Origin of the sequence: Streptomyces sp. NBC_00775 (assembly GCF_036347135.1) — a bacterium.
GTDB classification, from domain to species: Bacteria; Actinomycetota; Actinomycetes; order Streptomycetales; family Streptomycetaceae; genus Streptomyces; species Streptomyces lutosisoli.
The window spans coordinates 9119574-9174184 of record NZ_CP108938.1 but is presented as its reverse complement, the minus strand read 5'-3'; the positions used below and the strand labels follow the sequence as shown (position 1 = coordinate 9174184).

The window sequence follows — 54611 nt, the reverse complement described above, 5'->3', positions numbered from 1 at the left end:
ATCACGTGAGGACGCACCCGCCCACACCGTGCGGCGCCCGGTGCCGAGCACCCAGTCGTGCCGCTTCGCGTCCCAGGAGGAGAGCGTGCCCTTCTCGACGACCACGGTGACCCGGCGCCGCTCCCCCGCCCGCAGCGCGAGCCGCTGGTAGCCGCCCAACACCCGTACGGCCTGGTCGAGTCGGAGATCCGGTGACGGACCGACGTAGACCTGCGCGACCTCGATGCCGTCGCGCCGCCCGGTGTTGCGCACGGTGAAGCTCACTTCGAGGCCGTGGTGGGCCCGGCGGACGCGCAGGTCGTCGTACGTGAAGGAGGTGTATGACAATCCGTGACCGAAGGGGAACAGTGGGCGCACACCCTCGGCGTCGTACCAGCGGTATCCGGCGTGAATGCCCTCCGAGTACTCCTCGGTGCCGTCGACGCCCGGGTAGCGGCGTGGGTCCCCGGCGACCGGGTGGTGGTCGTCGTCGACCGCGAAGGACTGGGTGAGCCGGCCGCCGGGATCGCAGTCGCCGAACAGGACGGCGGCGGTGGCGGCCGCGCCCTCCTGGCCCGGGTAGTACATCTGGAGCACGGCGGCCGTGCTCCGCAGCCACGGCATGGAGGTCGAGGAGGAGGTGTTGAGGACAACGGTCGTACGGGGATTCACCGCCGTCACCGCCTCGATCAGCTCGCTCTGGTGACCGGGCAGCGCGATGGTCGTGCGGTCCAGGCCCTCGGTCGCGTCCTCGTAGGCGAAGAGGACGACGCTGTGCGCGGCGCGCGCGGCCTCGACCGCCTCGGCGACGTCCTGCGCGCGGGTCGCCCCGGTGATGCGCCGCAGCCGGAACAGCTGCCCGCCGGTGCCGCCCTGCGCGGTGATCTGGAGCTTGTGTGCACCCGTGGTGAGGCTGAGCGCCTTGCGGCGCACGGACAGGCCGTCGGGTGCGGCGGAGACGAGTCCGCCCGAGAAGTACTCGCCGTAGCCGGGCGCCACCGGGAAGAGGTCCTCGCCGTCGAGGAGCACCTTGGGCCGCACGCCCGAGTAGTGGATGACGAAGGTCCACTCGTCGTCGTCCGCGGCGGTGAGCATCCCCTCATAGGTCCAGGTCTGCCCGGCGGCGACGGCCTGGGCCTCGGTATTGAAGGCCGGGCTCAGCGCGCTCGCGGGGATGGGCTTCCCGAAGAGGTCCTCACCGAGGGAGTACGAGACATGAGCGCCGCGTCCCGCGCGGGACGTGATGGCGTCGAGCGGGCTGTCGGCGTGGTCGGGGACGACGTGTGCGCTGCCGCCGCCGCTGACGAACGGGAGCGATCCGGTGGGTCCGACGACGGCGATGCTGCGGGCGGCGGCTCCGGTCAGGGGCAGCGCGTGGTGTTCGTTGCGCAGGAGGGTCGCCCCGGCCTTGGCCACCTCCAGGGCGACGGCGGCGCCCGCCTTGGGGTCGCGGGCCGGGCGGGGCGGGACGCTCCCGTCGAGCAGCCCGAAGCGGTCCATCACCGCGAGGATGCGGCGCACGGCACGGTCGACGTACGTCTCGGAGACGCCGCCGTTCTGGACGGCCGTCTTCAGAGCGTCGCCGAAGTAGGTGCCGCCTGGCATCTCCATGTCGAGGCCCGCGGTGATCGCGGCGTCGGTGCTGTGGGCGGCGAACCAGTCGGTCATCACCCAGCCCTCGAAGCCCCATTGGTCACGCAGGACATCGGTGAGGAGCGTCTTGTTCTCACAGGCGAAGGTGCCGTTGACCTTGTTGTACGCGCCCATGACGGCGCCGGTGCGGGCGGCGACGGCCGCCTCGAAACCGCGCAGCTCGACCTCGTGCATGGTCTGCTCGTCGACCCGCACATCGATGGAGTTGCGGTCCTTCTCCTGGTTGTTCATCGCGAAGTGCTTGACGGTGGCGATGAGTCCCTCGCCCTGGATACCGCGGATCTCCGCCGCGACCAGGTCACCGGCCAGCAGCGGATCCTCGCTGAAGGTCTCGAAGTTGCGGCCCGCGTACGGGGTGCGGATGAGGTTGACCATCGGGGAGAGCAGCACGTCCTGGCCCAGGGCGCGGCCCTCGCGCCCGATGACCTGGCCGTAGCTGCGGGCAAGGCCGGGGTCGAAGGCCGAGGCGAGCAGGACGGGGGCGGGCAGAGCCGTCGCGTGCTGGGTGACGCGGACGCCGGCCGGGCCGTCGGCGAGGCGGAGCGGGGGGATGCCGAGGCGCGGGACTCCGGGCACGTATCCGGCCTGGCCGAGCGAGTTGGGGTCGGTGGCGCCGTGCAGCAGGGAGATCTTCTCGTCAAGGGTGAGTTTGCCGATCAAACCCTCTACGCGAGGGCCGGCACCGGATCTGGACTCCGCATAGGCGAGCGGGGCGGAACCGGCAGTGGTGGCCGCCGCGGCGACCGCGATGGCGCCGCCCAGAAGCCGCAGGGTCGATCGCCGGGAAAAGGTGTGGGACATGAGCCGTCACTCCTTCGGTGTGCGGGCACGTCGTCGTGAACCGCGTGTACACGTGCCAACGGCAGTCGCGTTCGCCCCTTGAACACACTCTGCGACAGGGGTGACTTGACGCGCCGTCAGGCGCCACGGGTACGGCGCGAAAACTATGACTGGAGGTGACTCGTGTCAATGAAGTGAACAGAAACGGCTGCCACTCCGACAAGAACCGAAGCGACGACCGGCGGAACACCCGCCTGCGTAAAGCGCGCGGCGACCGTCAGCACGAGGCGCGGGCCGGCAGCCCCGCGCGCACTACTACGGTCCGGGCGGCCACTTCGGCCTGGTCGGCCCCACGCCCCCAGACGGCCGCCTGCATGCGGGCAGGGATGCGCCGGCGCCGCACCCTGTCAGCTCCCCCCACCCCACGACAAAGGGCCCCGACCAGGTCGTACTCCCCAGTCAAGGCCCCGTGTCGGGTACTCGGCTCAGCTGTTCGGGCGCAGCGTCCAGACAACCGTCATCTCGCCGGTCACGGCACCGTCACCGCGCTGGATGGAGATGGCGACGGGGAACTCGGGACGCTGGCCGGCATCGAGCTCGGCGACGACCTCGGCGGCGGGGCGGCCGAGCGTCGCGGTAGCGGTGACGGGGCCCATCGCGAGCTTCTTGTACGCGATCTCGGCGCTGACCGCGAGCGGCACGGCGCGCGACAGCTGGTCCCCGAACGCGGCGAGGACGATCGCCCCGCTCGCCGACTCCCCCAGCGTGAACATCGCCCCGGCGTGCGGCCCGCCGACGTGGTTGTGGAAGTCACCCTGGTCCGGCAGCGCCACCACGGCCTTCTCCGGGGTGGTCTCCAGGAACTCGAGATTCAGGGTCCGGGCCATCGGCACGGTGGCGGCGAGCATCTCGCCGATCGTCATCTGGTCTGCGCTCATGCCACCATGTTACCCGTGAGTAGCAATTCTTGACCAGCGCCTGCCGATGATCGCCGTATCGTTACGCCTCATGTGGCCAGGAGAGCAGCCGCCAGGGGGCGCGCAAAATCCGCAGCAGAACGCCGGGAGCGGACAGCCGTACGCGGGAGGTGGGCAGCCGTACGCGGGCGGTGAGCAGCCGTACGCGGGCGGTGAGCAGCCGAATCCGTACCAGCAGCCGGGATATCAACAGCCCAACCCGTATCAGCAGCCGCCGGGGCCCTGGAATGCCCCGACGGTCACGGCGGGCCCCGCGGCACCTCCGCCGACGGGCGGCGACGGCAACAGGACCAAGGTCATCGCGATCGTCGCGGCGGCGGCCGTGGTCGTGGCCGCCGGTGTCACCGGATTCGTCCTGCTCGGCGGCGGCAAGGACGACAGGACCGACCCCGAGCCGACCAAGTCCCCGTCCCAGCAGTCGAGTCCGACGAGCGATCCGCGGGGCACCGACGACGCCGAGAAGCCGACCGTGGCCGGCTGGAAGGCCGTGGTGAACCCCAAGCGCGGCATCGCCTTCGACGTGCCCGCGGAGTGGGGGCTCAAGTCGACCAGCTGGGTCACGTACGTCTCGAAGAACGACGACCCCGAGGACAAGCCTCTCATCGGCGTCGCGGCCCCCGCCCTCCTCAAGGAACAGTGGTGCGGCTCCGACGAGGACAAGGACGGCACCAAGGAGTACTCGATGCTCGCGGGCGCCGGAACCAAGGGCAACAACGGGGCGAAGAGCCCCGCGGAGGCCGCCCGCGCCGACGCGGCGATGTGGGTCTACGGCGCCTACACCCAGCCCGACAAGAAACTCGTCACGTCCACTGCCGTGGAGTCGTACACGACGAAGTCCGGCATCACCGGCAGTCTGGCCACCGCCTCGTCGTCGGGTGTGAAGAAATCGAAAAAGTGCGTCACCGACGGAAAGGCCACCGTCTTCTCCTTCAAGGACCCTTCGGGCGACATCGTGTCGTGGGAGTTCTTCGGAGCCAAGGGCGTGTCCGAGGAAGTATCGGACGCGACGGTGCGGCAAATCCTCGCCACCGTACGGCTCTTCAAGGCTCCCTCCGACTCCTGACCGGTACATGGCTGACGAGTCACGGTGACCGAAACGTGTCACAGGCAGCACTAGGGTTACTGCACATGTGGCCAGGACAGCAGCCGCCCGGGGGCGAGCAGAACCCGCAGGACCAGAACCCCTATCAGCAGCCGGGGTACCAGCAGCCGAATCCGTACCAGCAGCCCGGATATCAGCAGACCGGGCAGCCCGGGTACCAGCAGCCGGGGTATCAGCAGCCCAACGCGTACGGGCAGCAGCCCGGGCAGGAGCAGTGGGGCGCTCCCTCTCCCATGGGAGCGCCCGAGCCTCCGAGCGGTGGCGGGAACCGGACGAAGGTCATCGCGATCGTGGCGGCCACGGCCGTGGTCGTGGCCGCGGGTGTGACCGGCTTCCTGGTCCTCGGCGGGAGCAACGACGACAAGGCCGACGGCGGCAAGGACTCGAAGCCGTCGGTCAGTCCATCGCCGGACCCGAGCGCGTCGGCCTCGGACGACAACCCGCGCGGCGGCGACGACGAGAAGCCGACCATCGCCGGCTGGAAGGTCGTCGTCAATCCCAAGTGGGGTACGGCGTTCGACGTTCCGGCGGACTGGGAGGTCGAGTCGCCGGGCACGTCGATCGGCTTCGAGAAGCACAACGCCAAGGCCGGCGACAAGCCCATCATCATGATGTCGGCGCCCGCCTACTTCAAGTCCAAGTGGTGCACGTCCGACGACGACAAGGACGGCACCACGGAGGACACCCCCCTCGGCGCGGTGGGCACCAAGGGCGCGAGCGGCGCCAAGAACGCCGACGAGGTCGCCGTGAACCAAGTGCCCTGGTGGGTGTACGGCGGCTACACACAGCCGGACAAGAAGAGCATCACCTTCGATAAGAAGGCCAAGCCGTACACGACGACATCGGGCGTCGAAGGCAGCATCGCCTGGGCCAGGTCCAAGAACACGCCCCAGAAGGGGAAGTGCGCGAGCGACGGCAAGGCCATCACGTTCGGGTTCAAGAACTCCGCGGGCGACTACGTGGCATGGAATCTGTACGGAGCCACCGGCGTGGACCAGGAAATCCCCGACGCGACCATCCTGAAGATCCTCAGCACCGTACGGCTGCACGGGGATCCGACGTCGTCCTGAGCCAACTCCCCGGGTGCCCGGCCCTCTTGGGACCGCCTTGGCACCCGGGTCCCGGGCCCCTCTATCGTTACCGGCCATGTGGCCAGAACAGCAGCCGCCCGGGGGCGAGCAGAACCAGCAGGACCAGAACCCGTACCAGCAGCCGGGGTACCAGCAGCCGAATCCGTACCAGCAGCCCGGATATCAGCAGACCGGGCTGCCCGGGCAGCCCGGGTACCAGCAGCCCAACCAGTACGGGCAGCCGCAGTGGGGAGCTCCGCCGGAGCCCCTCGGCGCGCCGCAAGCACCCGGCGTCGGTGGCGGTGGCGGTGGCGGTGGCGGCAACAAGACCAAGATCACCGCGATAGTCGCGGCCTCGGCCGTCGTGATCGCGGCAGGCGTCACGGGCTTCCTCGTCCTGGGCGGCGGCAAGGACGACAACGCGGGCGGCGACCCGTCCAAGTCGCCCAAGGCGTCCGCCTCCACGTCGCCGAGCGCGAGCGGTGGTGACGACAACCCGCGCGGCGGCGACGAGGAGAAGGCCACGATCGCGGGCTGGAAGGTCGTGGTGAACCCGAAGTGGGGCACCGCCTTCGACGTTCCGGCGGACTGGGATGTGAAGACTCCCGGTACCTTCATCGGCTTCGAGGACGACAAGAAGGGCGACGGCTCCTCACTGATCGGCATGTCCGCGCCCGCCTTCCTCAAAGAACAGTGGTGCACGTCCGACGACGACAAGGACGGGTACGAGAGCGACACGGCGCTGGCCGCCGCGGGCACCAAGGGCCAGAGCGGTGCCAAGAACACCGACGACCCCGCGCGCAACGACTCGGCATGGTGGGTCTTCGGCGGCTACACCGACCAGAAGAGCGCCTCCAAGAAACTACTCACCATCGGCAAGCCCAAGCCGTACACGACGACGTCGGGCGTCGAGGGCAGCGTCGCGACGACGTACTCGTCCGGGGTCCCCAAGAAGGGCAAGTGCGACTCCGACGGCAAGGCGACCACGTTCGCCTTCAAGAACTCGACGGGCGACTTCGTGTCCTGGACGTTCTACGGCGCCAAGGGCGTGCCCGAGGAGGTGTCGGACGCGACCGTGCGGAAGATCCTCAGCACGGTACGGCTGCACGGTGATCCGACGGATTCCTGAGCGGCGTACGGCGGACTGAGCCAGGTACGGCGGGACGGAGCCGGGAAGGGCGGACTGAGCGGGTACGGGTGTAGAGGGCCGGCTACGGCGGTGGGGTTTCCGCATCGCCACTCGCCACCCTCCACCCACCGCTCGCCTCTCGCCTCTCTCCGCCCAGGGGCCCCTGACCTGTGTCCGGCACTCGTAGAACTGGTTTGGCAAGTCGGGGCTCCGGCGGCGAAAGTTGCTCGGTGACCTCTGCCGCCGACTTCCCCCGACACTCGCGCCTCCCTTCCTGGGCGGGCCGGACTACACCCTGCTGACCGCCGCCGCGGTCGTCACCAACCTGGGCAGCCAGGGCGCGCTGATCGCTGCGGCGTTCGCGGTACTCGACGCGGGCGGCGACGGGGGTGACGTCGGCCTGGTGGCGGCGCGGACGCTGCCACTGGTGCTCTTCCTGGTCATCGCCGGTGACGCCCGGCTGTGGCAGATGATGATGCTGTCCGCGCTCGACGGCACGGGACAGGCGTTCTTCAACCCGGCGGCCGAGGGCATGCTGATGTCCTCGGCCGGCGGCGAGCAGGCGAGCCGCGCCTTCGCGATGTTCCGGATGGCGATGCAGGGCGCGGGCCTCGGCGGCGCGGCACTCGGGGGGCCCTGCTCATGACCCGCTGGAAGCCCCGCCGGCTCCTGCTCGCGGGCACCCTCTGCGTCTTCCCGCTCGCCGCCCCCGCCACGATGACCTCACGTTGTCCGCAGGGCCACCCGTCGGATAGGTAGTTGAGCTCGACCTCAGTCATGGCCTTGAAGGCGACCTGGTGAGCGGGAGGCTCCTCAGGCCGGGCTGCCGGCGCCGGCGCTGGTCCGGACAGCCGCCAGGTTCGAGAACGGTGCCCTGGTCGAGTGACAGGACCAGGCCCCATGAACCGCCGCGACGCTCCGCGCGAGGAGCCTGGCAGCGTCATGGTCGAGAAAGTCTGACCGGCAGGGCAGTCGAACCCCCCTCCGTACCCGTCTTTACGGGGGAACGAGGGAGGGCACATTGAACGCCGACGAGGAACGCGAGTTCCGCGAGTTCGTGGCGGCGCGGTCGAGATCGCTGCTGCACACGGCCTACCTGCTGACCGGGGACTGGGAGCAGGGCCGCGACCTCCTCCAGACCGCGCTTGCCTCCACCGCTCGGCGTTGGTCGAAGCTGCGCGACCGGCAGCAGCCGGAGATCTATGTGCGCCGGGCGATCTACCACGCCCAGGTGGACCGCTTCCGACTGCTCAGCTGGGGACGGGAGACGGTCACCGACACCCTGCCGGACCAGCCGTCCGCGCAGGTCGCCGACTGGGCCGACACCGTGGTCCAGCGGCAGGACATCATGGCCGCGCTGCGGCGGCTGCCCAAGCGCCAGCGCGCGGTGATCGTGCTGCGCTACTTCGAGGACCGGCCGGACAGCGAGATCGCCGCGATTCTGGGCGTCGCCCAGGGGACGGTCCGCAGCCAGACCCACAAGGCCCTCGCCTCCCTCCGCACCTCCTTGGCCGAGGCAGGGCCGTCGGCCGCCTCCTCCTCCACTGCCTCCGGAAGGGGCGTCATCGCATGAACGACTCGACCGAACACCCGCTGCACGAAACGTTGCTGCACGATGCCTTGCACGCCCATGTCCGGGAGAGCGGCGGTAATGCCGCCGGTCCCTATCTGGTCGGCCTGGCCGACGGCGCGTTGCAGGTCGCCCGGCGGCGGCAGCGGCTGGCCCGCGCCGGGGTCGGCATCGCTGCCGCCGCCGTGGTCGCCACCGCCTGGGTGGCCGTCGCGGACGACGCGACCCAGCACGCGCACGTAGTTCAGCCCGCCGCAGGGGGCACTGGGAACACCGAGAAGGTGGCCCTGATCTCCATCCTGCCGGTCACCTCGTCCACGGAGCACGCCTGCGCCGATGGCAGCGGGGGCTACACCGTGCACGCGAGCGCGACCCACCCGGCGTACTGCGTCCACGCCGACCGGGCAAGGGGCATGACCGACGTCCGTGTCACCTCCGCGAAGGCTGAGAAAAGCACCATCGACGGCACCTGGCAGGTCGAGGTGACCCTCAACTCCGCCGACCGGACCCGTTTCGCCGCCCTCACCGGCTCCATCGCCAAGGACCCGTCCCCGCGCAACGGATTCGCCATCGTCATCGACGGCAAGCTCTGGGGCAACCCCTTCGTGACCTCCTCGATCACCGGCGGCCGTCTCGAAATCGTCGGGGCCTTCGTCGGGGACCTCACCAGCGCCACCGCCCACGACCTCGCCCTCCGGCTGGATACCGGCAGATAACCCGCGGCGGCCGTCGTGCCCGGGTCAGCCGATGCTGAAGGCTCCGTCGGGCGGCTCGGGTGAGGGGACCGCGTTCTCGTCGCGTACGGGTTCGGCGGCGCCGATGAACTCCCGCAGCGCGAGGCCGTGTTCGACCCGTGCCGGGAAGGCGTCGGAGGCGGTGCGGCGGGCGAGGGCGGCCGTGTCGAGGGGGCGGTGGGATGCCACGAGTACCGCGTTGCCGAAGCGGCGGCCGCGCAGGACGCCCGGTTCGGCGATGAGTGCCAGTTCCTCGAACACCGTCGAGAACGTGGCGAGTTGGGACCGGAGGAAGGCGAAGGGCGCGGCGTCGGCGAGGTTGGCCAGGTAGACACCGTCGGCGCGCAGCACACGCTCGGCGGCCAGCGCGTACGCGGTGGACGTCAGGTGCGCCGGTACGCGTGCGCCGCCGAAGACGTCCGCGATGAGGATGTCGGCGGAGTCGGCCGGGGCGGCTTCGAGCCAGGCGCGGGCGTCCGCGCCGTGCAGGGTGATGCCCGCGTCGTCGGGCACGGGCAGATACTCGCCGACCAGGGACAGCAGGCCCCGGTCGGCCTCCACCACGTCCTGCCGCGAACCGGGCCGGGTCGCGGCGACATAGCGGGGCAGGGTGAGCGCCCCTCCGCCGAGGTGCAGCACGTCCAGGGCCGCCTCCGGCTCCGCCACCGTGTCCAGCACATGCCCGAGCCGTCGCGCGTACTCGAACTCCAGATGCGTCGGCGCGTCCAGGTCGACGTACGACTGCGGCGCCCCGTCCACCGTCAGCAGCCAGGCCTGCTTCCGGTCGACGTCCGGCATCAGCTTGGCGGTCCCGTGATCCACGGCCCGTGTCACGGGTATCGGCTCGTCCACGGGTCCATTGTGCCGGTGTGCCGACCCCGCTTGTGTCTGGCCGCGGGTCGGAGGTGGCTGGTCGCGCGGTTCCCCGCGCCCCTGCGGGGCGCTGTGGCCAGGTCGGCTACAGGGGCGCGTCAGTGCTGCCAGGCCCCTGCGACCTCCTCGGCGTGGGCCACCGCCTGCGTCCGGCCGGCGTGGGCGGCTGCCGCTCTGACCTGGGGGTCCAGCGGGTTTCGGCCGAAGGCCTGCTTGGCGGCCCGGTCAGGGGTGACGACGGTGACCCGGGCACCCGCCTCGGCGAGCTTGCGGCTCTGGTCGGCCGCTGAGACGAGCGGGCCGCCGCCCGCGCCGACGGGTGCCAGGACGACGACCTGTCCGTACCCGGCGGCGAGGTGGGCGTTGGCCGGTGAGTGGGTGCCGCCGTCCATCCAGCGGCGGCCGTCGACGGTGACCGGCGGCCAGGCGCCCGGGACGGCGCAGCTCGCGGCCATGGCGTCCACGAGCCGCACTCCGCTGTCCTTGTCGAAGACGCGCAGTTCGCCGGTGGCCGTGTCGACGGCGGGCATGCGCAGCGGCCGTGCCGGCCATTCGTGTGAGGCGAGCCGGCTCTCGATCGCGTAGCGACGCGCCGCCTCGTCCTGGGTGCGGGCCGCCAGGGCCATCCGGCCGATCTTGCGGCCGTAGGCCTCGGGGGTGCGCGAGGTCAGCGTCGCCCATGCGTAGCGAACGTAGGCGCCCGGGCCCAGGCGTCCGGCCGGCTCCGCGCTCTGCGGCAGAAGCTGACGCTGGTACAGCTCCAGCAGGGTCAGTCTGCCCGAGGCGAGTTGAGCGCCCACGGACGAGCCGGCCGACGTACCGATCACCACGTCGGCGTCGCTCAGATCAACGCCCGCTTCGAAGAGCCCGTACAGCATCCCGGAGAGCCAGCCGATCCCTCCGCTGCCCCCGCCGCCGAGCACAAGTGCCTTGTCCGCCATGGCTTTCCCCTCCACGACCCTTGCCTGTGATCAGTCTCGCGCACGGCACTGACATCGGTACGAGCGGGTGCCCGCTCCCCTCGGAGCGGGCACCCGCGTCCTGCCCCGGCCGTCAGCCGACCGAGGTCACCGTCCCGGCGCCGACCGTCCGGCCCCCCTCGCGGATCGCGAAGCCCAGACCGGGCTCCAGCGGCACCTCGCGGCCGAGCTCGACCGTCATGGTGACGGTGTCGCCGGGCCGGGCGACGGCCGCCTCGCCGAGGTCGACGTCGCCGACCACGTCCGCGGTGCGGATGTAGAACTGCGGCCGGTACCCGGTGGAGACGGGGGTCGTACGACCGCCCTCGCGCGTCGACAGGACGTACACCCGCGCCGTGAAACGGCTACTGGGTACGACGCTGCCGGGCGCGGAGACGATGTGCCCGCGGCGGACGGCGTCGCGTGGCACACCGCGCAGCAGCAGCGCCACGTTGTCACCGGCCTGCGCCTCCTCCATGGGCTTGCCGAAGGTCTCCAGACCGGTGACCACCGTGTCGACGGCGGCACCGAGCACTTCGACACGGTCGCCGACGCGGATGGTGCCGCGCTCGACCGCCCCGGTGACGACGGTCCCGCGCCCGGTGATCGTGAGCACGTTCTCCACCGGCAACAGGAACGGCGCGTCGAGATACCGCTCGGGCATCGGCACATACGTGTCCACCGCGTCGAGCAGCGCGTCGATCGCCGCGGTCCAACGGGGGTCCCCCTCAAGGGCCTTGAGACCGGACACCCGTACGACGGGTACGGAGTCGCCTCCGTAGCCGTGCGCGGACAGCAGTTCGCGGACCTCCAGCTCCACGAGGTCGGTGAGCTCCTCGTCGCCCGCGTCGGCCTTGTTGAGGGCGACGACGATGTGGTCGACACCCACCTGCCGGGCGAGCAGCACGTGTTCGGCGGTCTGCGGCATGATCCCGTCGAGCGCGGAGACCACGAGGATCGCCCCGTCGAGCTGGGCCGCGCCGGTGACCATGTTCTTGACGTAGTCGGCGTGGCCCGGCATGTCCACGTGCGCGTAGTGCCGGGTGTCGGTCTCGTACTCGACGTGCGCGATGTTGATGGTGATGCCGCGGGCGGCCTCCTCCGGGGCGCGGTCGATCCGGTCGAACGGGACGAAGGTGCCGGAGCCGCGCTCGGCGAGAACCTTGGTGATGGCGGCGGTCAGGGTGGTCTTGCCGTGGTCGACGTGACCCATCGTGCCGATGTTCAGGTGCGGTTTGGTGCGCACGTAAGCCGTCTTGGGCATGGCTGTACCTCGAAGCCTCTTCAGTGTCAGCGGAACTGAGTGATGGCCCCGGCGCATACGGGCCGGGACGGGGACCCCAAGGGACTTGCCGACCCTCCCCCTGCGGGGTCCGCCGGACGATCCGGGAAGGGTCAGCTTCGGGCGCCGTCGACGGCGGCCACGATGATCGGGACGGCAGCCTTCGGCGCATCCGCGACTGCGGATGCTGCGAGGAGGAAGGCGTACCGGAACATGAGGAGATCATTGCCCACGCGTCTGCCCGCGTCGAATGGTTTTCCATGACCACGGGCCGGGGTGTTTCGGGCGGTGCGGCGGGGGTTCAGGGGGCTGAAGGGACCTTCCCGGAACCTCAGGCGCCGATGTTCTTGAGCGCCTCGCGCACCGACAGCGGCGCGAGCCTCCCCCGCTCCCGGGCGACGAAGTCCCGTACGGCCTGCGGGTCCGTCTTCGCGTACTCGCGCAGACACCACCCGATCGCCTTCCTGATGAAGAAGTCGGGGTGTCCGGACTGCCGGACGCAGTATCCGAAGAGGCGTTCCGTGTCGGTGGCGTCCTTGTAGCGGAGCTGGTGGAGCAGGGCCGTACGCGCGACCCACAGGTCGTCGTCCTCGCTCCACGCATCCATGTCGGTCTTCAGCTTCGGGTCGGCGGCCACCAGGCCTCCCACTACGTGGGAGGCGAGTGCGTCGACGGTGTCCCACCAGGGGACCGTGCCGACGAGGTGACGGGCCACGGGCAGGAAGCCCGACGACAGCCGCCGCACATGGCGGTGCAGGTAGTCGACGGCGAAATAGTGGTACTCACGCTCCGGCAGCTCCCAGCAGCGCAGCGCGAGCGCGGTGCAGTCGGCCTCGTCGGGGCGGGCGGTGTCCTGGAGGACGGTCCGCGACAGGGCGCGGCGCTCGGGCGTGGTCAGGCCGAGGAAGGGCGCGATGTCCTTCATGTAGGCGCGCATCGACGCGGCCCGTTCCGGATCGGCGGCAGCGGCGTATGTGGCGGTGAGCCGTTCCAGCACCGTGTCCGCGAGCGTGCTGTTCGGCACCTCGAACTGCGCACCCGACGTTCCGGAAGCTGTGACGCCCATGAGACGAACCATACGGCGATCACACACACTGGTCGGTTAGTGTCACCGGAATGCTCGATGCCACCATCCGCTCTGGGGGCACCGCCACGGCCACTCCCCGCGCCACAGCCATGGAGCTCGTCATCGCCTCTGACCTCGCCATCGCACCGGATCTCACCGTCGCGGCACACGCTGCCGACGCCCTGGAGGCCGCCACCGCTCCCGTGAGCCTGGCCGCCCGGTGCACGAGAGTCCTGCTGTCGCCCTGGTCGCGGCTCTCCCTGCTCCTGGTGCTGCTCGCGGCGGCCGCGTCGAGCGTGCTGCTCTTCGAACCGCAGCGACTGCTCGCCGACGGCTGGCCGCCGCAGCTCGGTGGCGCCGCGGCGGCCGTCGCGTTCGCCGTGGCGTACGGGCTGTGCACGGTCGCGTTCGTGCCCCGGCCGCTGCTCAACCTCGCGGCGGGCGCCCTCTTCGGCTCCGAACTGGGCCTGGGCACCGCGCTCGCGGGCACGGTGCTCGGTGCCGGTGTCGCCTTCGGGCTCGGCCGGATCCTCGGGCAGGACGCGCTGCGCCCGCTGCTGCGCGCCCGCTGGCTGAAGGCGGCGGACGGACAGCTCAGCCGCCATGGCTTCCGCTCGATGATGGTGGCCCGGCTGTTCCCCGGGGTGCCGTTCTGGGCCGCCAACTACTGCGCGGCCGTCTCCCGCATGGGCTGGCTGCCCTTCCTCGTCGCGACCGCGCTCGGCTCCATCCCGAACACCGCCGCGTACGCCGTCGCCGGCGCCCGTGCCTCGTCGCCGACGTCGCCCGCCTTCCTGATCGCGATGGGCTTCATCGCCGTACCGGCGCTGGTCGGAACGGTGGTGGCCTGGCGCAAGCGCCACCACCTGCGCGGTCACTGAGGCACTGGACCGCCCCGAAGCACAACACCGCCCTGAAGCAGTACGCCGCCTCGAAGCACTACACCGCCTCTCGGCACTACACCGCTTCCAGCACCATCGCGTTGGCGAGCCCGCCCGCCTCGCACATCGTCTGCAGCGCGTAGCGGGCTCCGCGGGCCCGCATCGCGTGGACGAGGGTGGTCGTCAGACGGGTGCCGCTCGCGCCGAGCGGGTGGCCGATCGCGATCGCTCCGCCGTGCACATTGACCTTGGACAGATCGGCGCCCGTCTCCTGCTGCCAGGCGAGGACGACGGCCGCGAAGGCCTCGTTCACCTCGAAGAGGTCGATGTCGCCGAGGGTCAGGCCGGCCTTGCGCAGCACCTTCTCGGTGGCGGGGATGACGCCGGTGAGCATCAGCAGCGGGTCGGAGCCGGTGACGGCGAAGCTGTGCAGCCGGGCGATGGGGCGCAGGCCGAGGCGGGCCGCGGTCTCGCTCGACGTGATGAGGACGGCGGAGGCGCCGTCGTTGATGGGGCTCGCGTTGCCCGGCGTGACGGACCAGTCGATCTGCGGGAAGCGTTCGCCGAAGGTGGCGTCGTAGTAGGCGGGCTTGAGCCCGGCGAGTATCTCCGTGGTGCTGGCGGGCCGGACGCACTCGTCGCGGGTCACCCCCTCCAGGGGCGCGACCTCGGCCTCGAACAGACCGTTGCTCCAGGCCGCGGCCGCCTTGTGGTGCGAGCCGACCGCGAAGGTGTCCATCTCCTCGCGCGAGATGCCCCACTTGGCGGCGATGAGTTCCGCGCTGATGCCCTGCGGCACCAGGCCTTCCGGGTAGCGCTCGGCGACCCCGGGTCCGAAGGGGTCCTTGCCCGCCGGCACGTTCGACCACATCGGTACGCGGCTCATCGATTCCACTCCGCAGGCGACCGCCATGTCGTACGCGCCCGACATGACGCCCTGCGCGGCGAAGTGCACGGCCTGCTGGGACGAGCCGCACTGGCGGTCCACCGTGGTCGCGGGCACCGTCTCGGGGAATCCCGCGGAGAGCACGGCGTACCGGGTGGTGTTCATGGCCTGCTCGCCGACCTGATCGACGGTGCCTCCGATGACGTCGTCGATCAGCGCGGGGTCGATGCCGGAGCGCTCGACGAGGGTGCGCAGCGTATGGGCGAGGAGTTCCACGGGGTGGACATGGGCGAGGGAGCCGTTCGGCTTGCCCTTGCCGACGGGGGTGCGTACGGCTTCGACGATCACGGCGTCACGCATGTTTGATCTCCAAACTCACTGAGTTTGCTTTCCAAACCCGCTATGTGACTCAAGAGTAACTCAGTGGGTTGGAACAACCAACCCACCCCGTAGACTGATGGCATGAAGGACGCCCGCCCTTGCTCGATCGCCGACACGCTCGCCCTCGTCGGCGAGAAGTACTCCCTGCTCGTGCTGCGCGAGGTGTCGCTCGGCGCCACACGCTTCGACCAGCTGGTACGCAACATCGGCGCCCCGCGCGACGTGCTGACGGCACGGCTCAAGCGGCTCGTCGACGCCGGCGTACTGGAGAAGGTGGAGTACAGCGACCGCCCCAAGCGCTACGAGTACCGGCCCACGCAGGCCGGGCTGGAGCTGGAGCCGGTCCTGCTGACGCTCATGGCGTGGGGCGACCGGCATCTCCAGGAGGGCGGCTTCCGCCCGATGGTGCTGGAGCACATCTGCGGCAATGAACTGGTCCCGCAGGTCGTCTGCAGGGAGTGCGGCAAGGAGGTCGAGCACGACGACCTGACGGCCCATCCGCAGTCCCCGGGCTGGACGGCGACGGGACCCGCCGCGGCGTAGCCGTCAGCGACCGTCTTCACCGGTACGCACCGAAGCGGCCGACGCGGGACTCCCTAGACGGTGCCCTTGTAGACGTCGAGCCGCCCGCACATCCCGAACTTGCCGTACGCGGACGGTTGTTCGGCCCGAACGACGGCGTCGCCGAGGTGGGACGTGTCGCCCCGCTCCAGCCGGTCGAGCTGGTCCCCCGTGGCCGAGGCGGCCGCCTCGGCCCCGCGCCGCCATCGTTCGCGCCACTCGGCGAGGCGGGGCCGCACCAGCGTGGCGGCGGCCCGGTGGAACGCGGCGAGCGGCTCGGGCCCGTCCGCGGCACGCAGCGCCCGGTAGCCCTCCAGGGCGAGGTCGCGCCGGGCCCGGGCAACCCGCGCCTGCTCCTCCTCGGACACGTCCGCCGGGATCACGGTCGCGGCCGCGTACGTCTCCGGGTCGTTCAGGTACTCCGGAGGCAGCGTGAGGACCGCGTCGCCCGCCTCCGGCAGACCGTTGTTCTGCATGAGGACGGTGATGCGCAGATCGTCCTCGTTGACGAGCCGGTGGATCGTGCCGGGCGTGAACCACGCGACGGTACCGGGCACGAGCGGTGTGACCTCGTACCCGGACGTCGTCAGTGTCTGAACGGCACCGCGCCCGCCGGTGACGACGTACGCCTCCGAACAGGTGAGGTGCAGATGGGGAGTTCCGCCGGACACGCCGTCGGCCGCCGGCCAGTCGTACACGCACAGGTGCGAGACGGCGACCGCTCCCGGAAGTCCGGTGAACCCGGTGACGGGGTCGCTCACCAGGGATGCGCCTCCAGATACTTGGTGACCTCCGCGCGCTCCCAGGCCCCCTCGGCGACGACCACCCGGTAGCGGCGGGTGAGGGTGTCGCCGGGCGCGAGTTCCAGTTCGTCGTAGAAGGCGAGCGACGGGGCGACGGCGGCGAAGGGTTCGTTGCGGACGAACCAGTGGGCCGGGTGCGCGCCTCGGGAACCGGAGTGATCGTTCTCGGGGGCGTGTGCGAAGACGAGGGTCGCGTATCCGTCGGAGCCGTCGTGCTCCCCCGAGTACGCGAGCCACGGCGCCTGCCGCCCCATGAGCTCGGGCCCTTCGGAGTCGGGCCCGATCACCCGCCCGTCCCTGAAGGCTCGCGGCCCGCGCCAGAACAGGCCCGTGTAGCCCGCCATCTCCCGCCCGGCGGTGGTGGGGCTGCCGAAGCGCAGCGGCTCGTCGCGGCGGTTGGTGACCGCGGTGGTCCAGGTCAGCGCCCAGGAGCCCGCTTCGGGATCGACGTCGTGCACCTCGATGCGGCGCTCCTCGTCGGCCCACAGATCACCGTCGTACGGGTGCCATGTGAGGCGCTCGGTGATGACCGCGCGGCCACCGGACGAGGTGACCTCGTCGAAGGTGACGTGCGCCATCGATCCGACGCGCTCTGGGAGTTCGAGATATCCCTTTCCATGGACGTATGTGTTGCCGCCCCACAGGTTCTGGCCGGAGAGGTGGGAGGCCGTCATCTGGAGGCCCTTGTGCCAGCGGTGGTCGTTGGGCCGGTAGTCCGTGACGACGTGGTTCGCCAGCGTCCGGAGCGGATGCAGATACGGCTTCGGGGACTCCCAGGCGGCCTCGGTCCGGTAGACGTAACTCAACAGCTCCACGCCGGTGGCGACTTCACTGATCGTGATGCGCTCGCCATGCGTGTGGACGACCCGCAGACCGCCGCCCGACGACGTGCTCATGCCGGCACCTCCTGGCCCGCGGCGGACGCGGACACCTCGGGGACCACGGCGGACGATCCCTCGGCGACCGCGGGAGCCCAGCCCGGCGCACCCCCGTGCAGCGCCGCGTAGTACGGATCTCCCGGGCCGATCTCCCCCGCCCGCACGGTCGTGTCCGTGAACGCCGACTTGTAGAGCGCGGTGATCAGCTCCAGGCTGGTCCGCCCGTCGGCACCGCTGCTGCGCGGCCGCTCGCCCGCACGCATGCTCGCGACCAGCTCCCGCAGTTGCGCGAGGTGCGAACTCGGCACGTCCGCGCCGAAGTCCCGCCAGGCCGCCGCCTCGGTGTCCGGCACGTCCGGTGCCGGGGTGATGCGCCAGTTGTCGTTGCTGTGCCCGTAAAGATGGGTGAGCTCGACGGTGGCACGCTCGCAGTCGATGCGGATACGGCTCACCTCGTCCGGGCTCAGGACACTGTTGACCACGGTGGCCATCGCGCCGCTCGCGAAGCGGACGAGGGCGGTCGAGACGTCCTCCGTCTCCACGTCGTGCACCAGACGTCCGGCCATCGCCCGCACCTCGCTCCACGGCCCCAGCAGGTCGAGCAGCAGATCCATCTGATGGATGCCGTGCCCCATCGCGGGCCCGCCGCCCTCGGTCGCCCAGCGTCCGCGCCAGGGCACGGCGTAGTAGTCGGCATTGCGGTACCAGGTGGTCTGGCAGTGCGCGACCAGCGGACGTCCCATGGCCTGCTCGGCGATCAGCCGCCGTACATGCTGTGCGCCCGAGCCGAAGCGGTGCTGGAAGACGATCGAGGCGTACGGGCCTCCGTCCGTCCCCTCCTCCGCCTCGACGGCGTCGAAGTCGGCGAGCGTCGGTACGGGCGGCTTCTCGCACCAGACCCAGGCGCCGGCGCGCAGCGCGGCGACGGTCTGCTCGCGGTGCAGGGTCGGCGGGGTGCAGATGGCGACCAGGTCGGGCCGCTGCTCTTCGAGCATCCGGTCCAGATCGGTGTACGCGTGCGGGATGCCCGCCTCGGCACAGAACTCCCGGACCGCGCCCTCGGCGATGTCGACCGCGGCGACGATCTCCGTCTCGCCCTCCTCTGCGAGCCGCGCGAGCGCCGGGTAGTGGCTTCCGCGCGCGATGGCGCCGGCGCCGATGATGGCGGCCTTGATACGGCGGCCGTCGAACGGGTCCACCGGACGGTTCGGGGAGGTCTCGGGGCTGCTTGCGGTGCGGGATGTGCTCATGTACGTGATCAGCGCTCCACCGGACGTGACGTCAGACGTTGGCCAACGCATGATGACACCGAGCGAACCCTGGCGGCAGCAAGCGCTTTCCCCTCCACTGCAACGTATGCGGCGGTCCAGCGGCCGGTCAACACCCCGGTCACACGATGGACAACGTTGCCTCACACCCGGGGGCGCGATCACCCTCGTACGCCTCCTCGCGCCCGCTCGTACGCCTCCTCGCGCCGGCTCGCACGCCTCCTCACGCCCGCCCGCACATCTGCCCGCACGCCTGCGAAACCCCTGTGGCCGGGCTGTCACAGGGGGGCGCTACGCTGCCACCAACACCCGTGATCACCGCCGACGGCGGCACGGCGTGCCCATCGCTCCTCCCACGATCAGCACTTGGACCACGTAACTTCATGTCTTGGTTTGAATCCCTCATCCTCGGACTTGTCCAGGGGCTGACCGAGTTCCTTCCCGTCTCCTCCAGCGCGCATCTGCGGCTGACCGCCGCCTTCGCGGGCTGGGAGGACCCGGGCGCCGCGTTCACCGCGATCACGCAGCTCGGTACGGAGGCCGCGGTACTGATCTACTTCCGCAAGGACGTCGGACGGATTCTCGCGGCGTGGTTCCGCTCGCTCACGAACAAGGCGATGCGCGGGAACCACGACGCGCAGATGGGCTGGCTGGTGATCGTCGGCTCGATTCCGATCGGCGTGCTCGGGGTGACGCTCAAGGACCAGATCGAGGGGCCGTTCCGCGATCTGCGGATCACCGCGACCATGCTGATCGTGATGGGCATCGTCATAGGCGTCGCCGACCGGCTCGCGGCGCGCGACGAGACGGGCGGGAAGCACCGGGCGGCCAAGCAGCGCAAGACACTTGAGGACCTGAACGTCAAGGACGGCCTGCTCTACGGCGCCTGCCAGGCGATGGCGCTGGTCCCCGGCGTGTCCCGGTCGGGCGCGACCATCAGCGGCGGTCTGTTCATGGGCTACACGCGCGAGGCGGCGGCCCGCTACTCCTTCCTCCTCGCCATGCCGGCCGTCCTCGCCTCCGGCACCTTCGAACTCAAGGACGCGGCGGCGGAAGGCAATGTCTCCTGGGGCCCGACGATCTTCGCCACGATCATCGCGTTCGGCGTCGGTTACGCCGTCATCGCATGGTTCATGAAGTTCATCTCCCACAAGAGCTTCATGCCGTTCGTCTGGTACCGGATCGCGCTCGGCATCGTCATCATCGCGCTGGTCGCGACGGGCGGACTGAGCCCGCACGCGGCGGAGTCGGCGGGCTGACGGCTGACGCCGCGCAGTCGGCGGGGGCGACGGCTGACGCGCCGGGCACCCCCGACACCCTTCACACCCCTGGCGCCCCCGGCGCCCCCGGCGTCCCCGGCGTCCCCGGCAGGGCGAGCGCCCAGGGTTCCTCCTCGATCCGCGCCCCGTTGGCGACGTACGCGATCGTCCGGTACCAGCCCGCGAGGACCAGCAGCTCCAGGGCCTCCTGTTCGCCGAGATGCTCGCGCAGTCCGCTCCACACCGCGTCGCTCACGCGCGCGGTGGCGTGGAGTTCGTCGACGGCCCTGAGCAGGGCGGTCTGCCGAGCGGACCAGGCCGGGTCGTCGGGTGTACCGGTCGCGGTGAGGGTGACCTGTTCCGGGGTGAGACCGGCCGTCTCCGCGTACGTCGCCATGTGGACGCCCCACTCGTAGGAGCACCCGGAGCGGGCGGCGACGCGGGCGATCACCAACTCGCGGTCGGCGTCGCCCAGTCGGCCGTGGACAAGCAGGCCCGCACCCAACGCCCGCATGCGCGACGCCAGTTCGGGATGGCGCTCCAGGACCTTGAACAGCATGAGGGGCTCACGCGCGACGCCGGGCGGCATCCACCGGTGCAACGCGCGGTCGGTCTCGGGCTCATAGGGCGGCGTGACGCCGTCGATGCGCTGCTTCATGTCCCTCACCCTTGCGCTTCGGAAATCGAAGCGCAAGGGTGAGGGGTGAGCAACTGCCATGGAGAGGTACTCACTTGGGCACGACCCCCGAGCCGGAGCGGACCGCCACCGACAGCGGTGCGCCCGACCACACCGCCCACGACAACCCGGCGTCGGACACCCCCGCCCCCGGCCGCCCGGTACGCGGTTCGGCCACCGGCCGTCCCGTCATGGCCGCCCTGGACCTCCTCGGCCGGCGCTGGACGCTGCGCGTCATCTGGGAACTCCACCGCGGCGGCGCCCCGATCGGCTTCCGCGACCTCCAGCGCCGCTGCGACGGCATGTCCTCCAGCGTGCTGTCCACCCGTCTCGGGGAACTCCGCGAGGCGGGCATCGCGGCGCCGACGGCCCAGTCGGCCTGGCGTCTCACCCCGCTGGGCGACGACTTGGTGACCGCGATGGGGCCCCTGCTGGACTGGTCCCACGCCTGGGCCACGAGAGCCGCGAGACAGTGACCCGCGCCCCCCTGCCGACGCCGACTGGGCGTTGTGGGCCCTCACTTGGGATTACCGCAAGACAGCCACCCGCTCGCACTTGGCCCCGCGACTGCTCGACGTGACGGATCGACTGAGCCCGGCCCGGTCGGCCGTGACGAACCACATACGGGATGAGTAGCCGACCGGTAGCGCAGTGTCAGTCCTTGCCCCTAGGCTTGTGCGCATGTCCCCCGATTTCACTCCCCCTGGTTCCGTGCGGTCCGCTGCGGCGTTAAACGAGCAGATCCGCGCCCTGTGGATGCGCGCGGGCGGTTCCCTGTCCGCCCAGGAGCGGGCGGAATACGAACTGCTGGTCGTGAAGTGGGCGGAAGCGATACGGGGAGAGGTCGTCGAGGCGGCATGAGAGCCGCGGGGCAGCCGCCCACCGGGCCTGCCGACCGGGCCTCCGACCGGCAGTTGAAGCCGGCGCCCCGTCACCGCCCCCGGACGCCCGAAGCACCACCCCCATCGTGCGCGACGAGTTGAGTGCACCCCGGTGTCGACCATCCCGGGTGCGACCGTGTCGACGCGGATGGAATCACCGGCAACAGCGGCGCCACGCCCACGCGAAGCCCTCGCGGCAGGGGGCAGTCACGGGTCGGGCCCGCGACGCCCTCAGCCTCGTAGTCAGCTCGGTTGGCCAACCGCCCGCAACGGACACCCGGTGTCGACTCGCGTAGCGAGTTCAGCCCGCAGGATGGTGAGTTCGGCCATGCGGGCGTCGATGACCTGGATCTTCTGCTCGAACAGCATGGACAGTGCCCCCGCGGCGTCCGGCGCCTCCCGCAGTTCCTCGCCGTGCCGCGCGATCTCCGCCAGAGAGAATCCAAGCGTCTGCGCAGTGCGGACGTACTGCAGCCATGGCACCGCCTCTGGCGGGAAGTCGCGATAGCCGTTGGCCAGCCGCCGACCCGTCACGAGGCCGATCTTCTCGTAGAACCGAATGGCGTCTCTGCTCATGCCCGCCTGCGCGGCCAGCTCTCCGATACGCATGACCCTCCGTCGGATGGTGGGCTTGACCTTGGACCGTACTCCACTGTTTAGCGTGAGGCGTCGCTCTCCCGAGACCAGTTGGAGCCTCACGGTGATCCGAACCATCGCCCCCGAACGCCCCGCCTATCTTCGCGCCGTACGCGCAAGCGCCTGGTACGACCTCGTCGTTACTGCGGGCTTCGCGACGCCGTGGACCTACACGCTGGTGCACGATGCGCTGTCATCGTCGGGCAACGCACTCGGGCTGGGCGCCCTGCCCGAACTCGACCCGGTGCAGATCCTGTACGCGAATCTGATGGGCTCGGTCGTGGTGGTCTGGGCTGTCCTGCGCATCGTCCGGCCGCTGGCGGTGCACGGACTGCTCGACGGCATCGCGCGCACGCTGTTCGCGGCGTGGCAGGCGTACGCGCTGGCCCACGGTGCCACGCGGCTGCTGTGGATGTTCTTCGGCGTCGAGGTGATGTTCGGCCTCGTCCAGCTTGTGCCGTGGTGGCGAACCCGGAACACGAACCTGTCGCACACCGAAGCCGGCCCGGCCGTTGGGCATCCACTCAGCGCAGAGGGCCGGTGACACCCGGATCCAAGTCAAGACACGTTCACGGCCCTTCCCTCGATGGCACACCGCCACCGCGCCTCAGCTTCAGCCTCGGCCTCGGCCCTCAAAACCGATCCCGCTTCCCCAATGGACGATCTACCATGCTGCTCAATGCTTTGAGCCGGGCGGATGGTTCGAGCGAAGCTTCCTGAGCCGGCGGACACCTGCGCGCGCTCAACAATCAAGCGAGTGGGGAAAACAGTGGTTCGCCCATCACGAGTCGGCACCGCTATTGCCATGCTCATGACATTCTCGGCCCTCGGGGCATGCGCATCCGAGCAGGACTCCCGGGCAGGCGCGTCGGAAGAGACCACGACGGCCGGTGCACAGGACAAACCGTTGAGCAAGGCGGACCTGGAGCGGGCGGCGATCACGGACAAGGATCTCGACGGCTACGAAATCAACCGGATCCTGGCCGCTCCCTCGGCGTCTCACAGGACGGCGGATCCTGCCAACTGCGGGCCCGTCGTTCAGGCACTGGGCGGAAGCAGCGGCTTCACAGCCACCGCACGCGTCGGCCGGGTGATTTTTTCGAAGAAGCACGGCCCCGGAGCATCCATGATCCTCTCGTCACACGGCGCCGGGGATGCCGCGCGGGTGATCGACGCGTTCCGCGCGGCCGCCAAGCGGTGCAAGACCTTCAAGGACATCCGGGCGGACTTCCGCTACAGCGACGCCGAACTCCAGCCCGACCCCGGCTACGGCGATGAATCAGTGTCCCTGCGGCTCACACAGCTCGCGGCGGACAGCGAGGACGAGGAGCCCATCCGGGTTCCCTACACGGTCGTCGCCGTTCGGCAGGGCGCGACGGTCGCCATGTTCTACGAGTTCAACCTCCCCCGAGGGCCAAGGGGCAAGGACCCGGCCGTCGTACCGGAAGCGATCATCAGGACACAGCTGACCAAGCTCAGCAAACTGGGGCTTTCCAAGTGATGGTGGTCAAGCGGTGGTTGGGAGGTCTGTGGCCTTGAACCTGAATGATCACTACCAACCGTTGCCGCTCAAGCAAGCGCCGAGGAGAAGTGACCCCCATGAGACTGGTCTCCGACCCCGGGTACGGCGAAGTGGATCTCTCGGCGTCGGCGGAAGAACTTTCGCAGTTGGCAAGCGCGGTGGCCCAGGGCGAGGGGCTGCTCAGCTCCACCTCTTCGCCGGGCAGCGACGCCCTGGCCGGGGTCGAGGTCAAAGCGACTTCAGGCCCTGGCGTCCTCATCCACCGGGACGCAGAGCGGCAGATCCTTGTGATCAGCGGTGACTCCGCCAGCAGGGCAGTACTGGCGGAGAACCTGCGGGACATGGCCACCGCCGAGGACGGCGGTCACCTCCACATCGGCTACTTCCCTGGGCACTTCTACCTCGCCGAAGGGTCACTGCCCCTGGTGGTCAACAGCCCGCACGGGGGCATGCCAACCCGGTGAGTGGGCAGTTGGTCGCTGCGATCAGTGATCGCAGGCGACCAGCGACCAGCGCTTGGAACGCACGCCGTACCTACGCGCCCAGCAGGCACGCGGGCGTCACGGCTCATGCGGCCTGGGAAATGATCACTGGCGGCATCTCATGTGGCTGGTCCGAACGCTGTCATGCGGATGCCACCACCTCGCCGGCCATGACCTGGGGAGGGTTGGGGAGCAGTGACGCAAGGTTGTCCCGCACGAAGTCCGCAGCCCTCGAGATCGATTCCTCTGCACCGACCTGGTCCTGGAAAACGCTGGCCGAGATCATCACTCCGTCCCCGGCATCGATCCAGTAGTAGGACACGAAGCCGGAGACCTGGCGCATGAGCGGCACGAACCCCTCGTTCACGAGACGTGCCGCCTCGGCCGAATCGGTCACCCCTTCGTACCGCCGGACTGCTGCGTACATCGCCAAGCTCCTCACGGCGTTCTGGATTCGTCCTGCTGAGACGTCGTACCCCTGCGACGGCTGCCTGGCTCATGAGGCGTCCGGCAATCACCTGAAGGGCCGCCTTGGGTGATCCGAACGGCGGCCGCCGGCCCGGACACACGGCCCTGCGCTCTCTTCTGCGAAGTCTGTGCGCTCCGCGCTCTCCGGGCTCACCGCGCTCTCCGAGAGCTCCGCAAGCGATTGATCATTCATGGGCAACAGGGTCCATAGAGTGAACCCACGGCGGCCACCGAAGATCAGACGCCGAATATCACCGCACGGCCCTTGGCGTGGCTCGCCCCGTAGCCAACACTGAGCCGATGACGCAGCGTGTGGAGCTCGCGACCGTGATGGACCGGTTCGCCGTGGACGGACTCGTCACCGAGTACGCGGTGACGGTGGACGACGGCGACTGGGAGGCGTATCGGGGGCTGTTCGCGCCGGACGGACGGGCGGACTACCGCTCGGCCGGCGGCATCGAGGGGGACGCGGCCCAGGTCGCGGGGTGGCTCGCGCAGAGTATGCAGCTGTTCCCGATGCGCCAGCATCTGATCGTCAACCGGCGGGTGCGGTTCGGGGTCCTTGATCAGGACACCGGCGACACGGCCCGGGTCCAGGCGGACTACATCAATCCGATGAGGTTCGCGGGACACGACGGCGGATCCACCGCCCCCGACTTCGTGTGCGGCGGCCGTTACGCCTTCGGACTGGTGCGTACGGACGACGGCTGGCGGCTGCGCCATGTGGTCGTCCAGGAGAAGTGGCGCCGCACCCCGCAGAAACATCACGAGCCCGCGGCCACCTGAGCCGACCGTCTCGCGACGAAGCCTGCCGGCGACGCCCGAACGCCGGAACGGGCCTCTTCCGATGCCCTCTGTCGGAGATCGTCCACGACGCGCACACTGGAAGCACGCACCGGGGAGGGAGGCGCTGCATGACGAGGCCCGAAGACTGGCTGGTCTCCCCCTGGCGACGCGGGGTCGTCGCCGCGCTGGCGGGCGCGCTGCCCGTATTCACCTTCCCGGCACCGTCGTGGTGGTGGTTCGCCTACGTCGCCCTCGTGCCCTGGATCCTGCTGGTCCGCTCGGCCCCGACGGGCAGGCGGGCCGCGTACGACGGCTGGCTCGGTGGGCTGGGCTTCATCCTGGCCGTGCACCACTGGCTGCTGCCGAGCCTGCATGTGTTCACGGTGGTCATAGCGGCGCTGCTCGGTGCGCTGTGGGCGCCCTGGGGCTGGCTCGTCCGGCGGTTCCTCGCCGGTGTGCCCTCGCCGGGACGGGTCGGTGCCGGGCTCCTGGTGCTGCCGTCCGGCTGGCTGATGGTCGAACTCGTCCGGTCCTGGCAGGGGTTGGGCGGCCCGTGGGGTCTGCTCGGCTCCAGCCAGTGGCAGGTGGCGCCCGCGCTGCGGCTGGCCTCGGTCGGCGGGGTGTGGCTGCTGAGCTTCCTGGTGGTCGCGGTCAATGTCGCGGTCGCCGTGCTGGTCTCGGTGCGTGAGTCCCGTATGCCCGCCGTGGCCGGGCTGGTCGCGACGGCCGCCGCGACCTCGGCGGCGTGGGTGTGGTCGCCGCGCCCGGAGGCCGACGGCCGGGTCCGGATCGCCGTCGTACAGCCCGGTGTGGTGGACGGCAGCGGCAGCGGCGACAAGCGCTTCGCGCGCGAGGAGGCGCTCACCCGCACGCTCGCCGGGCGCCACCTCGATCTGGTCGTCTGGGGCGAGAGCAGCGTCGGCTTCGATCTGACCGACCGGCCCGACCTGGCGAACCGGCTCGCCGCGCTGTCCCGGCTGACCGGCGCCGACATCATGGTGAACGTCGACGCGCGCCGCTCCGACCACCCGGGCATCTACAAGAGTTCGGTCCTGGTGGGACCACAGGGCCCGACCGGCGCCCGCTACGACAAGATGCGGCTCGTGCCCTTCGGCGAGTACATACCCGCGCGTTCCCTGCTCGGCTGGGCGACCTCGGTGGGCAAGGCCGCGGGCGAGGACCGCAGGAAGGGCACCGAGCAGGTCGTGATGAACGTCGGGCACGGACTGCGCGTCGGCCCGATGATCTGCTTCGAGACGGCCTTCCCCGACATGAGCCGCCATCTGGCCCAGGATGGCGCCGAGGTCCTTCTCGCGCAGTCGTCGACGTCGACTTTCCAGCAGAGCTGGGCGCCGGAGCAGCACGCCTCGCTCGCCGCGCTGCGGGCCGCCGAGACCGGCCGCCCGATGGTGCACGCGACGCTGACCGGCGTCTCCGCCGTCTACGGCCCGAGCGGCGAGCGCATCGGCTCCTGGCTCGGCACGGACGCGAGCACGACGATGGTGTACGACGTGCCGCTGGCCCGGGGTGTCACGCCGTACGTCCGGTTCGGCGACTGGCCGGTGCACGGGGCCCTGCTGGTGCTGGCGGCGCTCTGCGCGATGGAGGGCACCCGCGCGTTCAGACTGCGGCGCTCCGCTCCTGCACCGCACGCACCACGCGCTCGCACAGCTCATGGGTCGCCAGCGCGTCCCGGGCGCTGAGCACCTTGCCCGCGCGGACGGCGTCGAGGAACGCGAGCACCGCCTGCTCGATGCCGCGCTGCCGGGCCACCGGCACCCAGTCCCCGCGCCGTCGCACGGTCGGCTGCCCCTTGTGGTCGATCACCTCGGCGAGGTTGACCACCTGACGCTTGGTGTCCTGGCCCGAGACCTCGAGGATCTCCTCGTTCGAGCCGCTGAGCCGGTTCATCACACCGAGCGCCGTGAAGCCCTCCCCGGCCAGTTGCAGCACGACATGGTGCAGCAGTCCGTCCTCGACGCGGGCCCGCACGGTCACGTCGTCGACCGGCCCCGGCGCCAGGAACCGCAGGGTGTCCACGACGTGGATGAAGTCGTCGAGGACCATCGTGCGGGCCTCCTCGGGCAGCCCTATGCGGTTCTTCTGCATCAGGATCAGCTCACGGGGGTGATCGGCGCACTGCGCGTACCCGGGGGCGTAACGCCGGTTGAAGCCGACGGCGAGACTGACGTTCCGCTCCTCCGCGAGCCGCACGAGCCGCTCCGAGTCGGCGAGTTCGTACGCCAGCGGCTTGTCCACGTACGTCGGTACGCCCGCCTCCAGCAGGCTCGTGACGATCTCGGGGTGCGCGACGGTGGCCGCGTGCACGAACGCCGCGTCGAGATTCTGCGCCAGCAGCTCCGCCAGGTCCCTGTGACGCTGCCCCTCCGGAAGGTGGAGGCTGTCGCCGACCTGGGCGAGCGTCGCCGGCGTCCGCGTCTGAAGATGCAGCTCGACCCCCGGCTGCACACCGAGCACCGGCAGATACGCCTTCTGCGCGATGTCACCGAGTCCGATGCAGCCGACCTTCACAGGGGTCTCCTCAAGGGGTGCGTTCCGGGTACCTGACCTCGTCGGAAGCATACGGCTGCCCGGGCGGCCACCAGTCCCGCATGCCGTACAAGCTGCGCGGGAAGAGCGCGGGTGTGGCCCTGGACTGCGCGGCGATCACGGTGTCGCGTACGGCGGCGCCCACACGATTGCTCATCCGGTTGACCCTGGCGATCTGGACGGCCGTCCGGGCGATGGCGGTCGTACGGGGCAGGCGGTCCGCCGTGTACGCGGCCAGGCTCGAACCAGTCACCGAACCGGCGCAGGAGCTCCCGCTTCTCGTCGTCGGCGGCCCGCTGCCCCGCGGGGCGAGGGGACGAGGGCGGCGGCAGCGATTCCCGGGTCGGCTGACCCGTCAACCCGCGCCGGCTGTACACCCGCATGATCAAGAAGTACGCCCGGCGCCGGGTCACCCTGCCGACGACGACACCCACCGGAGGAGCGGAAGGATCACCCGTGCGGGGCATCCTGCGCTCGTCCGCTCCCCAAAGAGGGCCGGACACAGCAGAGTTGCGCGGGTGCATCGAACGACGACGACCGCAACGCTCCTGGTCACCGTGGCCGTCACCGCCCTCTCCGGGTGTGTGACCGTCCAGCGACCGTCCGCCTCCGGCCCGCCGACCGCGCCGTCCCGGCCCTCCGCCCCGCGCACGGACGGCGAGGCCGAGCCACAGATCGTGCAGGCACCGGCGCGGGAGGCGCTGGAGCTCATCGGGCCGTCCCGCAAGCCCTCACCGAGCGCGGCGTCGCCGCACCGCGCGGCTCCCCCACCGGCCGCCGCCGCACCGGTGATCCCTCCGCGCCGCCACCCCACCCCGCATCCCGAGCCCCGGCGCCCCGAGCGCCGCGTCGCCGTCCCGCCGGTTTCTCCCGAGGTGCCGAAGAACCCGGATGTGTGCGCCCTCGGAAAAACGTACGGGGGCTGGAAGGCGGACAGCCCGGAGGCGGTCATCTGCAAGGGGGCATATGGGAATTGACAGAGCCGACGCCTGCGCAGAGCGGGTGCGTGGCCGCATGGCTGCGCCGCGCTGCCTGTGAAGCCCGCACCGAACCCTCGTGAGGGGGCGAGCCGTTACCGGAGCTCTGTGAGGAGGCGACGGTGACGGACCGGCGTCGCAGCCGCCGGGGCACACTAGGGCCGCTGTCTCGGTGGCCCCAGCGTCTCCCCTCCGGGTCCCCCGAAGCGATCGGGACTGCCGCCCTCCCTCGATGTCCCGTCCCCGTCGAGTCTCAGCTCCAGGCGGCCGATCGCCGCGCGGACACCGTCCCCGTAGCTGTCGTCCCCGAGGGCGCCGACCGCGCCGCGGGCCCGGCGCAGATGGCTGCGGGCGGCCTCGGAGCGGCCGAGCTTCACATAGTCGGCGGCCAGGTTCAGATGCAGCGACGGGTAGAACGCGCGCACCGCGAGCGACTGGTGGTGCTCGGCGACCCGCCCGTCGCCGAGTTCCTCGGCCGCCGACAACGCCCTGAGGTCCCAGGCGAGTTCGTCCGAAGGGTCGTCCTGCGTGTCGGCCATGTAGTGCGCCAGTGTGCAGCGGTGCAGGGGGTCGCCGTCCTCGCCGATCTCGACCCACAGGTCGAGGAAGCGGCCGCGAGCCTCCTCGCGGTCACCGCCGTGGTGCAGCATGACGACCTGCCCGATCCGGGTCATCATGGCGTCCGGCGCCGCCTGCTCCTGTTGCTCCGCCACCGCGTCCTCCAGGCTCGTCACTGTCCCTCACGACGCTAACCGGAGCCACTGACAATCACGCTCAGGCGCCCCCGTACGCCGCTGGGCCAGGCTGGTGACGGCCGGACCGGGCCCCGCCCGGCCCGGCCGCCCCTCGGCCGTGTCAGCCCAGGTCGGGAATCCGCCAGTCGATCGGCTCGTGGCCCTGCCGGGCCACCGCCTCGTCGATCTGCGTGAACGGATGCGAGCCGAAGAACTTCTTCGCGGACAGCGGTGAGGGGTGCGCCCCCTTCACCACCACGTGCCGCTCCTCGTCGATCAGCGGGAGCTTCTTCTGCGCGTAGTTGCCCCACAGCACGAAGACCGCCGGGTCGGGCCGGTCGGCGACGGCGCGGATCACCGCGTCCGTGAACTTCTCCCAGCCCTTGCCCTTGTGCGAGTTGGCCTCACCGGAGCGCACGGTCAGCACCGCGTTGAGCAGCAGCACGCCCTGCTCGGCCCACGGCATCAGATAGCCGTTGTCCGGGATCGGGGTGCCCAGCTCCTCCTTCATCTCCTTGTAGATGTTGCGGAGCGAAGGCGGGGTCTTCACGCCCGGGCGGACCGAGAAGCACAGGCCGTGCCCCTGGCCCTCGCCGTGGTACGGGTCCTGACCGAGGATCAGCACCTTCACCTTCTCGTACGGCGTCGCGTCGAGGGCGGCGAAGACCTCCTCCCGCGGAGGGTAGACGGGACCCTTCGCGCGCTCCTCCTCGACGAACTCGGTGAGTTCCTTGAAGTAGGGCTGCTGCAGCTCCTCGCCCAGGACGCCGCGCCAGGACTCGGGCAGCATGGCGATATCGGTCACGTCAACTTCCTCCGATGTGCGGTCACTTCCAGACCACAGAACCTACCGTCGCCCACTGACAATCGGCTCCGGCCCCCGGTCCACCAGGTGGTCTCGCAGTCCGCCACCGGCTCGCCCCGCCGCGCGCTACCAGCTGGTTTTGCGGTGCAGCTCCCACATCGTCATGATCGTCGAGGGGTCCAGGGCCCGCTCGCCGCCCGAGATGTCCTCGCTCGCGGCGACGTACTGCTTGCCCTGCCACAGCGGCAGCAGCCGAGCGTCGTCGACGAGGATCTGCTGGGCCTCCTCGAACTCCTTCACCACGGCGCCGCGGTCGCTCTCGCCGCGCGACTCGGGCAGCAGGGTGTTGGTGATCCGCGGGGCCGGATAGGGCGTACCGAGCGCGTTCTGCTCGCCCACGAAGGGCGCGATGAAGTTCTCGGCGTCCGGGAAGTCGGGGAACCAGCCGCGCCCGAACACCGGGTACTCGCCCTTGCGGTAGCCCGCTTCGTACGTCTTCCAGGGGCGGCTCCGGAGCGTGACGCGGAACAGGCCGGAGCCTTCGAGCTGGCTCTTGAGCTCCTGGAACTCCGGAGCGGTCTCGGAGCCGTAGCGGTCGGTCGTGTACCAGAGGGTCAGCGGGACGCGTTCGTTGATGCCCGCCTCCAGGAGGATCTTGCGGGCCTTGGACGAACTGGGGTCCCCGTAGTCGTCGAAGAAGCCGGTGGTGTGCCCGGTCAGGCCCGCGGGGACCATGGAGTACAGCGGATCGACGGTGTCCTTGTAGACCTTGTGCGCGATCGCGGGCCGGTCGACGACCTGGGCGATCGCCTTGCGGACCGCGAGCTTTCTGGCCCACGGGTCCTTCGGGTTGAACACCAGGTAGCTGATCTCGGTGCCGGCGCCTTCGAGGAGCTCAATGCCCTTCTGGGAGTCGGGCCCCTTGAGGGCGACGATGTCCGAGGCCGCGAGTCCGCGGTAGGTGACGTCGATCTTCTTGTCCCTGAGGGCCTTGACCATCTGGGCCGAGTCGGGGAAGTAGCGGATGGTGACCGCGTCGTTCTTGCGCTGGGCGAAGCCGTCGTAGTGGTCGTTCCTGACGAGTTCGGCCCGCTTGCCCTCCTCGTAGGACCGGAGGCTGTACGGCCCGGACCCGAAGACCTTGCCGTCCTTGCGCAGGGCGTCGGCGGGGTAGTCGTCGGGGTCGACGATCGACATGGCGGGGGTGGCCAGGACGAACGGGAAGGTGGCGTCCGGCTTGTTGAGGTGGAAGACGATCTCGCGGTCGCCCAGCACCTGTACCCGGTCGAGACTGCCGAGCAGGCCCGCCGGACCGCCGGGTACGGCGATCTTCCTGATCCGGTCGATCGAGTGCTTGACGGCCCGCGCGTCGAGCGTGTCCCCGTCGGAGAACTTCATGTTCGGGCGCAGTACACAGCGGTACGTGCGATTGGACGCGTTCGTGAACGCGCAGCTCTCGGCCGCGTCGGGCTGAGGTGTGACGGCGCCGTCGGGGTAGCCGAGCAGCGTCTGGTAGATGTTGCGGAACAGCTCCCAGGAGCCGTCCCAGGAGGCGGCCGGGTCCAGCGTGCTCGGGGCACTGGTGGTGCCCACCACGATCGGTCCCTTGTCGTCGGACGACCCCGAGGAGAGAACGCCACACCCAGCCACCAGGGTTATGGACGTGATCGCCGCCAGCTGTCGTAGACATCGGTTCCGGTTGAACACGCGCACGCTCCTCGATCTGCCGTACCAAGGGTCGGCAGACCATACCGCAGTGCCCTGCCGGTGGAACCATGTTCCCGGCAGGGCACTTGATCAGCGCGGATGTGACTACGTTGTCAGGCTTCTGTGGACCCCTTGTCGAAGCCTTCGTCGAATCGGTGCTCGGTCGACACCGTCGTAGTTTTTGTCAACCCTCCACAAACCGAGGGTCGCTGGACGCCGCGCCGAGTGCGGGGCGGCGCGGGCTACTCCACCCCGGCGTTCAGGAACATGCCGCCGTCGACCACGAGCGTCTGACCTGTGACCCAGTCCGACTGCTGCGAGGTGAGGAACGCGGCGGCGCCGCCGATGTCGGAGGGCACCCCGAGCCTGCCGAGCGGGTAGGCCGCGGCCGCCTCCGCCTCACGGCCCTCGTACAGCGCCGCGGCGAACTTGGTCTTCACCACGGCGGGCGCGATCGCGTTGACCCGCACCTTGGGCGCGAACTCGTGCGCCAGCTGCACGGTCAGGTTGATCATGGCGGCCTTGCTGATGCCGTACGCACCGATGAACGGCGAGGGGGCGAGGCCCGCGACGGAGGCGATGTTGACGATCGCGCCGCCGTTCTCGCTCTGCCAGGCCTTCCAGGTCTGCTGGGCGAAGCCGAGCGCCGAGACGACGTTGGTCTCGAAGACCTTGCGCGCCACATTGAGGTCCAGGTCGGCGATCGGCCCGAACACCGGGTTCGTACCGGCGTTGTTGACCAGGAAGTCGACGCGCCCGAAGGCCTCCATGGTGCGCTCGACGGCGTGGGCCTGGTGGGCTTCGTCGTGGGCCTTGCCGGCGACGCCGATGACGCGGTCGGAGCCGAGCGCCTCGACGGCCTCCTTCAGGGCGTCCTCGTTGCGGCCGGTGATGCAGATCCGGTCGCCGCGGGCGACCATGGCCTCCGCGACGCCGTAGCCGATGCCGCGGCTCGCGCCCGTGATGAGCGCGACCTTGCCCGAGAGTTCGGGAAGTGTGGTCATGTCCGTGCCTCCCGGCCTTAGTTGAGCGGCCCGCCGGCCACGTACAGCACCTGGCCGGAGACGAATCCGGCGGCCTCGCCGGTGAAGAAGGCGATGGCGTTGGCGATGTCGTCGGGGTTGCCGACGCGCTGGACCGGGATCTGGGTGGCGGCCGCGGCCTGGAAGTCCTCGAAGTCCATGCCGACGCGGGCGGCGGTGGCGGCGGTCATGTCGGTGACGATGAAGCCGGGCGCGACGGCGTTCGCGGTGACGCCGAACTTGCCGAGCTCGATGGCGAGGGTCTTGGTGAGGCCCTGCAGACCGGCCTTGGCGGTGGAGTAGTTGGCCTGGCCGCGGTTGCCCAGCGCCGAGGACGAGGAGAGGTTGACGATCCGGCCGAACTTGGCGTCCACCATGTGCTTCTGGCAGGTCTTCGCCATCAGGAAGGCGCCGCGCAGGTGCACGTTCATGACCGTGTCCCAGTCGGACGCGCTCATCTTGAACAGCAGGTTGTCGCGGAGCACGCCCGCGTTGTTCACCAGGATCGTCGGCGCACCGAGCTCCTCGGCGATCCGCGCGATCGCGGCCTCGACCTGGGCCTCGTCGGAGACGTCACAGCCGACGGCGATGGCCTTGCCGCCGGCGGCGGTGATCTTCTCGACGGTGTCCTTGCACGCGGCCTCGTCGAGGTCGATCACCGCGACGGCGCGGCCCTCCGCGGCCAGTCGTACGGCGGTCGCGGCACCGATGCCGCGCGCGGCACCGGTGACTACGGCGACGCGCTGCTCAGTGGTGGACATTGCTGGTTCTCCTCGCCCTTGAAAAGCCCTGCGGCCTGACATGCCCTGCGGCTCACACGGTACGCCCCTGCGGTGAGCGACCGCTTAGTACCTTCAGCAGACGTGACGCTAGAAGCCCTGGCACTCGGTGTCAACGGCACACCACGCCGGTGTGATCCATTACCTGACCAGCAACTGGAGCAACCGCTCCGTCTCGGCCTCCGGATCGGCGGTCAGTCCGGTGTGCACGGGCCCCGGCTGGACGACCGTCGATCGCGGAGCGATCAGCCAGCGAAACCGCCGCCCGGCGTCGTCGCGCGCCGCCTGACCTGCCGCTTCACCGCCCGCACAGACCCCCTCAACAGCACGCAGCGCGGCCCGTACGCCCGCCACGTCCGCCTCCGGGTCGAGCGCCCGCAGCTTGGTCTCGTCCAGATGCGTACGCACCCCGACGTAGGACTTGGCGCGGCAGTACACCAGCACGCCCGCGTTGAAGCACTCGCCGCGCTCGACCCGCGGCACGACACGCAGCAACGCGTACTCGAAGACGTCCCGCTCGCTCACTTGTCCCCCTCGATGCCGTCGATGCCCTTGATCCGCTCGTGGATGACAGCGGCGCGCGCCAGGAGCGGCTGCGCGTAGGCGCGGCGCAGCGCGTCGGCCGAGTCGAAGCCGGGCTCGTCCGCGAGCCACGCGTCGGGGATCTCGGCGGTCACCTCCGCGAGCAGTTCCTCGGTGACCAGCGGCGCCAGCTCGACGGCGGCGGAGGCGATGTCCGGCCCGAAGGACACGAGCGCGTGGTCGGAGACGTCGTACGGCTTGGCGGCGGAGGCCTCCGCGCCGGGCCAGTGGTGGTGCCAGATCATCGTGGCGCCGTGGTCGATGAGCCACAGATCGCCGTGCCACATCAGCAGGTTGGGGTTGCGCCAGGAGCGGTCGACGTTGTTGACGAGCGCGTCGAACCAGACGATCCGCCCGGCCTCCTCCGGGCTCACGCGGAAGGCGAGCGGATCGAAGCCGATCGCGCGCGTGAGGAAGTCCATCCCGAGGTTCAGCCCGCCGCTCGACTTCAGCAGCTCCTGGACCTCCTGGTCCGGCTCGCCGAGTCCCAGCACCGGGTCGAGGCCGATCGTCACCAGGCCGGGCACCCGCAGACCGAGCCGGCGGGCGAGTTCACCGCAGACGACCTCCGCCACGAGCGTCTTGCGCCCCTGTCCGGCGCCGGTGAACTTCATGACGTACGTCCCGAGATCGTCGGCCTCGACGAGCCCCGGCAGCGAGCCGCCCTCACGCAGCGGCGTGATGTAGCGGGTCGCGATGACTTCCTTGAGCATCGCCCCAGGCTACTGGGGTGGTCACGGACATCGGACGCGACCCGAGGGTGCCCGCCGCGTCCGCGTCCCGATGGGGTCGGCCCGGCTGTCGACCCGCTGTCGATGAGGGCCGGCCGGCTGTCGACCTGCTGTCGATTGAGCCAAGAAGTCCCCAACCCCCTGAACAGGGCACACGGGCGGAGCGTACTTCTCTACAGATCAGCATCACGTCCGTTGAAGGGAAAGTCGGCATGACCAGCGAATCGCTTCACCCCGTTCCGGCACCGGCACGCCGCACCGTCGTGGCGGCGGTCGGCGCGGCGGGACTCGCCGTCGCGCTGACCGCGTGCGGATCGGACGACAAGTCGTCGTCGGGCTCGTCCACGGCACAGGGTGCCGCCGCCGGAACCGAGATCGCCAAGACCTCCGACATCCCCGAGGGCGGCGGCAAGATCTTCAAGGACCAGGGCGTGGTGGTCACGCAGCCCACGGCGGGCACCTACAAGGCGTTCTCGTCCAAGTGCACTCACCAGGGCTGCGCGGTGTCGGGTGTCACCAACGGGGTGATCACCTGTCCGTGCCACAAGAGCGAGTTCTCCGTCACCGACGGCAGCGTGAAGAAGGGCCCCGCGACCCAGGCGCTGCCCGCCGAGAACATCACCGTGAGCGGGGACTCGATCAAGCTCGCGTGACCCCGGGGGAGTTCAGCGGCGCGGTCGCTTGAAGCAGGCCAGCACGTCGTCGGTCGCCGTGATGGTGGCGACCAGGGCGAGCGTGTTGCGGATCATCGCGGGGGTGTAGTCGGAGGGCACCCCCGCGATGGCGTCCGCGGGCACCACGGCGGTGTAGCCGCGGTTGACGGCATCGAACACGGCATTGGGGATGGCCACGTTGGCCGAGACACCGGTCACCACGAGGGTGCGACAGCCCAGGTTGCGCAGCAGCGGGTCCACGTCGGTGCCCGCGATCGGCGAAAGGCCGTGCAGCCGCCGTACGACGAAGTCCTCCTCGGCGACCTCGATGGGTGGCGCGACCCGCACGGCCGTGGTTCCCGTCAACTGCCGCACGGGCAGCCGCTCGGCCGCGCGGAACAGCCGGGCGTTGTGGTTGGCGCCCCGGCCGTCCGGGCGCCGCTCGGCGATCGCGTGGATCACCTGCACCCCGCTCTCGTGCGCGGCGGCCACCAGCCGGGCGACATTGGCGAGCGCACCCGAGGACCGCGCCTCCTTGGCGAGTTCGGGCAGCGCGCTGTCCTGGCCCACGACACCCTGTTGGCACTCGACGGTGAGCAGCACCGTGGTGGCGGGCGCGAGGAGTTCGCTGAGCTGTTCGTACGACGGCATGGCTCCCCTTGTTGTCGGAGGTCGGAGCGGGCGAGCGTAACGACCATTGCGTGGGGACGGAAGACGGCCCATGCTTTTCTGACGAGATGTCAGAGGATCTCTGTCGGCCCGGAAGAAGGCCGACGCGGAAGAAGAGGGGACCGCATGGCCGTCACTCAGCGCAGAGGCCGGAAGATCATGATGACTCCCGGCGAACTGGACGAGTTCCTCACCACCCAGCGCACCTGCCGCGTCGCGACGGTGTCGAAGGACGGCGCCCCGCATGTGAGCGCCCTCTGGTTCGCCTGGGACGGGGTCTCGCTGTGGCTGTACTCCGTGGTGCGCAGCAAGCGCTGGACGGAGCTGCGCCGCGACCCGCGGATCGCCGTGGTGATCGACTCCGGCGAGGACTACGGGGACCTGCGGGGCGTCGAGCTGTCCGGCACCGTGGAGTTCGTGGGCGAGGTCCCCCGCACCGGAGAACTGTGCGCCGAACTCGACGTCCCGGAGACCCTGTTCGCGCGCAAGAACTTCGGTCTGGAGGAGATGCCGCACGACGGCCGCCACGCGTGGGCGCGGTTGACGCCGGAGGCGATCGCTTCGTGGGACTTCCGGAAACTGCCGCCGATATAGCCCACTTCGAGGCGACTCGCTGTGGCGTAACTCGCTTCGACGCAGCGCAGTGCGGCGTAACTCGCTTACGCACAGCCCGCTTCCGTGGGGCTCGCTTCCCTCGGGTTCACTGCGTGTGGCTCACTTGACGGCCTCCCCGGCCCTGCGCAAGGCGTCCACCGCCGCCCTGATCGACGGCCGGCGGTCGGCGTCGGCTCGCCACACGACGTACACATGGCGGCGCACACGCTGCCGCACCGGCACGGTGACGACTCCCTCGGGCATCGGATTGCGGCCGAGGAGGGGGGCCACGCACACGCCGAGCCCCGCGGCGACCAGGCCGAGCTGGGTGTGCGTCTCCGCCGCGCGATGGCCGATATGCGGTTCGATGCCCTTGGAGCGCAGCGTGAACATCAGCCACTCGTGGCAGAACTCGCCCTCGCCCCAGGTGATCCACTCGTCGTCGGCGAAGTCGCCGAGGTCCACCTCCGCACGGTCCGCGTGCCGGTGTCCGACCGGCATCGCCACATCGGCCGGATCGTCGAGGATCGCCGCCTTCACCAGGCCGTCGGGCAGCGGCATCGGCTTGTTGTACCAGTCGAGCACGACCGCCAGGTCGAGATCGCCGCGCACCACCCCGGCGACCCCGGCCTCCGGTTCCAGCTCGCTGGAGCGCACCCGCAGCCCGGGGTGGTCGGCGCGGAGAGCGGCGAGCGCGGCCGGAAACAGCCCGCGCGCGGCGGTCGGGAACGCCGAAAGCCGCAGCTCACCCACCACCTGACCGCGCTGCGCCTCCAGGTCGGACTGGGCGAGCTCGACCTGGGAGAGGATGCGGGCGGCATGCTCGGCGAGCAGTCTCCCGGCGTCGGTCAGGCGCACCCCCCGCCCGTTCTTGGCGAGCAGCTGCTGCCCCACCTCGCGCTCCAGCTTGGACATCTGCTGGGACACGGCCGACGTCGTGACGTGCAGTCCCTCGGCGGCGCCGCTCACCGAGCCGTGCCGGGCGAGGGCGTCGAGGGTGCGCAGGCGCTCCAGATTCAACATGTAAGCAATGCTACGAGATACAGCTCGGAAAATCTCGCTTGTGCTACGAGATCACTGTGCCTCATCGTTGTGTCCATGAGCGCCGTGACCACTCCTCGAACCGACACCCCGACCGCCACGACCCCCCGCCGCCGCACCGCCCTCGACTGGCGGATCCGCTTCGGCGTCCTCTCCCTGATCTGGGGTTTCAGCTTCCTGCTCATCAAGGTCGGCACGGAGGGCTACGCGCCGTTCCAAGTCACGTTCGGGCGGCTGCTGTTCGGGACGGCGGTGCTCGCGGCGGCGATGGCGGTGAAGCGGGAGCGGCTGCCGCGCGGGGCCCGGACCTGGGGGCATCTCGCGGTCGCGGCCTTCCTGCTCAACGCGCTGCCGTTCTCGCTCTTCGCCTACTCCGAGCTGACGATCCCGTCCACGCTCGCGGGCATCTGCAACGCGACCTCGCCGTTGTGGGGCATGGCCCTGTCCCTGGTCGCCCTCTCCGAGGACCGGCCGACCCGGCGCAGGGTGGCGGGTCTCGGCATCGGCTTCCTCGGCGTTCTGACGGTCCTCGGCGTCTGGCAGGGCTTCCACGGCCTGGACACCACGGGCACGGCGATGGCCCTGCTGGCCTCGCTGAGCTACCCGATCGGCTGGATCTACGTCCGCCGCACGCTGGCCGGCACCGGCCACTCGCACCTCTCGATGACCGGCGCCCAGCTGCTGCTGGCCACCACCCAACTGGCCCTCGTCACCCCGCTGTTCACCACCCTGCCGAGCCACTTCCCGGTGGTCCCGCTGCTCGCGATCGTCGCCCTGGGAGCCCTCGGCACGGGCCTGGCCATGCTCCTCCAGTACGGCATCGTCGCCGAGGTCGGCCCGACGACGGCCCAGATGGTCACCTACTTCATCCCGGTGATAGCCACCGCGGCGGGCGTCGCGATCCTCGGCGAGTCGCTGACCTGGTCGACTCCGGTCGGCGCGGTGATCGTCCTCGCGGGCGCGGCGCTCACCCAGGCCAAGCCGCGCCGATGACCCGCGCATAACGGCGTACGGGCCGGCTGACGTCGGACAGCGTACGAGCCGGGTCACATGTAACGGCGCGCGGGCGCCGGGCCCACGGCCGACGTGACGGCGTCCGCCAGCGGCTCGATGTCGTCCGGGGTCAGGGTCGAGACGGTGATCCGGATCCCGGGCGGCGCGCTCATCCGGAAGCGCGCCCCGGGCGCGACCGCCCAGCCGGAGTGCAGCAACCGCGCGACCGCGCCTGTCTCGTCCGGGACGGGGATCCACACGTTCATCCCGCTGCGCCCGTACGCCTCGATGCCCCGCTCCTTGAGGGCGTCGATCAGCGCGTCGCGGCGCCGTCCGTACGCCGCCGCCACGGCCTTGGCGTCCACCGCGCCGCCGGCCCACAGGTGGACGACGGCCCGCTGAAGCAGATGGCTCACCCAGCCGGGCCCCAGCCGCTGCCGCCCGTGCACACGGTCGACGGTGACGGGGTCCCCCGTGAGGACGGCGAGCCGCAGGTCGGGGCCGTACGCCTTGGCGACGGAGCGTACGAAGGCCCAGCTGCGCGTCACCCCGGCCAGCGGGTGCAGCGGCAGGTCGACGATCCGATGCCCGTGGTCGTCCTCGATGAGCAGGGTCTCCGGGTACTCCGCGAGCACGGAACGCAGGGCACGCGCGCGCGTGGCGCTCACCGCGGCGCCGGTCGGGTTCTGCGCCCGGTCCGTGACGATCAGGGCCCGTGCTCCGGCCTCCAGCGCACGGCGTACGTCGCGAGGAAGCGGGCCCTCGTCATCCACACCGACACCGACCGTGCGCAGCCCGAGCGCGGGGGCGAGGTCGAGCAGACTGCCCCAGCCGGGGTCCTCGACGGCGACGGCGTCCCCGGGCTTGAGATGGACCGCGAGGACACGCTCGATGGCGTCGAGCGATCCGGAGGTGACGACGACGGGCCCGCCGGGCACCCCGTCCGCGTCCAGGTCGGCGCGCGCGAGCCGCGCGAGCTCCGGTTCGACCGCCGCCGCCCCGTACATCACGGCCTCGCGGTCCGACCGCTCGGCGGCCGCCGCGAACGGCTCGGCGAGACCGGGCAGCAGTCCGCGGTCGGGGTTGCCGTCGGCGACGTCCCGCACCCCGTCCGGCACCTCGACCCGGATGTACTCGCGCCCCGTGGTGGCGGGCTTCGAGCGCACCCGGCTGCCGCGGCGGCCCGCGGTCTCGATGACCCCCCGCTCGCGCAAGGTGCGATAGGCGGCCGCGACGGTATTGGGATTCACCCCGAGCCGCTCGGCCAACTCCCGCATAGGCGGCAGCAGTTGCCCCGGCTCCAGGTCTCCCGACCCCACTGCGCGCTCGACGCTCGCGGCAATCTCGGCTGCGCGACGCCCTTCGATCCGATACTCTCCTAGCACAAAGCAGATTATGCACTAGTGCAATACGAAAGGCAAGGGAGAACGCGATGGCGGAGACGACGCAGGAGACGAGCACCCGGCCCGGGACGACGCGGCCCGCTGCCTACACCCCGACCGACCGCACCGTCCCCACCCGTTCCAAGGATCGCGCAGCGTACGACCACGAGCTGGTGCACGCGATACTCGACGAGGGATACGTCTGCCACCTCGGCTTCGTCCGCGACGGCGCCCCGGTCGTACTCCCCACCCTCTACGGGCGGGTCGGCCGGCGCCTCTACGTGCACGGCTCGACGGGCTCGCGCCCGCTGCGGATGACGGGCCAGGCCGATCCCGGGCTGCCGGTCTGCCTGACCGTGACCCATGTCGACGGCCTGGTACTGGCCCGCTCGGCCTTCCACCACTCGATCAACTACCGCTCCGTGGTGGTCCACGGCATCGCCCACCAGGTGACGGACCCGGACGAGAAGCGCACGGCCCTCGACGCACTGGTCGACCACGTCGTCCCCGGCCGCTCCTACGACTCGCGCCCCGCCAACGCCAAGGAACTCGCGGCCACCGCCGTGATCAGCCTCGACCTGGACGAGGTCTCCGCGAAGCTGCGCACCGGCGGCCCGAACGACGAGCCCGAGGACCTCTCGCTCCCCCACTGGACCGGAGTCCTCCCGCTGGCCAAGGGGTACAACGCCCCGATCCCGGCCGACGACCTGGCCCCCGGTATCGAACTCCCCGACTACCTGACGACCCTCTGATGCTGATCCACCCCTGGGACGCGCCCCGCGACGAGGCCGAGTGGCAGCGGTGGCTCACCACCCACGACTTCGGGCAACTCGCGGTGAACGGCCTGCCCGGCGAGCCGCCGCACGTGCAGCCCCTGCACTTCGCGTACGACGCCGAACGGGGAGAGGCTCTGACCCACTTGGCGCGCCCGAACCCGCTGTGGCCCGCGCTCGAAGCGAACCCGGTCGTGCTGCTGAGCGTGGTGGACGACTACGCCTTCATCCCCGGCCCCTGGCAGGCCCCGCCGGACGCGCCGCCCGAGCACGGCACGCCGACGAGCTTCTACACGGCCGTCCAACTCCGCTGCACCGCCCACGTCGTGGACGACCCGGAGGAGAAGGCGGATCTGCTGAACCGCCAGGTCGGCCACTTCCAGCCGGACGGCGGCTCCGCGACCGCCGCCGTCGGCGAGGCTCCGTACGGCCGTCTCCTCGCCGGCATCCGCGGCCTCCGCCTCGAAGTGACCGACGTACGGGCGAAGTTCAAGTACGCGAGCCACAAACCTGAGGAGGTTCAGGAGCGGATCGCGGCCGGGCTGGCCGCGCGGGGCGGACCGGGGGACGCGGCGGCTCGGGAGCATCAGATCCGCAGGCGGGGCTGACTCTCAGCCCGTCCGGCGTTCGAGGACGAGGCCCTTCAGGCCGATACGGGCGTCTGGGGGCGCAGGCCCGAGCGGGCCTGCGCCCCACGCCTCAGACGAGCACCGCTTCCTCCTCGGGCTCCGTGTGCCCACCGACCCCCGCGCCCCGCGTCTCCGCCACCGCGAGCCCCGCGACCGAGCCCAGCATCAGCAAGGTGCCGCCGAGGGTCGCCGCGGTGAGTCGTTCGCCCAGCAGCCCGACGGCCAGTGCAGCCGCGCTCACCGGCTCCAGGAGCATGATCACGGAGACGGTCGCGGCACGGACGACGGCGGCACCCGCGAAGAACAGGGCGTAGGCCAGCGCGGTGGGAATGGCGGCGATGTACGCCAGCAGGACCAGGACATGCACCGGTTGGGCCGCGTGCGGGACCAGCCCCTCGGCCAGGCCGAGCGGCAGCAGGCAGACGGTGGTGACGGCGAACATCCACGCCGTCGCACCTGACCCGTCGGCTCGACCGTCGCGGCCCCACCACCGGGTGAGCAGCGTCATCGTCGAGTACCCGGCCGCGGACACGACCGCGAGCACGACGCCCCCGGGGCGCACCGTCGCACCCCCGCTGCCCAGCACCAGCACCCCGAGCCCGGCGAGTGCCCCGGCGACGGCGGCGGTCCCGCCGCGCCCGAGTTGCTCCCCCAGGGTCAGCCGCGCGCCGAGCGCGATGAGCACGGGCCCGGCGCCCAGCGTGACGACGGTCGCCACGGCGAGGCCGGTCGCCTCGACGGCGGCGAAGTAGGCGGTCTGGAAGACGGCCAGCCCGAGGCCCGTGACGCCGATCCGCAGGGCCTTGCGGCCGAGCGGCTCACGGACGGCGGGCGCGACCGGCCGGCGCCGCCGCAGCCGTAGGGCGAGCAGCAGCACGAGTCCGCCGGCGCAGCGCCAGAAGGAGAGGGCGATCGGCCCCATGTCGCTGGCCCGGTAGACCAGCGACGCGGCCGCACCCGCGGTGCCCCAGGCGGCACCGGCGACGATCAGATAGAGGAGGCCTCGCCCGATGGGCAGGCCTGAAGCAGCATTCGACACGTGTTCTCTCCGCAGATACGCAGAAGTTCAGGAAGGGACCACGTCGCCGCCCATGCCGCGAGGGCAGGGGCGTACGGAAAGGTCCTCGGACTTCTTCTGCGGGCAGCACCGTTCCGCCCGGCACCGAGCCGGGCGTGGATTCCGGAGGGCCCGCCTCAGGCGGCCGGAGGCGGAAGAACGAGCGTCGAAGGCATGATCAGCACTCTAGGCGGCGGTTCCCTGGGCCGACAACTCTCTTTCGGCGTCGCTCCCGCCGCTGGCGACCGGCCCGTCCGAGGGCTTCGCGGGCGCCGACGACTGCGCGATGAACGCGCCGAGCAGCACCACCGAGCCGCCGATGATCTGCGGTGCCGAGAGGTGCTCGCCGAGCAGCACCCAGGCGAGGACGGTCGCGATCACCGCTTCGAGACAGGCCACGACGCCCGCGACCTGCGGGGAGAGCCGGCGCACGGAGACCACTCCGGTGACGTAGGCGACGACGGTCGCGATCAGCACGATCCAGCCGAGGAGCAGCGCGGCGGGCACGGACGTCCCGTTCATGTCCGCGCTGCCCCCGAGCACGGACCAGTCCATGGTCCAGGGGCGCGCGACGACGGTCAGCACGAGCGTGCCGACGATCAGCCCGTACGCGATCACGCCGAGCGGGTCCGGTGCCTCGTCGCCGGCGTCGCTGCCCTGGTCGGACAGGACGAAGTAGCCGACCTGGCAGCAGGCGGCGCCCAGTGCGAGCAGCAGTCCGACGAGGTCGAAGCTCAGCCCGGACCACACCTCGACCACGCAGGCGAGTCCGCCGACCGCGAGGACGACCCCGAGGGCCGCGGCGCGTGTCACGGGCCGGCGCTGCACGAAGCGCACCCAGCCCAGCACGAGCGCGGGCGCGAGGTACTCGACGAGCAGGGCGACGCCGACGGGGACACGGGAGATCGCGGCGAAGTAGAAGGCCTGGACACCGGCCACGCCGAGCAGTCCGAAGCCGGCGAGCAGCGCGGGGCGCCGCCGCAGCAGCGCCCGGTGGCGTACGGCCAGCGGCAGCATCACCAGCGCGGCGCCCGTGACGCGCAGCCACACCACGTGGAGCGGGTCGAGCCCCGCTTCGATCAGCGGCTTGGCCGCGACACCCGATCCACCGAAGGCGACCGCCGACGCGAGCGCGAGGCCCAGGCCGACGCCCCTTCCGCGGTTGCCCTGACTGCCTTGAGACGTATGCACCGGCACATGATGACAGGCGACGACATGAGCGTCATCCCCAATGACACCTGTCTCAACGACTGGGACTCGGCGGCCGGCTCGCCGCCGGGCTCAGCAGTCGGCGTCGCCCCCGCCGACGCACTCCTCCAGGCCCGCCTCGATCCGCCGCAGCACCGCGTGCGCGTCGGCTCCCGCACGCCCGAGAACCTCGACGGCCCGTGACTGGGGATCGGCGACGAGCGCCGCGAGGAGATCGAGACCGCGGGCTTGTACGTCGCCCCGCAGTACGGCGCGCTCGTACGCGTCCTCCATGGCGCCGGCCGCCACCGGGGACCAACCCGCCTCGGCCACCACCGGCACGGCGCCGGAGTCCTCGACGGTGCTCTGCCAGCGCAGTCCGTAGCCGATGCTGCGCTGCACGAGATAGCCGAGCAGCCGGGCGACCTGTGGCCCGCCGTCGAAGACCGCGCGCACCTCCGGGTCGGACTCCAGCAGCGAGTGCAGCAGATGGGCGGTGTCGATCTGCCGGTCCCCGTCCCGCAGCGCCCTCCTGCGCGCACCGGAGACCACCGACGTCAGCTCGACACTGAGCCCGACATCGATGTCCGTACGGTTCGAGCCGCTCTCGGCGGCGGACTGCTGGGGAATACGGGATGGCACAACCCCTACCCCATCAGTCTCTTCGAGCCGCGTCATCCGCGGCGGGCAGCATTTTCGCGTCCGACACAGGGTGGGCAACCATGAGCGGGTTCTCCTCCTTACGGATGACTTCGCGCCGATTTCCCCCAGGGGCGCGCGCCGCCTTGCTTCGCGCCCCACTCGCAACCGTGCCGCTCCGGCGCTCGTCCCTCGGAACATGGAGAGCAGGTGCTGGCTGGTGATCCTGCCGGCGATCGACGGCAGGCAGTACGTATACCGGGTGTACGCCCCCGAGGACGCGCTGCTCGCCGACCTGTTCTGGGAGGCATGGCACTGCCACGACGAGGGTCCCCACCCGCGGGCGTGGGACCTGTTCGACGCGGCGGTGATACGACGGGTGGGCTGACCGCCCGTCACCGCACGACCGCTCGACGCCGCCGCTCGACACCTCTGCTCGACGCCACTGTTCGACGCCTCCGTTCGACGCCTCCCTTCGACCCTCCACAATTCCTGACGGTTCATCAGTATTGAATGTTCCAGGGCCTGCGGCTACGTTCCGCGACACCGTAGCTGCGCCGGGCGCAGCGCCCGACACGAAGGGGTGGTCGCATGGCCGAAGTCAGCGCGGAGGCACGTATCGAGGCACCCGCCGAGAAGGTCTGGGCGCAGCTCACGGACTTCTCTTCGCACGGCGAGTGGAACTCGACCCACACCAGTTTCCCGAAGGGCGGCCCCGCGTCACTCGAGGTCGGCGGCACCTTCGAGGAGAACATGAAGCTCATGGGCTTCCCGGCCGAGGTCAACTGGACCATCGAGGAATTGGAGACGGCCCGCACCCTGGCCATCCGCGGCAAGGGCCCGATGGCCGTGAACGTCGCCACCCGCTACACCCTGACCCCCGACGGCGACGCCACGACGGTGCGGATCGACGGGGAGTTCACCGGCGCGGCCGTCTCCTTGATGGCCGGCAAGCTCAAGGACTCGGCGACGGCCGCCCTCAACGAGTCGCTGCGCAAGCTGGCCGGACTGGTGGCCTGAGCCCAGCGCGCCGCACCCGTACGCGGAAAGGCGCCCCGCGGAAACACTTCCGCGGGGCGCCGTCAGGTACCACAGCACGCCGTCAGTCCTCGTCGGCGAGGATCAGGTACAGCTTCTTGCGGGCTTCATTGATGACCGCCACCGCCTTGTCGCGCTGGTCCTTGCTGCCGGTCTTCCAGACCTGACCGAAGGCCTCCATGAGGCCGAAGCCGGCCTGCCGGATCTCGTGCAGCGTCTCCCAGTCGACCCCGCGCCCGGCCTCTTCCCAAGGCGCGTCGGGACCCTCGTCGGCCGCGCTGCGGCCGGACTCGGTGAGCGAGAACAGCTTCTTGCCGCCCTCGGCCTCGCTGGTGATCAGGCCCTCGTCCTCCAGCAGCTGAAGGGTCGGGTACACCGAACCCGGGCTGGGCTTCCACGCCCCGCCGCTGCGCTCGGCGATCTCCTGGATCATCTCGTAACCATGCATGGGCCGGTCCTTGAGCAGGGCCAGGATCGACGCGCGCACGTCGCCGCGCCGCGCCCTCCCCCGGGGCCCGCCCCGACCGCCACGCCCGCCCCAGGGGCCCGGGCCGAAGCCGGGTCCACCGAAGCCGGGGCCACCGGGTCCACCCGGCCCGAAGGGCCCGAAAGCCCCACGCCGCCCCTCGAAGCCGCCCCGACCACGAGGACCGGGTCCGCCGTGGTGTCCATGTCCGTGTTCGTATCCGAAGTCTTGTCCACGGGAACGCATCGCAATCACTCCATTCCATCGTTGATCGGTCGCGATGCGTCAACGATATATCGGAAGCGTTCGGATGACAACCCCCGAGGTCTGGACAGGTGTGTTCCGTCTCAGGCGATGCGGAGGATCACCGGCTGCTGTTCTCGCCGCACCGGTTTCACCACGCCGGCACCCCTGAGAAGGCTCTGAAACCGCGCTGAATGCGTGGTCGGCCACGCTCTGCGGCATGACGACGACGACCCCGCCAGGGGCAGCGGACCGGGAGGGGATCACCATGAACGGCCTGCGACTGATCCGCCGGCACGCGGCGGCCTTCGGACGCTTTGCCGGGCTGGGCAGCGGGGTCACCCTCGCGGCCTCGGCGGCCCTGGTCCTGCTTTCGCAGTGGATCCCGTGGATGGCGGCGAACGCGCTGACCACCGTCGCCTCCACCGTGGTCGCCACCGAACTGCACGCCCGCGTCTCGTTCGGCCACGGACGGCCCGGTCTGGCCGGCCACCTGAAGAGCGCGGCCACCATGGCGCTCGGCTGGCTGGTCACGTCCGCCGCGGTCGGCTCGCTGGCCGCGCTCCGCCCCGGCGCCGGACTCGTCCTGCAACAGACGGTGTATCTGTCTGCCACCGCGCTCGTCGGGATCGGCCGCTATCTCGTGCTGCGTCTGGCTGTGTTCGCGGAGCGCGCCCCGCGGCCCCGGACCGGCGGTGGCGTCCGGCTGCGGGCCGCGTATGACGCTGCGGCGTGAGGGCCGGCGGGGAAGGTATGCGGCCCGGGGCCGGGGCGGGCGGCGCGTCCCTCGGGGGTCGGCAGTAGCGGATGGACGTACGGCCGGCCGTCGGCCTCGTGGGTCGACGGCGAGGCCGGACGCGTCGGCCCGTCCCGCAAGGCGGCGGCACCGGCCCTTGCCCCCTTCGGAGCGAAAGTCCTGTCGGCGGTCGCGTTCAAGTCCGGCACCCTGCGTCTCGTTCTCGACACAGGCCACCACCTGACGTGCTCGTCCCATCCGTCCTTCGAAGCGTGGCAGGTCACGGCCCAAGACGCGACGCGACTGATCCACATGCCGTCACCACCGTGCGGGCTTAGCGTTCTGAACATGAGCATGAGGTGCTCCGTCGAATGACCGGGCCCTGTGAGCAGCCAGATGCAGCTGATCCGCTCGGTGCGGCCTTGGCGGCGGCTGTGCGCCGTACAGGTGCCATGCTCGGGGGCGTCTATCTGGTGGACCCGGATGAATCAGTGGTGGGTCTGGTCGCGCTGTGCGGTGTGTCGGTCGACGCCTTCGCACCGTGGTGGCGGAGCGCCTTCGCCCGGCCCGGTCCGATGCAGGATTCGATACGCAGCGAGCGGCTTGTCTGGGTGAGTTCCCTGGAAGAGCTGGCGCGCTTCTACCCGCGCGCCGCGGCGAACCTCCCTTATCAACTCGCGTTCGCGGTCGCCCCGTTCAGACATGTCCGACACTGCCGGGGTGCACTGCTGCTCGCGTGGCCTCCCGGTCGTACGCCGATTCTCAGCCGCGGTGAGCGTGGCCGCATCGCCTTCAGCGCCCGGCGCATCGCGCGTGTGCTGAACGCGGCTGTCCGCCCGCAGGTGATTCCGGAGCGGCCCCATTTCGTCCCTCCCCGTCCCGAAGAGCCGACGCCGCAATCCGCGTCGGCGGCGGCCGGCCTGATCGAACGCCTTCCCCTCGGCACCCTCGCCCTCGACCTCGCGGGGCACATCACCTACGTGAACACCGCCGCCGCCGGACTGCTCGGCAAGCCCGCGGAGCAGCTGCTGGGCAGCCAGCCGTCGCAGTCACTGCCCTGGCTCGACAACATCACGTACATGGACGCGTACCGCACTGCTCTGAGCAGCCGCGAGAACGTCGCCCTGACCGTCCTCCGGCCGCCGGACCAGTGGCTGGATCTCCGCCTCCACGCGGACGACAGCGGCACGAGCATCCTCGTCACGCCCCACCGCTCGTCGAGGGCTCTCGGCACGCAGCCTTCCACCGAAGCCGCGGCCTCGCCGGAGAGCCGCATCCATCTTCTGATGGTTCTGGCAGCCGCACTGACCGAAACCGTCGGCGTCCAGGACGTCGTCGACCTGGTCGCCGACCAGGTCCTGCCTGCCTTCGGCGCCCAGGGCATGATCATGTCCGCTGCCGATCCCGACCGTATTCGGATCATCGGGTACCGCGGGTACGCTCCCGACGTCATCGAGCAGTTGGACGGCCTGCCCGCGGACGCCGATCTGACCCCCGCCGGCCGCGCGATGGCCACCGGCGTGTCCTTGTTCTTCGCCGACCGGGAAGAGCTTGCCCACCTTTACCCCAGGGCGCCGCAACTCACCGACAAACAGGCATGGGCCTTCCTGCCGCTGCTCAGTTCCGGACGCCCGATCGGCGGTCTGCTGCTCGCCTACAACGCCCCCCACCGATTCACCGCCGCCGAGCGTTCCATCCTCACGCCGCTCGCCGGTCTCATCGCCCAGGCCCTGGACCGCGCACGCCTCTACGACGCCAAACACGGCCTCGCCCACGCCCTCCAGCAGACCCTCCTGCCCCACGCCCTGCCCACGGTGACCGGACTCGATGTGGCCGCCCGCTACCTCCCCGCCAGCCACGGCGTGAACCTCGGCGGCGACTTCTACGACCTCATCCGCCTCACCGACACCACCGCCGCGGCCGTCATCGGGGACGTGCAGGGCCATGACATGTCGGCAGCCGCACTCATGGGCTTGGTACGCATGGCTGTCCACTCCCACGCCACGGCTGGGGCCACGCCCGAGCAGGTCCTCACACGCACCGACCGCGACCTCGCCGACCTGAACGCCAGCCGCTTCGTCTCCTGCCTCTACGCCCACCTCGACCTCGCCCACCACCAGGTGACCCTCGCCAGCGCCGGACACCCGCCCCCGCTCCTTCGACACCCCGACAACCGGGCCCATGCCGTCGACATCCGTCCCGGCCCACCCCTCGGCGTCGGTCTCGGCACCCACTCCTACCCGCTCACCACGCTGCCGCTGGGCCCGGGGACGCTCCTCGCCCTCTACACCGACGGCCTGGTGGAGATCCCCGGCATCGACATCGCCCAGACCATCGCCGACCTCGCAGACCGCCTCGGTCAGTGGAGCCGGCTTCCCCTGCACCAACTCGTGGACAACCTCGTCCACCACACTCGCCAAGCCAGTCGACACACCGACGACATCGCCCTGCTCCTGCTTCAGCCCAACCGCAGTGCCGAGCTGTGATCAGACTTCAATGACGGAAGCCTGAGATTCGATGTCACGGGACATCCGGCTTTCGTGCTGTGGCTGGATGCGGTGGGAAAGTTCGCGCGATTTCGAGCTTCGGTGATCCACTCTGCGGGCACGACGTAGAAGTCCCAGCGCCACACGGCCGGGTCAGGGCTCGAACAAGGGGAGTGACAGGTGTCGAAGCTCAAGGGGCAAGTCAAGTGGTTCAACGAGAGCAAGGGGTTCGGCTTCATCACCCCCGCAGACGGCAGCAAGGACGTGTTCGTCCACTTCTCGGCGATCCAGGGCAACGGCTTCAAGACCCTCGCCGAGGGCCAGAATGTCGAGTTTGAGATCCAAGACGGTCAGAAGGGTCCCTCCGCCGTCAACGTCACCGCTGTCTGACCGCACCCGGCCAACGAACCGGCCCGGTCGCAGCGATGACCGCGGTGCCTCAAGGCGTCTGTGCGGCTACTGGGCCCGGCAGCCGCACAGACGCCGACTGCTGCACCGTGCCGGCGCTCGGGCCGGCGGGCTGAGCCTGTGGTAGCCGTCCACCAGCCACAACTGCCTGGGGTTCATCGACGGGCGCATGTTCCTGATGCCGCATGAGCCCACAATCGGTCCACCTCCCCCGAATTGGCCTTGGTCCGCCACTCCACGTGACAGCTAGCGTCGACCCATGCGGATTCGTATCGTCGACGCCTTCACCGACCGTCCCTTCGCCGGTAACCCGGCCGGGGTCCTCCTCCTCGACAGCTTCCCGGACGACGCCTGGCTCCAGAACGTGGCCCTGGAGGTCAACCACGCCGAGACGGCGTTCGCCCGGCGGCTTCCCGAGGGCGGCGAGGCCGACTGGGCGCTGCGCTGGTTCACCCCCGCCACCGAGGTCGCGATGTGCGGGCACGCGACGCTGGCGACCGCGCACGTGCTGCACACCACGGGCGCCCACGAGGGACCCGTACGGTTCGCCACGCTCAGCGGCGTGCTCATCGCCACGCCCCACGCGGACGGTTCGATCACGCTGGACTTCCCGACCGCGCCCCTCACCCCGGTCGAGGTCCCGGACGGCGTCGCCGAGGCGCTGGGCACGGAGCCGCTCACGGCCTTCGACACCGGGCCGAACCTCGGCGACCTGGTGATCGAAGTCGCCGACGAGAAGACGGTCCTGGGCCTCGCCCCGGACCACAAGGCGCTCGCCCGGTACTCCACGCGCGGCATCATCGCGACCGCCCGGGCCGAAGACCCTTCCCGGGGCTACGACTTCGTCTCCCGCTGTTTCTTCCCGAACGTCGGCATCGACGAGGACCCGGTCACCGGCAGCGCCCACACGGCCCTCGCGCCCTACTGGTCCGAGCGCCTCGGCCGCCCCGGTCTCACCGGCCTCCAGGCCTCCCCGCGCTCCGGCCTCGTCCGCACCGAACTGCGCGGCGAGCGCACTCTCCTCACGGGCCGCGCGGTCACGGTCATCGAGGGCGAGCTGCTCGCTTAGCGGCTCACGAGAGTCGGGGCACGGCACACGTAAGGGGCGTACGGCCATCTCGTACGCCCCTTAAGGCCTTGCTCACGCCGTGGGCAGCCACCCCACCTTCCCCGCCAGCAGCGCGTATCCCACGAACGCTCCGATGTCGAGCAGCGAGTGCGCCACCACGAGCGGCCCGACCCGGCCCCAACGCCGGTACAGATAGGCGAAGACCACACCCATCGCCATGTTGCCGACGAAGCCGCCGATGCCCTGGTAGAGGTGGTACGAGCCGCGCAGCACCGCGCTCGCCATCAGCGCGGTACCCGGCGTCCAGCCCAGCTGGCCGAGCCGGCGCAGCAGATACCCGACGACGATGACCTCCTCCAGCACGGCGTTCTGCACGGCCGAGAGGATCAGCACCGGGTACTTCCACCACACATCGGGCAGCGCCTCCGGCACCACGGTGAGGTTGAAGCCGAGCCCGCGGGCCGCCAGATAGAAGGCGATGCCCGTGCTGCCGATCACCGACGCGATCGCCGCCCCGCGCCCGAGGTCCGGCCACGGCCGCGTGCGGTCGAAACCGATGACGCGCAGCCCCACGCCCTCCCGCAGCAGGAGGTGCGCGACCAGCGCGACCGGCACCAGAGCCGACGCGATGCCGAACAACTGCCAGGCCAGATCAAGCCAGGGGCGCCCTGGCGCGGCCGAGGCGTTGAGGGTGGCCGCCTGGTCCTTGAGACCTCCCGGTTTGGTGACCGATCCGACAAAGCTGATCAGCGCGGACACTCCGCTCGCACCGAGCGAGAGCGCCAGGACGAGCAGCGTCTCGTCCCGGAGAATCCGTCGTGTCAGCACCTCCTTCGGAAAAGAATCGGCCACCGACCCCGCCTCCACCTGCACTCCCGCCTCCAGTTGAGTAATCCCGCCTCATCCCCATCTTCGCCCCGCTAGGGTCTCGAAAGAAGTTACGAAGATCGTGCGCGACAGGCCGTTGGGGGGACGGGCGCCGTACGGGGCGTACCTCCCCTTTGTCTGTCTTACGGCTGTCTCACGGCTCAGGGCTCAACAGGGAGGGGCACCACCGTCATGGGACGTCACAGCTTGCCCGACGAGTACGGGGCGGGCGCCGCCGACCCCCGCCCTCGCGCGCGCCGCCGCAATGTGGCCATCGCGACGGTGCTCGTGCTCACCGTCGCGGCGGGCACGGCGGCCGCGGTCCGCGGTGGCCTGCTCTCATTCGGCGCCTCCTGCCAGGACGACGCCGTCCATCTCGAGGTCGCCGCGTCGCCGGACATGGCGCCCGCGCTCAGGGCCACCGCCGACCACGCCCGCAAGCACAACATCACCTCCGACGGCCGCTGCCTCGACGTCAGCGTGACCGCCCGCGAGTCGTACAAGTTCGCCGACTCGCTGAGGTCGGGCAAGCAGTCCGACGTCCAGGTATGGGTACCGGACTCCGACATCTGGGGGCAGCGCCTCACCGCGGACAGCACAGCGACCAAGGTGACCAACGCGGGCAACGTCGCGTACTCGCCGGTCGGCGTCGCCATGGTCCCGTCGGCCGCGAAGACGCTGGGGTGGCCCGACAAGACGTACACCTGGACCGAGTTGGCCGGCGCCACCATGACGAGCGATCAGCTCAAGCTCGGCGCGGCCGACCCGACGCGCAGCGCGACCGGCCTGCTCGCGCTGACACAGCTCAGCACCGCCGCGGCGCGGACCAAGGGAGGGGACACCCAGGCGGCCGCGATGGCGAAGGCCCTCTCGCAGCGCACCTCCGACAGCGACAGCCAGGTCCTGGACACACTCCCCCGTGACTCGTCCGGCGCCGAGCAGGGCAACCCGAAGCGCAACCAGGCGCTGATCCTGTCCGAGCAGGCGGCGTTCACGCACAACACCTCCGCCGACGACGGCGACGGGCTCGACCTCTTCTACCCCAAGGACGGATCGCCCCAGCTCGACTACCCGTTCACTCTGGTCGACGAGGAGCGGATGAGTACCGACGAGAGTCGCGCCGCCCTGCGGTTCATGACGCTGCTGGGCGAGTCGGAGCCGCAGAAGATCCTGGAGGAGCACGGCTTCCGCACGAACGACGAGAACCCTTCGAAGGGGCTGGTCACCGAGGCCGGCGGCCGCTCCCCGCAGCCGTACGCCCAGGCCTCGGCCGAACCCACGTCGGCGAAGGCTCTCCAGGAGGCGCTCGGCATGTGGACGATCACGGTGCAGAGCGCCCGGATCACCACGGTCGTCGACGCTTCCGCGTCCATGTCCGAGCCGGTACCCGGCACCGGCCAGTCCCGCATGGACGTCACCAAGGCGTCCCTGCTGCAGGCCCTCGCCACCTTCACGCCCGAGGACGAGATCGGGCTGTGGAAGTTCTCCACGAAACTCGACGGCGACAAGGACTACCGCGTGCTCGTGCCGACCGAGCGGCTCGGCGACAGCAAGGGCAGCGGCACCCAGCGGGACAAGTTGTCGGCGGCCTTCAGCGCCCTGACGCCCGTCCCCGGCGGGGCGACCGGCCTGTACGACACCACGCTGGCCGCGTACAAGGCGGCCACCTCCTCGTATGTGAAGGGCAAGTTCAACGCGCTGGTCCTGCTGACCGACGGCGTCAACCAGGACCCGGGCAGCATCTCGCGCTCCAGCCTCGTCGCCGAACTGCAGAAGCTCACCGACCCTCAGCGTCCGGTGCCGCTGATCGCGATCGCGGTGGGCCCGGACGCCGACAAGGAGGAGATCGAGCAGATCGCCAAGGCGACCGGCGGCTCGGGCCACCAGGTCAACGACCCTTCGCAGATCCACTCGGTGATCCTCAAGGCGATCGTGGAGGCGGGCGGCCAGAGCTGACCCTCCCGCCGCTCACCCCAGCGGCACCGGCTCCGGCAGTCCCACCGGCCAGGTGTGCACCGGCTCCCCGAGGTGCATCAACTCTCCGTACCGCCTGGTCGTCGCGGCCAGTGCCGTATCCCGCCCGAGCCCCTTCTCCAGGGCCCGGTGGAAGGTGGCCGCCTGCCACGTCGCGCCGTTGACGCGCAGTCGGCACCGGTCCTCGATCACGCCCAGGTACAGGTCCCGGTCGGCGGGCTCGACACCCCATGCGTCCAGCCCGGCGGCGGCCAGCGGCAGCAGCTCGTCGCGGACC

Annotated in this window: 59 protein-coding genes and 2 pseudogenes (2 of these 61 cut by a window edge); 30 read left to right on the top strand and 31 right to left on the bottom strand. The window is 70.6% G+C overall.

Annotated elements, in window-relative coordinates; all coding sequences use genetic code 11:
• Together OIC96_RS40800 and OIC96_RS40795 are read right to left on the bottom strand one after the other, a co-directional pair.
• Positions 1-2433: the 5' portion of a beta-glucosidase family protein gene (locus tag OIC96_RS40800; protein WP_330303015.1), read on the bottom strand. 36 nt of this gene lie to the left of the window's left edge; only the first 2433 of its 2469 coding nucleotides appear in the window; its start codon is at positions 2431-2433; its stop codon lies off the left edge, out of view.
• Positions 2434-2897: 464 nt separating this feature from the next.
• A complete protein-coding gene (locus OIC96_RS40795) occupies positions 2898-3335 on the bottom strand; it encodes a DUF4442 domain-containing protein (RefSeq protein WP_330310008.1) in 438 nt (145 codons plus the stop codon).
• A gap of 85 nt (positions 3336-3420) precedes the next feature.
• On the opposite strand from OIC96_RS40795, the gene OIC96_RS40790 reads away from it, so the two are divergent.
• From OIC96_RS40790 to OIC96_RS40765, 6 genes and pseudogenes are all read left to right on the top strand, one after another.
• A complete protein-coding gene (locus tag OIC96_RS40790; protein WP_330303016.1) occupies positions 3421-4452 on the top strand; it encodes a hypothetical protein in 1032 nt (343 codons plus the stop codon).
• Positions 4453-4517: 65 nt separating this feature from the next.
• Positions 4518-5561: a hypothetical protein gene (locus OIC96_RS40785; protein ID WP_330303017.1), complete on the top strand. Its 1044-nt coding sequence runs from the start codon at positions 4518-4520 to the stop codon at positions 5559-5561.
• A 76-nt stretch (positions 5562-5637) separates the two neighbouring features.
• Entirely contained in the window at positions 5638-6690 is a 1053-nt protein-coding gene (locus tag OIC96_RS40780; protein ID WP_330303018.1) for a hypothetical protein, read from the top strand.
• A gap of 230 nt (positions 6691-6920) precedes the next feature.
• A pseudogene (locus OIC96_RS40775) lies at positions 6921-7324 on the top strand (MFS transporter); the annotation flags it as partial.
• A gap of 387 nt (positions 7325-7711) precedes the next feature.
• On the top strand, positions 7712-8263 hold the full coding sequence (locus OIC96_RS40770; protein ID WP_330303019.1) for a SigE family RNA polymerase sigma factor: 552 nt from the start codon (positions 7712-7714) through the stop codon (positions 8261-8263).
• Positions 8260-8976 (top strand): SecDF P1 head subdomain-containing protein, encoded by a 717-nt coding sequence (locus tag OIC96_RS40765; RefSeq protein WP_330303020.1) that lies wholly within the window; start codon positions 8260-8262, stop codon positions 8974-8976. The genes OIC96_RS40770 and OIC96_RS40765 overlap by 4 nt, the downstream gene beginning before the upstream one ends.
• A gap of 24 nt (positions 8977-9000) precedes the next feature.
• Here OIC96_RS40765 and OIC96_RS40760 read toward each other — a convergent pair whose 3' ends face one another.
• The 4 genes from OIC96_RS40760 to OIC96_RS40745 all read right to left on the bottom strand — a co-directional run bounded on the left by OIC96_RS40760 (position 9001) and on the right by OIC96_RS40745 (position 13174).
• On the bottom strand, positions 9001-9846 hold the full coding sequence (locus OIC96_RS40760; RefSeq protein WP_330303021.1) for a spermidine synthase: 846 nt from the start codon (positions 9844-9846) through the stop codon (positions 9001-9003).
• 119 nt (positions 9847-9965) lie between these two features.
• A complete protein-coding gene (locus OIC96_RS40755; protein ID WP_330303022.1) occupies positions 9966-10808 on the bottom strand; it encodes a patatin-like phospholipase family protein in 843 nt (280 codons plus the stop codon).
• A 112-nt stretch (positions 10809-10920) separates the two neighbouring features.
• Entirely contained in the window at positions 10921-12090 is a 1170-nt protein-coding gene (tuf, locus tag OIC96_RS40750; protein ID WP_330303023.1) for an elongation factor Tu, read from the bottom strand.
• 349 nt (positions 12091-12439) lie between these two features.
• Entirely contained in the window at positions 12440-13174 is a 735-nt protein-coding gene (locus tag OIC96_RS40745; protein ID WP_330303024.1) for a DNA alkylation repair protein, read from the bottom strand.
• A 50-nt stretch (positions 13175-13224) separates the two neighbouring features.
• On the opposite strand from OIC96_RS40745, the gene OIC96_RS40740 reads away from it, so the two are divergent.
• On the top strand, positions 13225-14055 hold the full coding sequence (locus OIC96_RS40740) for a TVP38/TMEM64 family protein (RefSeq protein WP_330303025.1): 831 nt from the start codon (positions 13225-13227) through the stop codon (positions 14053-14055).
• 76 nt (positions 14056-14131) lie between these two features.
• Here OIC96_RS40740 and OIC96_RS40735 read toward each other — a convergent pair whose 3' ends face one another.
• Complete coding sequence (locus tag OIC96_RS40735; RefSeq protein WP_330303026.1) at positions 14132-15301, bottom strand: thiolase family protein; 1170 nt, start codon at positions 15299-15301, stop codon at positions 14132-14134.
• A 102-nt stretch (positions 15302-15403) separates the two neighbouring features.
• Here OIC96_RS40735 and OIC96_RS40730 point away from each other — a divergent pair, with 102 nt between their 5' ends.
• A complete protein-coding gene (locus tag OIC96_RS40730) occupies positions 15404-15865 on the top strand; it encodes a winged helix-turn-helix transcriptional regulator (RefSeq protein WP_330303027.1) in 462 nt (153 codons plus the stop codon).
• A 53-nt stretch (positions 15866-15918) separates the two neighbouring features.
• On the opposite strand, the gene OIC96_RS40725 is transcribed toward OIC96_RS40730, so the two are convergent.
• The 3 genes from OIC96_RS40725 to OIC96_RS40715 are packed head-to-tail and all read right to left on the bottom strand — an operon-like array spanning position 15919 to position 18814.
• Complete coding sequence (locus OIC96_RS40725; RefSeq protein ID WP_406501374.1) at positions 15919-16644, bottom strand: cupin domain-containing protein; 726 nt, start codon at positions 16642-16644, stop codon at positions 15919-15921.
• Positions 16641-17582, bottom strand: coding sequence for a PmoA family protein (locus tag OIC96_RS40720; protein ID WP_330303028.1), 942 nt, complete (start codon positions 17580-17582; stop codon positions 16641-16643). The genes OIC96_RS40725 and OIC96_RS40720 overlap by 4 nt, the downstream gene beginning before the upstream one ends.
• A complete protein-coding gene (locus OIC96_RS40715) occupies positions 17579-18814 on the bottom strand; it encodes a Gfo/Idh/MocA family protein (protein WP_330303029.1) in 1236 nt (411 codons plus the stop codon). Before OIC96_RS40715 ends, OIC96_RS40720 begins: the two co-directional genes overlap by 4 nt.
• A gap of 401 nt (positions 18815-19215) precedes the next feature.
• Between OIC96_RS40715 and OIC96_RS40710 the strand changes: the two genes are divergently transcribed.
• Positions 19216-20091, top strand: coding sequence for an undecaprenyl-diphosphate phosphatase (locus OIC96_RS40710; RefSeq protein WP_330303030.1), 876 nt, complete (start codon positions 19216-19218; stop codon positions 20089-20091).
• Positions 20092-20152: 61 nt separating this feature from the next.
• On the opposite strand, the gene OIC96_RS40705 is transcribed toward OIC96_RS40710, so the two are convergent.
• Positions 20153-20749: a carboxymuconolactone decarboxylase family protein gene (locus OIC96_RS40705; RefSeq protein ID WP_330303031.1), complete on the bottom strand. Its 597-nt coding sequence runs from the start codon at positions 20747-20749 to the stop codon at positions 20153-20155.
• Between the two features lie 74 nt (positions 20750-20823).
• Here OIC96_RS40705 and OIC96_RS40700 point away from each other — a divergent pair, with 74 nt between their 5' ends.
• Together OIC96_RS40700 and OIC96_RS40695 are read left to right on the top strand one after the other, a co-directional pair.
• Entirely contained in the window at positions 20824-21243 is a 420-nt protein-coding gene (locus OIC96_RS40700; RefSeq protein WP_443058449.1) for a winged helix-turn-helix transcriptional regulator, read from the top strand.
• A 205-nt stretch (positions 21244-21448) separates the two neighbouring features.
• The gene (locus OIC96_RS40695) at positions 21449-21628 is read left to right on the top strand and encodes a hypothetical protein (RefSeq protein WP_327427094.1); all 180 of its coding nucleotides are present in this window, start codon (positions 21449-21451) and stop codon (positions 21626-21628) included.
• 263 nt (positions 21629-21891) lie between these two features.
• Here OIC96_RS40695 and OIC96_RS40690 read toward each other — a convergent pair whose 3' ends face one another.
• Complete coding sequence (locus OIC96_RS40690) at positions 21892-22257, bottom strand: MerR family transcriptional regulator (protein WP_330303032.1); 366 nt, start codon at positions 22255-22257, stop codon at positions 21892-21894.
• A 91-nt stretch (positions 22258-22348) separates the two neighbouring features.
• On the opposite strand from OIC96_RS40690, the gene OIC96_RS40685 reads away from it, so the two are divergent.
• From OIC96_RS40685 to OIC96_RS40675, 3 genes are all read left to right on the top strand, one after another.
• The gene (locus tag OIC96_RS40685; RefSeq protein ID WP_330310011.1) at positions 22349-22828 is read left to right on the top strand and encodes a hypothetical protein; all 480 of its coding nucleotides are present in this window, start codon (positions 22349-22351) and stop codon (positions 22826-22828) included.
• A 363-nt stretch (positions 22829-23191) separates the two neighbouring features.
• Complete coding sequence (locus OIC96_RS40680) at positions 23192-23785, top strand: hypothetical protein (RefSeq protein ID WP_330303033.1); 594 nt, start codon at positions 23192-23194, stop codon at positions 23783-23785.
• 98 nt (positions 23786-23883) lie between these two features.
• Positions 23884-24270, top strand: coding sequence for an Imm32 family immunity protein (locus OIC96_RS40675; RefSeq protein WP_330303034.1), 387 nt, complete (start codon positions 23884-23886; stop codon positions 24268-24270).
• A gap of 160 nt (positions 24271-24430) precedes the next feature.
• Here OIC96_RS40675 and OIC96_RS40670 read toward each other — a convergent pair whose 3' ends face one another.
• Complete coding sequence (locus tag OIC96_RS40670) at positions 24431-24715, bottom strand: hypothetical protein (protein WP_330303035.1); 285 nt, start codon at positions 24713-24715, stop codon at positions 24431-24433.
• A gap of 341 nt (positions 24716-25056) precedes the next feature.
• Between OIC96_RS40670 and OIC96_RS40665 the strand changes: the two genes are divergently transcribed.
• Positions 25057-25542 carry a nuclear transport factor 2 family protein gene (locus OIC96_RS40665; protein WP_330303036.1) on the top strand — a complete coding sequence of 162 codons (486 nt, stop codon included), beginning with the start codon at positions 25057-25059 and terminating at the stop codon, positions 25540-25542.
• 128 nt (positions 25543-25670) lie between these two features.
• Positions 25671-27245 (top strand): apolipoprotein N-acyltransferase, encoded by a 1575-nt coding sequence (lnt, locus tag OIC96_RS40660; RefSeq protein WP_330303037.1) that lies wholly within the window; start codon positions 25671-25673, stop codon positions 27243-27245.
• Here the strand turns inward: lnt and OIC96_RS40655 are convergent.
• Positions 27163-28074, bottom strand: a complete 912-nt coding sequence (locus OIC96_RS40655) for a Gfo/Idh/MocA family protein (RefSeq protein WP_330303038.1) — start codon at positions 28072-28074, stop codon at positions 27163-27165. The genes lnt and OIC96_RS40655 overlap by 83 nt on opposite strands.
• Before the next feature lie 10 nt (positions 28075-28084).
• On the bottom strand, positions 28085-28345 hold the full coding sequence (locus OIC96_RS40650) for a hypothetical protein (RefSeq protein ID WP_330303039.1): 261 nt from the start codon (positions 28343-28345) through the stop codon (positions 28085-28087).
• Between the two features lie 265 nt (positions 28346-28610).
• On the opposite strand from OIC96_RS40650, the gene OIC96_RS40645 reads away from it, so the two are divergent.
• Positions 28611-29069, top strand: coding sequence for a hypothetical protein (locus tag OIC96_RS40645; RefSeq protein WP_330303040.1), 459 nt, complete (start codon positions 28611-28613; stop codon positions 29067-29069).
• A gap of 155 nt (positions 29070-29224) precedes the next feature.
• Here OIC96_RS40645 and OIC96_RS40640 read toward each other — a convergent pair whose 3' ends face one another.
• The 7 genes from OIC96_RS40640 to OIC96_RS40610 all read right to left on the bottom strand — a co-directional run bounded on the left by OIC96_RS40640 (position 29225) and on the right by OIC96_RS40610 (position 35411).
• Positions 29225-29782 (bottom strand): hypothetical protein, encoded by a 558-nt coding sequence (locus tag OIC96_RS40640; protein WP_330303041.1) that lies wholly within the window; start codon positions 29780-29782, stop codon positions 29225-29227.
• A 142-nt stretch (positions 29783-29924) separates the two neighbouring features.
• Positions 29925-30608, bottom strand: a complete 684-nt coding sequence (ung, locus tag OIC96_RS40635) for a uracil-DNA glycosylase (RefSeq protein WP_330303042.1) — start codon at positions 30606-30608, stop codon at positions 29925-29927.
• Between the two features lie 126 nt (positions 30609-30734).
• On the bottom strand, positions 30735-32315 hold the full coding sequence (locus OIC96_RS40630; protein ID WP_330303043.1) for an ABC transporter substrate-binding protein: 1581 nt from the start codon (positions 32313-32315) through the stop codon (positions 30735-30737).
• Between the two features lie 242 nt (positions 32316-32557).
• Positions 32558-33319: an SDR family oxidoreductase gene (locus OIC96_RS40625; RefSeq protein ID WP_330303044.1), complete on the bottom strand. Its 762-nt coding sequence runs from the start codon at positions 33317-33319 to the stop codon at positions 32558-32560.
• A 17-nt stretch (positions 33320-33336) separates the two neighbouring features.
• Positions 33337-34098, bottom strand: a complete 762-nt coding sequence (fabG, locus tag OIC96_RS40620; RefSeq protein ID WP_330303045.1) for a 3-oxoacyl-ACP reductase FabG — start codon at positions 34096-34098, stop codon at positions 33337-33339.
• A gap of 159 nt (positions 34099-34257) precedes the next feature.
• Positions 34258-34641, bottom strand: a complete 384-nt coding sequence (locus OIC96_RS40615; protein ID WP_327427110.1) for a DUF3037 domain-containing protein — start codon at positions 34639-34641, stop codon at positions 34258-34260.
• Positions 34638-35411 (bottom strand): HipA family kinase, encoded by a 774-nt coding sequence (locus OIC96_RS40610; RefSeq protein ID WP_330303046.1) that lies wholly within the window; start codon positions 35409-35411, stop codon positions 34638-34640. Before OIC96_RS40610 ends, OIC96_RS40615 begins: the two co-directional genes overlap by 4 nt.
• A 230-nt stretch (positions 35412-35641) precedes the next feature.
• On the opposite strand from OIC96_RS40610, the gene OIC96_RS40605 reads away from it, so the two are divergent.
• Entirely contained in the window at positions 35642-36082 is a 441-nt protein-coding gene (locus OIC96_RS40605) for a Rieske (2Fe-2S) protein (RefSeq protein ID WP_330303047.1), read from the top strand.
• 12 nt (positions 36083-36094) lie between these two features.
• On the opposite strand, the gene OIC96_RS40600 is transcribed toward OIC96_RS40605, so the two are convergent.
• The gene (locus OIC96_RS40600; protein ID WP_330303048.1) at positions 36095-36733 is read right to left on the bottom strand and encodes a cysteine hydrolase; all 639 of its coding nucleotides are present in this window, start codon (positions 36731-36733) and stop codon (positions 36095-36097) included.
• A 144-nt stretch (positions 36734-36877) separates the two neighbouring features.
• Between OIC96_RS40600 and OIC96_RS40595 the strand changes: the two genes are divergently transcribed.
• Positions 36878-37345 (top strand): pyridoxamine 5'-phosphate oxidase family protein, encoded by a 468-nt coding sequence (locus OIC96_RS40595; protein ID WP_330303049.1) that lies wholly within the window; start codon positions 36878-36880, stop codon positions 37343-37345.
• A 120-nt stretch (positions 37346-37465) separates the two neighbouring features.
• Here OIC96_RS40595 and OIC96_RS40590 read toward each other — a convergent pair whose 3' ends face one another.
• A complete protein-coding gene (locus OIC96_RS40590) occupies positions 37466-38368 on the bottom strand; it encodes a LysR family transcriptional regulator (protein ID WP_330303050.1) in 903 nt (300 codons plus the stop codon).
• A 75-nt stretch (positions 38369-38443) separates the two neighbouring features.
• On the opposite strand from OIC96_RS40590, the gene OIC96_RS40585 reads away from it, so the two are divergent.
• Positions 38444-39379, top strand: coding sequence for a DMT family transporter (locus OIC96_RS40585; RefSeq protein ID WP_330303051.1), 936 nt, complete (start codon positions 38444-38446; stop codon positions 39377-39379).
• A 53-nt stretch (positions 39380-39432) separates the two neighbouring features.
• Here the strand turns inward: OIC96_RS40585 and OIC96_RS40580 are convergent, their stop codons facing one another.
• A complete protein-coding gene (locus OIC96_RS40580; protein WP_330303052.1) occupies positions 39433-40764 on the bottom strand; it encodes an aminotransferase class I/II-fold pyridoxal phosphate-dependent enzyme in 1332 nt (443 codons plus the stop codon).
• Between the two features lie 47 nt (positions 40765-40811).
• On the opposite strand from OIC96_RS40580, the gene OIC96_RS40575 reads away from it, so the two are divergent.
• Positions 40812-41513 carry a pyridoxamine 5'-phosphate oxidase family protein gene (locus OIC96_RS40575; protein WP_330303053.1) on the top strand — a complete coding sequence of 234 codons (702 nt, stop codon included), beginning with the start codon at positions 40812-40814 and terminating at the stop codon, positions 41511-41513.
• Positions 41513-42142 (top strand): FMN-binding negative transcriptional regulator, encoded by a 630-nt coding sequence (locus OIC96_RS40570; protein WP_330303054.1) that lies wholly within the window; start codon positions 41513-41515, stop codon positions 42140-42142. The genes OIC96_RS40575 and OIC96_RS40570 overlap by 1 nt, the downstream gene beginning before the upstream one ends.
• A 91-nt stretch (positions 42143-42233) precedes the next feature.
• Here the strand turns inward: OIC96_RS40570 and OIC96_RS40565 are convergent, their stop codons facing one another.
• The 3 genes from OIC96_RS40565 to OIC96_RS40555 form a co-directional block, all read right to left on the bottom strand.
• Positions 42234-43202, bottom strand: coding sequence for a DMT family transporter (locus OIC96_RS40565; protein WP_330303055.1), 969 nt, complete (start codon positions 43200-43202; stop codon positions 42234-42236).
• Positions 43203-43406: 204 nt separating this feature from the next.
• A complete protein-coding gene (locus tag OIC96_RS40560; protein WP_330303056.1) occupies positions 43407-44417 on the bottom strand; it encodes an EamA family transporter in 1011 nt (336 codons plus the stop codon).
• Positions 44418-44501: 84 nt separating this feature from the next.
• Positions 44502-45050, bottom strand: coding sequence for a Clp protease N-terminal domain-containing protein (locus OIC96_RS40555; RefSeq protein ID WP_406501379.1), 549 nt, complete (start codon positions 45048-45050; stop codon positions 44502-44504).
• A gap of 196 nt (positions 45051-45246) precedes the next feature.
• Between OIC96_RS40555 and OIC96_RS40550 the strand changes: the two genes are divergently transcribed.
• On the top strand, positions 45247-45435 hold the full coding sequence (locus OIC96_RS40550) for a hypothetical protein (protein ID WP_330303058.1): 189 nt from the start codon (positions 45247-45249) through the stop codon (positions 45433-45435).
• Between the two features lie 203 nt (positions 45436-45638).
• Positions 45639-46067, top strand: a complete 429-nt coding sequence (locus tag OIC96_RS40545; protein WP_330303059.1) for a type II toxin-antitoxin system Rv0910 family toxin — start codon at positions 45639-45641, stop codon at positions 46065-46067.
• Positions 46068-46149: 82 nt separating this feature from the next.
• Here the strand turns inward: OIC96_RS40545 and OIC96_RS40540 are convergent, their stop codons facing one another.
• Positions 46150-46797, bottom strand: a complete 648-nt coding sequence (locus tag OIC96_RS40540) for a PadR family transcriptional regulator (protein ID WP_330303060.1) — start codon at positions 46795-46797, stop codon at positions 46150-46152.
• A 265-nt stretch (positions 46798-47062) separates the two neighbouring features.
• On the opposite strand from OIC96_RS40540, the gene OIC96_RS40535 reads away from it, so the two are divergent.
• The 5 genes and pseudogenes from OIC96_RS40535 (at position 47063) to OIC96_RS40520 (ending at position 51493) form a co-directional block, all read left to right on the top strand.
• Positions 47063-47530: a hypothetical protein gene (locus tag OIC96_RS40535; protein WP_381254220.1), complete on the top strand. Its 468-nt coding sequence runs from the start codon at positions 47063-47065 to the stop codon at positions 47528-47530.
• A gap of 132 nt (positions 47531-47662) precedes the next feature.
• Positions 47663-47905: pseudogene (locus tag OIC96_RS49970) on the top strand (DUF6188 family protein); the annotation flags it as partial.
• Complete coding sequence (locus OIC96_RS40530; RefSeq protein ID WP_406501380.1) at positions 47902-50016, top strand: SpoIIE family protein phosphatase; 2115 nt, start codon at positions 47902-47904, stop codon at positions 50014-50016. The pseudogene OIC96_RS49970 and the gene OIC96_RS40530, both read left to right, overlap by 4 nt.
• Positions 50017-50196: 180 nt before the next feature.
• Positions 50197-50406, top strand: coding sequence for a transcription antiterminator/RNA stability regulator CspE (gene cspE / locus OIC96_RS40525; RefSeq protein ID WP_330303063.1), 210 nt, complete (start codon positions 50197-50199; stop codon positions 50404-50406).
• 277 nt (positions 50407-50683) lie between these two features.
• The gene (locus OIC96_RS40520) at positions 50684-51493 is read left to right on the top strand and encodes a PhzF family phenazine biosynthesis protein (protein WP_330303064.1); all 810 of its coding nucleotides are present in this window, start codon (positions 50684-50686) and stop codon (positions 51491-51493) included.
• Positions 51494-51565: 72 nt separating this feature from the next.
• Here OIC96_RS40520 and OIC96_RS40515 read toward each other — a convergent pair whose 3' ends face one another.
• Complete coding sequence (locus tag OIC96_RS40515) at positions 51566-52366, bottom strand: CPBP family intramembrane glutamic endopeptidase (RefSeq protein WP_327427128.1); 801 nt, start codon at positions 52364-52366, stop codon at positions 51566-51568.
• 186 nt (positions 52367-52552) lie between these two features.
• On the opposite strand from OIC96_RS40515, the gene OIC96_RS40510 reads away from it, so the two are divergent.
• The gene (locus OIC96_RS40510; RefSeq protein ID WP_330303065.1) at positions 52553-54316 is read left to right on the top strand and encodes a substrate-binding and VWA domain-containing protein; all 1764 of its coding nucleotides are present in this window, start codon (positions 52553-52555) and stop codon (positions 54314-54316) included.
• A gap of 12 nt (positions 54317-54328) precedes the next feature.
• On the opposite strand, the gene OIC96_RS40505 is transcribed toward OIC96_RS40510, so the two are convergent.
• Positions 54329-54611, bottom strand: partial view of a glutamate-cysteine ligase family protein gene (locus OIC96_RS40505; protein WP_330303066.1) — the 3' portion only. Its footprint extends 1235 nt past the window's final position; only the last 283 of its 1518 coding nucleotides appear in the window; its start codon lies off the right edge, out of view — the gene reads right to left on this strand; the stop codon is at positions 54329-54331.

Coding starts and splice junctions, on each gene's coding strand:
- OIC96_RS40795 (WP_330310008.1), bottom strand. CDS start 3,335: ATGACGATCGGCGAGATGCTCGCCGCCACCGTGCCGATGGCCCGGACC.
- OIC96_RS40790 (WP_330303016.1), top strand. CDS start 3,421: ATGTGGCCAGGAGAGCAGCCGCCAGGGGGCGCGCAAAATCCGCAGCAG.
- OIC96_RS40785 (WP_330303017.1), top strand. CDS start 4,518: ATGTGGCCAGGACAGCAGCCGCCCGGGGGCGAGCAGAACCCGCAGGAC.
- OIC96_RS40780 (WP_330303018.1), top strand. CDS start 5,638: ATGTGGCCAGAACAGCAGCCGCCCGGGGGCGAGCAGAACCAGCAGGAC.
- OIC96_RS40765 (WP_330303020.1), top strand. CDS start 8,260: ATGAACGACTCGACCGAACACCCGCTGCACGAAACGTTGCTGCACGAT.
- OIC96_RS40755 (WP_330303022.1), bottom strand. CDS start 10,808: ATGGCGGACAAGGCACTTGTGCTCGGCGGCGGGGGCAGCGGAGGGATC.
- tuf (WP_330303023.1), bottom strand. CDS start 12,090: ATGCCCAAGACGGCTTACGTGCGCACCAAACCGCACCTGAACATCGGC.
- OIC96_RS40745 (WP_330303024.1), bottom strand. CDS start 13,174: ATGGGCGTCACAGCTTCCGGAACGTCGGGTGCGCAGTTCGAGGTGCCG.
- OIC96_RS40740 (WP_330303025.1), top strand. CDS start 13,225: ATGCTCGATGCCACCATCCGCTCTGGGGGCACCGCCACGGCCACTCCC.
- OIC96_RS40735 (WP_330303026.1), bottom strand. CDS start 15,301: ATGCGTGACGCCGTGATCGTCGAAGCCGTACGCACCCCCGTCGGCAAG.
- OIC96_RS40730 (WP_330303027.1), top strand. CDS start 15,404: ATGAAGGACGCCCGCCCTTGCTCGATCGCCGACACGCTCGCCCTCGTC.
- OIC96_RS40720 (WP_330303028.1), bottom strand. CDS start 17,582: ATGAGCACGTCGTCGGGCGGCGGTCTGCGGGTCGTCCACACGCATGGC.
- OIC96_RS40715 (WP_330303029.1), bottom strand. CDS start 18,814: ATGAGCACATCCCGCACCGCAAGCAGCCCCGAGACCTCCCCGAACCGT.
- OIC96_RS40710 (WP_330303030.1), top strand. CDS start 19,216: ATGTCTTGGTTTGAATCCCTCATCCTCGGACTTGTCCAGGGGCTGACC.
- OIC96_RS40705 (WP_330303031.1), bottom strand. CDS start 20,749: ATGAAGCAGCGCATCGACGGCGTCACGCCGCCCTATGAGCCCGAGACC.
- OIC96_RS40695 (WP_327427094.1), top strand. CDS start 21,449: ATGTCCCCCGATTTCACTCCCCCTGGTTCCGTGCGGTCCGCTGCGGCG.
- OIC96_RS40690 (WP_330303032.1), bottom strand. CDS start 22,257: ATGCGTATCGGAGAGCTGGCCGCGCAGGCGGGCATGAGCAGAGACGCC.
- OIC96_RS40675 (WP_330303034.1), top strand. CDS start 23,884: ATGAGACTGGTCTCCGACCCCGGGTACGGCGAAGTGGATCTCTCGGCG.
- OIC96_RS40670 (WP_330303035.1), bottom strand. CDS start 24,715: ATGTACGCAGCAGTCCGGCGGTACGAAGGGGTGACCGATTCGGCCGAG.
- OIC96_RS40665 (WP_330303036.1), top strand. CDS start 25,057: ATGACGCAGCGTGTGGAGCTCGCGACCGTGATGGACCGGTTCGCCGTG.
- lnt (WP_330303037.1), top strand. CDS start 25,671: ATGACGAGGCCCGAAGACTGGCTGGTCTCCCCCTGGCGACGCGGGGTC.
- OIC96_RS40625 (WP_330303044.1), bottom strand. CDS start 33,319: ATGACCACACTTCCCGAACTCTCGGGCAAGGTCGCGCTCATCACGGGC.
- fabG (WP_330303045.1), bottom strand. CDS start 34,098: ATGTCCACCACTGAGCAGCGCGTCGCCGTAGTCACCGGTGCCGCGCGC.
- OIC96_RS40610 (WP_330303046.1), bottom strand. CDS start 35,411: ATGCTCAAGGAAGTCATCGCGACCCGCTACATCACGCCGCTGCGTGAG.
- OIC96_RS40605 (WP_330303047.1), top strand. CDS start 35,642: ATGACCAGCGAATCGCTTCACCCCGTTCCGGCACCGGCACGCCGCACC.
- OIC96_RS40600 (WP_330303048.1), bottom strand. CDS start 36,733: ATGCCGTCGTACGAACAGCTCAGCGAACTCCTCGCGCCCGCCACCACG.
- OIC96_RS40595 (WP_330303049.1), top strand. CDS start 36,878: ATGGCCGTCACTCAGCGCAGAGGCCGGAAGATCATGATGACTCCCGGC.
- OIC96_RS40590 (WP_330303050.1), bottom strand. CDS start 38,368: ATGTTGAATCTGGAGCGCCTGCGCACCCTCGACGCCCTCGCCCGGCAC.
- OIC96_RS40585 (WP_330303051.1), top strand. CDS start 38,444: ATGAGCGCCGTGACCACTCCTCGAACCGACACCCCGACCGCCACGACC.
- OIC96_RS40575 (WP_330303053.1), top strand. CDS start 40,812: ATGGCGGAGACGACGCAGGAGACGAGCACCCGGCCCGGGACGACGCGG.
- OIC96_RS40570 (WP_330303054.1), top strand. CDS start 41,513: ATGCTGATCCACCCCTGGGACGCGCCCCGCGACGAGGCCGAGTGGCAG.
- OIC96_RS40550 (WP_330303058.1), top strand. CDS start 45,247: ATGGAGAGCAGGTGCTGGCTGGTGATCCTGCCGGCGATCGACGGCAGG.
- OIC96_RS40545 (WP_330303059.1), top strand. CDS start 45,639: ATGGCCGAAGTCAGCGCGGAGGCACGTATCGAGGCACCCGCCGAGAAG.
- OIC96_RS40540 (WP_330303060.1), bottom strand. CDS start 46,797: ATGCGTTCCCGTGGACAAGACTTCGGATACGAACACGGACATGGACAC.
- OIC96_RS40535 (WP_381254220.1), top strand. CDS start 47,063: ATGAACGGCCTGCGACTGATCCGCCGGCACGCGGCGGCCTTCGGACGC.
- OIC96_RS40530 (WP_406501380.1), top strand. CDS start 47,902: ATGACCGGGCCCTGTGAGCAGCCAGATGCAGCTGATCCGCTCGGTGCG.
- OIC96_RS40520 (WP_330303064.1), top strand. CDS start 50,684: ATGCGGATTCGTATCGTCGACGCCTTCACCGACCGTCCCTTCGCCGGT.
- OIC96_RS40510 (WP_330303065.1), top strand. CDS start 52,553: ATGGGACGTCACAGCTTGCCCGACGAGTACGGGGCGGGCGCCGCCGAC.